Below are 57,671 nucleotides of genomic sequence, written 5' to 3' on the forward strand. Positions count from 1 at the left end.
GTTCACTCATTCCTTATGGTACCATAAGGTTTTTTTTCTGAGTGTCTACTTGAAGGGGATAATACCACCTCGTAAAAGAGATGACGGTATTTTTTTCGTTATTCCTCGTATAAACTTTCCAACGGATTATGAAGGTCATGTTTCAATAAAATCAACGAACCTTCAACGGCTGGCTGCACTTTTATTACGCCTTTTGAAACAGCGCCGCCGTATAGTCCGCGATCCGCTTTACGATCTCAGTCCGCACATATTCGCGCGTGAGTTCGAAATGGTCCTCCTTGCCGCGCACTCTATAGCGGTATTTGGCGCCGTCTTCGACGTTTACAGCACTATACACAACGATATTAAGTCCGCGTAAGGTGCGTTTAGTCTCCGTCAATTCCCTTACAATAACGGAGCCGATGATATTCGTTGTTTTAACGTATAAATCAGCGAGTGTAATGCCGCTCTCTTTAATATCGTCACGACTCCGTTCAACCATCGTAATAATCATCGGCAGCAAAATATAATCGTTGATTATGCGTAATTCATCCGGTGAAGCTACAGACATGTGAAAACCCCCCCCGATACGAACGTATGATCTTATTATATACCGAATAGACGTTCGATATGCAACAAAAAAGCCACTCGATAATGAGCGGCTTCGTTCGTATGTATTCGATTAACTTAACGTGAACCACGTAAAGTATTTATTCGTTGTGCTGAAGTCATTTCTCGTATGCGGCACGATCTTCCAATAAATCGTGTATCCTGGTGAAATGTAATAAAATTTATAATGATCCAAATTACCTTTCGAGCCTCTATCGATATCCTGACTAGTTAAGTAGCTTCCGTCACGTAACTTGTATACAGCTATTATATCGTAATTTTCCCAATACGGCGTCGACAAGTATACGTTGACTGTTTGCGTAATGCCGGTATCATTTGTCCATTTAAACCAATCAACATCATACCGATCATCGATATATCCCGACGCGAACTCACCTCGGTTAAACGGTTTGGCGTATGTAGGCGAGTCGCCCCCGCCGTCATAGTCTGCGAATGCCGACTGTGAGAATGAGAATAAACATATACCAATTAACGCAGTTTGAATCGTTTTCTTAATGCTCATAAATGATTGCCTCCATAGCGTTTTTCTTTTAAGTATGCTACAGATTTCCAATAATGTTAATAGTTCTTATCCACCTAACGAAAATAAAAAATACGCCCACTTTCGATACTTTAACGTTGAATTAAACGTAGAAGCTTCGTTAGTGGGCGTATTTATTCGATTTGGTACGAACAAACGTTTGAACATGTACGAACAATCGTGTAAACTGTCAGTACGCAGCCACCGACAAACTTACGCCAGAAAGCGAGGTGAAACGTAAAAGTTTAACGCAATTGCGACGCAAAAGTTTATCGGAACGGTAACGCTTACAAAGTCCGTAAATTCACCGTTTCAGCTACCGAAGATCGTCCGGATCTTCAGTAAGAGCGGGAGTTCAGCTCACCTTATGCTCAATCCGCAGTTTGTCCGCCACCATCGCGATGAATTCCGAGTTGGTTGGTTTCGACTTGCTGATGTTGATAGTGTAGCCGAACAAATGCGAAATGCTGTCAATATTACCTCGTGTCCAAGCAACTTCAATGGCATGGCGAATGGCACGTTCAACACGGGAAGGCGTTGTTTTGAATTTTTCTGCAATTGCAGGGTAAAGCGTCTTTGTAATCGCCCCTAAAATTTCAATATTGTTATAAACCATTGTAATGGCCTCACGTAAATATTGATATCCTTTAATATGGGCAGGCACACCAATTTCATGGATGATACTGGTAATATTTGCATCTAAATTTTTACCTTTTGCAATTGGCACTACATTGGATTTGGAAATCGATGAAGATGAGAACGTTGACGCATTAGAAATAACCGTTGAATTGCTAACAAGCTGACGAATTCGATTGGCCAGAATTTCCATATCGAACGGTTTTAATATGTAGTATGAAGCCCCAAGTTGAACCGCTTTTTGAGTAATATTCTCTTGACCAAAAGCAGTTAACATAATGATTTTGGGCATAGGCGACAAATTCATTTCACGGAGTCTTTCCAATACACCCAATCCGTCTAAATGAGGCATGATAATATCGAGAATCAGTACATCAGGTACTTCACGTGTTTCTTCAAGCAAACGCAGCACTTCTTCACCATTGTAAGCGATTCCTGTCACGACCATATCGTTCTGTTCCGAAATATATTCCGATAACAAATTTGTAAATTCCCGATTGTCGTCAGCTAATAACACTTCAATTCTTTGCAAAGTATAGTCCTCCTTAGACTCAATTCCGTCATTAAAGTGTAAGAATTAAAGCTTCGGTCTAACCTTCCTGTCTGTATAATATTTTCGACATGAGAACTAAAATTCCTTCTGTCGAATAATATTTTTCTTTATTTTTAATTCTCGATCAATTATAATTAATAATTTAATTCAAGAATCCTTACCATTCGAACAATTTCGACAAATTGCATCGGAATCATTCGATCTCTCGTTTAAACCAAAACCTCTGGTTCAATCTCCTTTTTTACCCCAAAAACAAATGAAAATCTTAAGGGGGCTTAAGCCGCCTTAAGATTAACGCTTGCTTGCTTTAGAAGTACACCTGCATCCTGAAGCATCCATTCGATGAAGCAGCCATATCCAGAAGACGGATCATTCACAAAAACATGAGTTACGGCTCCGATCAGTTTCCCGTCTTGGATTATCGGGCTTCCCGACATTCCTTGTACAATTCCACCGGTGTGCTCCAGTAACCGAGAATCAGTAATCTTTATAACCATGCCTTTGGTTGCCGGCGAGGCCTGGCGAGTAACATGGACAATCTCTACGTTAAATCGTTCCACCTTCTGACCGTTAACTACAGTTAAGAGCTGAGCTGGACCTTCTTTGACTTCCTCTGCAAAGGCCACAGGAATTGGCTGCTCATTATAGCTATGTGACGGGAGCTCCTGCATCTTACCGAAAATACCGAATGAGGTGTTTCTTTCGATATTGCCCAATATTTTGCTTTCTTTAACGAAATGCGCTCGTTTCTCGCCTGGTTCACCATTTTGGCTTTTATTTATGGAGGTTACATTCGATTGAAGGATCTGCCCTTCGCCGACTTCAATCGGAGTTTGCGTATCCATATCCGTTATGACATGTCCAAGTGCGCCATATACACCTTGATCTGGAGCATAGAACGTCAATGTACCGACTCCTGCCGCTGAGTCTCGAATATAAAGCCCCAAGCGCCATGCTTGATCCTCTACATCAAAGACAGGGGACAGCTTAGTTTGGAATTGATGCGTTCCCCGCTTCACCGTCAAACGCAGAGGCTGTTTGGAACCGCCTGCTTCTTCAGCCATCTCTGCAACCTTATGGACCTCATTGACATACTTTCCATTAATTCGAATGATAAGGTCACCCAGCTGCAAATTTGCCGATTCTCCAGGAGATACCTTAACCCCTTTCCCGTTAATGACCTGGTGATGACCGACAACCATAATACCTGCTGATTTCACTTTAACACCAATTGTTTGACCACCTGGAATTACCCTTAGGTCAGGCACAACATTTACTTTAACGGTTTTAAAAGGAATTTTTCCGAACAGCTTCAATTGCATCGTAGTTTCACCGCTATGATGAGATTGAATGGATAATGGTCTGTTCAGATTCACTGATGATGATCGGTTCTTTGACCCGTTAACATTAAGCATGTCCGGATCTACGGTAACCTCTGCATGGACTGGCATACCATAGTCCAACTGCTTTAACTGACCTGAAAATAACCGGAGCTCATTCGGAAATGCGGCGAAATGCTGAAAAGGGGAAGAGATACCCAGCATACAAACGATGATAACGAGAACAAGTCCAAGCCACCGCTTTCGCTTATTGGGATTCAATGACTTCACGCTCCCTGCTGCTAAATCGCTTGACGAGAAAGGTGTTCGCCATTTGCGTACCTTTAAGGTAACCCTGCCCCTTTAGTTTTATGTCGGCAAAAACATTCCCAAAATACCTTCCATTAGGCCCCCTTTTGTTTGTAAGCCAAGTCAAGCATTTCTTGTGCATGATGACGAGTTTTTTCCGTTATTTCCACTCCGCCCAACATACGGGCTAATTCCTCAATTCGCGTTCCGGCAACAAGCTCGGTGACAATTGTTGAAGTACGTTCGTCAATAATATTCTTCCGTATTTCGTAATGATGATCCGCCATACAAGCAACCTGCGGTAAATGGGTGATGGAGAATACTTGGCATTGCGCAGATAAACGAGACATCTTGTCGGCAATTGCTTGTGCAGCTCTCCCGCTGACTCCCGTATCCACCTCATCGAAAACAAGAACAGGTACAAGGTCGATTGCAGCAAATATCGTTTTCAGTGCGAGCATGATTCTCGACATTTCTCCGCCTGACGCAATTTTATTAAGCGGCTTAAGCGGTTCGCCGGGATTTGGCGCGATTAGAAATGCAGCTTCATCAATTCCATTGGCGAGTAAACGATAGGAATCACCATCCGCCTGTTGATTCAGCTCTACTCGGAAAGTTGTGCGTTCCATCTGAAGCTGCCTTAATTCAGATTCGATTGCGACTGAAAGCCTGTCTGCCGCAGCGCGTCGAATATCTGATAATGTACCTCCAAGCTGCATAGCTTCATCATGTAAACGGCTTTGCTCGGCCTGGAGACGAGCTGTATGCTCATCCCGATTTTCAATTTTATCTGCCTCCGACTGAATTCGGTCCAAATAGGTTAAAATATCAGGAATGGATTCACCGTATTTACGTTTTAAGCTGTGGATGAGGTCAAGACGATCATCAATAAAATGAAGCCTCTCTGGATCCGAATCCACAGCATCGCGATAATCTCTAAGCTGAAATGCTGCATCCTCTAATTGATAAAAGCTTGACTGAAGCTGTTCTAATATTGGGCCAATCAGCTCTGGATCATACTCACGAATATCAGATACCCGGCTAACAGCACGGCTGATTGCATCCAATCCCTTATTCCCATAGATAAGCGCGTATGCTTCAGAAGCTGAATCGCGGCGTTTAACAGAGGAGACAAGCTTTAATCTCTCTTCAGTAAGCAGTTCATCTTCATTGGGCTTTAACCTTGCTGCAGCGATTTCCTCGATTTGAAAACGATACAGATCAAGCATTTGCATGTTTTGACGGGAGCTGTCTTCAAGCTCTCTGAGCTGATGACGTACCTTTTCATACTGCTTGAATACATCTTTATACTTTGCTAAAGTGCCGGCGATTTTATCGCCAGCATAAGAATCCAGCCAGTCCAGATGCCTCTCTGTCCTGAACAACGATTGATGTTCATGCTGTCCATGGATGTTGACGAGACATTCTCCTGTCTCGCGGAGCATCGACATCGTTACGATATGCCCGTTAACCCGGCTTACGCTCTTCCCCTGCGACGAGAGCTCCCGGCGAATCACAAGTCCCTCTTCAGGCTTGGCATCAATTCCGAAGGATTGGAGTGTTCTCCATACTGGATGAGCCCAAGGCAGCTCAAACATAGCCTCTATCTCAGCTTTATCACAGCCGTACCGAACCATGTCAGATGAGCCTCTGCCTCCGACTACAAGGCTCAAAGCATCGATCAAAATGGATTTACCTGCACCCGTTTCACCTGTCAAAACATGAAATCCCTCATGAAATCGAACCGTTACCGATTCAATGACAGCTAAATTACGTATCGATAGTTCGCGAAGCATGAATATTTCTCCTCCTTGATTGAGCCCATGTTAATTTCTTCTCTTATCAAAATTTAATTCATCAATCCGAGCAAACGATCAACGACTTCAGCGCTTTGAATCTTCGTTCGGCAAATGATTAGTATCGTATCATCACCGCAAATGGTCCCCATGACTTCGGTCCATTCCATATTATCAATCATGGCGCCGATCGCATTTGCCGTGCCAGGCAAACACTTCATGACAACGAGATTGTCTGTGTAATCGATGTGAACAAAATGATCCGTCAGTGTCCGCTTCAGCTTATGAATGGAGTTTGTACGTAATTCTTGCGGCAATGAATATTTATACCTGCCGTCTTCCGCCGGCACTTTAATGAGCTGCATTTCTTTAATATCACGCGATACCGTAGCTTGTGTTACTTGTAGTCCTTCTTCACGCAAGCCTTCTACAAGCTCATCTTGAGTCTCTATAATTGAATGGTTAATCAATTCACGAATTCTCATATGTCTAACACTTTTCATGACGTCCTCCTCAATTGGTTGAAGCCCTTACCCAAAACGAAATGTTATCGTTCGTATCGTACGTTCTCTCTGATCGACAAACAAAATTCCTTCACATTCCGGCATCAACAATGCATAAACGAGCAAGCGATCTCTTACGCCGCTCCCTGTCCAGTCGATTGGCATCCGGTCCCGTGCAGTCTTTACAATATAATGTTTGCCATCTTTCTCAGCAATTAAATCAATGAACAATCGACTTTGCAGGGCTTGTCCGTCCAAATCAATTGTGATAGGCACACGATATTTGCCATGTGTAACTTCATACCCGGCTCTTTCCAAAAAGATAACGCTCTCATCATCCTCGCGTACCTCTTCCGCTCTGCTGAGCAGCAGCTTCGAATTCATGCCAGGCGGCTCATGCAGCCAGCGATAAAACATCCGGTACACCCAGTAGATCAGTACACTTCCGGCGATAAGCATGATGAGCCAGTCGCCATATTTATCCATTCATATCCCTCCTGCAGCAGCGTGCGAATCGGTTAACTTAACAGTTCGCGCTGTGAGGGGATTTATCCTTTTTGCCAAAACCGAACGCTTGTTTGGTTTTTTCTAGTGTATCAAATATTTTCGAATCTGAAAAGAGGAACATCCGTCATTAAAACTCCGCTCAAAGAAAAAGAGCCTTTTTTTCGGCTATTCCCGAAAAAAGACTCCAGTTTAACTTTCCCATTCTTGCTTAACCATGCTTTTGATTCTTGGTAAAGGTCTGATTAGCCTCACTTACAAGCGCAGCTATCTTCTCCTCATCAGGAGGAAGGCCCGGTATCCCAGGCTGCCATTGCCAATGGGCAAGAAACTCAATATTACCTTCACCGCCTGTAATAGGCGAGAACGTCAAGTGTTCAAGACCAAAGCCTTGTTCGGCTGCAAAGCCGAGAACCGTCATTAACACTTCCTTGTGAACACTCGGCTCACGCACGACACCTGATTTTCCAACCTTCTCACGTCCGGCCTCGAATTGCGGCTTAATAAGCGCCACAATCTGAGCCCCTGATTTGAGCAGGGTTCCGAGTGTAGGTAATATAAGCTTCAAAGAGATAAAAGATACATCTATTGTCGCAAAAGTAGGCTCCGGACCAATTAAATCTGCCGGCTGCGTATAACGAAAGTTCGTTCGCTCCATGACCTGAACTCGTTCATCCTGCCGCAAGGACCAATCAAGCTGGTTATAGCCCACATCAATCGCATAGACATAGGAAGCCCCGTTCTGTAAGGCGCAATCGGTGAAACCACCCGTGGAAGCTCCAATATCCAGCATGACCACGCCGTTCATATTCAGCTCGAACTGCTTGATTGCCTTCTCGAGCTTTAGACCTCCGCGGCTTACATAAGGATGCAGAGCACCCTTGACGATGATATCCGCATTTCGCGGAACCTTCATTCCGCTTTTCTCCATCCGTTCACCGTCTACAATGACCAAACCAGCCATCAAAGCGGCTTTGGCTTTCTCGCGGCTTTCATAAAACCCTTGTTCCACCAGTAAGACATCTATCCGTTCCTTCACTATCGTCATCCGCCGCTCTCTCCCGTTCTTACGCTGGGCCGTTAACCCGCTTACGCATACGCGGCAGCAAAGCTTTAAGCTCAGTCGCAACACGTTCAGTGGTTAGCCCCACCTCTTGACGCTGCTCCTTAATCGAGCCATGCTCAACGAATATATCTGGAACACCCATAATCCGCACGCTTAAACCTTGTTTATTATGAAGGGAATAAAACTCCAGTATCGCACTGCCTAAACCACCTTGCTCAGAACCTTCTTCTAAAACAAGAACATGCAGATTCTCCCCGGCAATTTTAAGAAGCATGGCTTCATCCAGCGGCTTAATGAACCGTGCATTCACAACGCGAACGCACAGACCTTCCCGTTTGAGCTGTTCGGCCGCTTCTTCTGCGATTGGCAGCATTGGCCCGATGGCTACAATAACGGCCGAATCGCCCTCACGTACCGTTTCCCAAGTACCGATTGGAATCGGAGTCATTTCTTTATCAATCGCAACTCCCAGACCGTTGATTCTTGGGTAACGAATCGCGATTGGACCCTCATTATAATCAACCGCCGTTTTCATCATACGGCGAAGTTCATTCTCATCCTTAGGCATCATCAATACCATGTTAGGGATATGACGAAGAAATGGAATGTCATACACCCCTTGATGGGTTTCACCGTCAGGTCCTACAAAACCAGCGCGGTCGATCGCAAAAATAACATTGGCATTCTGTCTGCAAATATCGTGAACGACTTGGTCATAAGCTCTCTGCAGGAATGTCGAATATACAGCATAGACGGGCTTCATACCTTCCATCGCCATCGCGGCGCACATCGTTGCTGCATGCTGCTCCGCAATTCCAACGTCAATCATTCGATTCGGGTAGCGTTCTGCAAATTTCAGTAAGCCGGAACCGCCAGGCATAGCTGGAGTTACCGCGACAATACGGTTATCCTGCTCGGCAAGCTCCATAAGCGCATCGCTGAACACCTCTGTATACATGGGTGGTCCGACCGCTTTAAGAACCTGGCCAGACTCAATTTTATAAGGCGTAATGCCATGCCATTTGAACGAATCCGCTTCAGCAGGCAGATAGCCTTTACCTTTAATCGTAATGACATGAACAAGTACCGGCCCGCTGACACTGTTCGCCTGTTCCATGACATCAATTAGCTGATGAAAGTCATGACCGTCCACCGGACCCAGATAAGTAAACCCGAACTGTTCAAACAAAATACCGCTTACCAGCAAGTATTTGATGCTGTCTTTGAAGCGTTCAGCCGTTTTGGCAAGCCTGCCGCCAATGGCCGGAATTTTGTTAAGCAGCTGATTTAATTCATCCTTCGCTTTCTGATAATGGCGGTCCGTTCTTATTTTGCCAAGATAATGATGTAAGGCTCCGACATTCGGCGCAATCGACATCTCGTTATCATTCAAAATAACCATTAGATTCTTCTTCTCATGGCCGATATGATTAAGCGCTTCAAGCGCCATACCGCCTGTTAGCGCACCATCGCCAATAACAGCGACGACCTTGTTGTTCTCACCCTTCAAATCACGGGCGAGCACCATTCCCATTGCTGCAGACAGCGATGTGCTGCTGTGTCCGGCTTCCCAGACGTCATGCGGACTCTCGGAACGTTTAACAAACCCGCATAACCCTTTATATTTGCGCAGCGTATCGAACTGGTCTTTTCGACCGGTCAGTATTTTATGAACATAGGATTGATGTCCTACATCAAATATGAATTTATCTTTGGGGCTGTTATATAAAAAATGCAGAGCAAGCGTAAGCTCCACCACGCCAAGATTCGGCGCAAGATGTCCACCTGTAGCAGACAGCTTCTCGATTAAGAACTTGCGGATCTCCGCAGCAAGCTCCTCAAGCTGGGCTATAGATAATGGCTTCAAATCTTGAGGCCCTCTAATTTGTTCGAGCAACAAGTTAATTCCTCGCTTTCCCGGCCAACGTCTTTCGTTGTCCAATGAACGTCTAACATTTGTGTCTAAATTATAACATAGACGCTTCAGATACCCAAGAGCACTGCAAGTTTAGTGATCTCTGTTCATCAGGTAATCGGCAATCGCATACAGCTTTTCGGGCTTGGCAAGATGAGCTTTCATAAGCGCCTGCTTGGCCTCCGCAGTTAATCGTTCAACGAGAGCCTGACTCTCTTTAAGTCCAATTAAGAACGGATATGTAACCTTCTGCTGCTGCACATCGCTTTGAACCGGTTTTCCCAGCTTTACTTCGTCCCCAATCAGGTCGAGAATGTCGTCCTGAATTTGAAAGGCAAGACCCAGTTTGATGGCAAACTCCTGCAAAGCAAGCAGCTGATCATTTGAAGCCTCGCCCACCCGAGCGCCAGCGGTAACCGAAAACATGATGAGATCACTCGTTTTATGCAGATGTATATATTCGAGCTGTTCCAATGACGTAACCCCTTGTTCGCCAAGGATATCAGCTGCTTGTCCGCCAACCATACCCGATGCACCGGCTAGTTTAGCCAAATCGGAAACGATATCAAGTGCAACCTGCGGCGGAACACCTTGCTTGACCGTCTGCGTAACTGCGTAGAAAGCATGTGTCAGCAAGCCGTCGCCCGCTAAAATCGCCATTGCTTCACCATACACCTTATGATTGGTTAGTTTTCCCCGACGATAGTCATCATTATCCATTGCAGGAAGATCATCATGGATCAAGGAATACGTATGAATCATCTCAATCGCGCATGCCACGGGCATCGCTGAATCTCTAGCGCTCCGGCTGTTTTTAACCGCTTCCGCAGCAGCCAATACCAGGATCGGACGGAGCCTTTTGCCGCCTGCTTGCAAGGAATACATCATAGCTTCCCGCAGCTGCTCCGGAATTTGCCACTTTATTGGGAGTGCTGTAAGCAGTGCTTCTTCGATTTCACAGGCGGAACGAGACAAATAATCTGCAGTAGAAGCCGGCACGTTCAAGCTCATTCCCCTTTATCTTCATTTGCGGCAGCAAACGGTTTTTTCTGAATCCCATTTTCGGTTTCGATTAATACTTCAATTTTCTTCTCAACCTGCTCCAATTTGGCACCGCACAGCTGGGAGAGCTGCATGCCTTCTTGAAACAGTTCAATTGCGGCCTCCAGAGGCACATCTCCGCTCTCAAGCTTGCTTACAATTGATTCCAGACGCTCTATCGCTTCTTCAAAGCTTAGTGGCTGCTGCTGCTCCGCTTTCGCCTTAGCCATCCGGTTACGCCTCCCCTTTCATTTCCCATACCTGACAATCTAATTGTCCGTCTGAGAGCTTAACTTTTATTGAATCGCCTGGTTGAACATCATGGATTGATTTGATCAGTCTCTCCTGCTTCTCGTCATACACAAGACTGTAGCCGCGGGACATAACCTTCAAAGGGCTAAGCGCATCTAACTGGCGGATGACGCCGGTTAATTGCATTCTGCGCTCTTTCATTCCTGTAGCCATGGATGACTCCAACCGCTGGGTCGTCCCTTGCAATCTTCTCGCCGCAAAAGCTACTTTCTCTCCTGGATGCATACCCGCCAAGGATGCATTCAATCTCATCAGCTTCTCGCGGCTTCGCTCTGTCTTTCTAAGTGTTCGCTGTTCGAGCCGGTCTTTCAGGCGGTCCAGCCGCTGTGCCTGCTGCAGCATATATTTGCGCGGATTCGCAAACAAAGGCGATCTCCTGACACGTGTTAACCGGTCCTGACGATTTCTTAACGTCATCCTTAACATTTGAACCATACGTGAGCGGATTTGATACAGCTGCGATTGAAGCTCAGCAACATTCGGAACAGCTAATTCCGCTGCTGCAGTTGGTGTAGCCGCTCTCATATCAGCTACGAAGTCAGCAATCGTAAAATCCGTTTCATGACCCACTGCCGAGATAATAGGAATCACTGAAGCGGCAATGCTTCGGGCAACCGCTTCTTCGTTAAAGGCCCACAGCTCTTCCAGCGAACCTCCGCCTCGTCCTACAATCAGCAGGTCAACTTCTGCCATTTGGTTCATCTTCTCGATCGCTTTCACAATAGCTGGTGCGGATCCCGTCCCTTGCACAAGCACGGGAAAAAGCAGCACCGGCACAGATGGATGGCGGCGCTGCAAGGTTATTAGTATATCCCGCACAGCTGCTCCGGTAGGGGAAGTGATAACGCCAATGGCAGTTGGAAAGCGTGGAATGGACCGTTTGCGTGATGCATCAAATAAGCCCTCAGCCTCAAGCTTGCGTTTCAGCTGCTCATATGCAAGGTATAAGCTTCCGATCCCATCAGGCTGCATTTGCGTAGCATAAAATTGATAATTACCGTCGCGTTCAAACACAGAAATATTCCCGCGCGCCAGTACCTTCATACCTTCTTTCGGTATAAAAGGGAGCCTCTGATTATGGGAAGCGAACATGATGCATTTTAGCCTGCTGTCTTTATCCTTAAGCGTAAAATACATATGCCCGCTAGAATGATGTGTAAAATTCGATATTTCTCCGCGCAGCCAGACGTCACCGAGTAATTGATCGGACTCCAGCTTCATACGGATGTAGCGATTGATATCTTTGATCGAAAAAATGCGCGATCCGTCTGCCATTCGGATTCGTCACTCCCCGATTTGATTTAGTTTTTTCGCTGCTTTCAGCGTGTTGAGCATCAGCATCGTAATCGTCATCGGCCCTACTCCGCCCGGCACCGGCGTTACATAACCTGCTGTATCCAGCACATCCTCGTAGTCCACATCGCCCGCGAGCTTGCCGTCTGGAAGACGATTGATACCAACATCAATAACAACAGCACCCGGCTTGACAAAGGAACTTCCAATTGCCTTCGCCTTGCCAATTGCTACAACCAGAATATCTGCTGTCTTCGCGATGGCTTCCATGTTCGCGGTCCGAGAATGACAAATCGTTACGGTAGCATGTTCACGAAGCAAAAGCATAGAGACCGGTTTACCGACAATATTACTTCTTCCAATGACAACGGCATGCTTGCCCGCGATTTCAATACCGCTGCGTTTAATAAGTTCAATGACGCCTGCTGGTGTACATGGGAGTAAGCTGTCGTCGCCAATGACAAGGTTACCTACGCTGACCGGATGAAACCCGTCTACGTCTTTGGCCACACTTATCGCATCAATAACCGATTTCTCATTGATATGTTTAGGCAGCGGGAGCTGCACAAGAATTCCATGTATGTTGGATTGATTATTGAGTTTATCAATCAGCTCCAGAAGCTCATCTTGAGAAGCGGCTGCATCCAGCCGGTGAACTTCGGAATAGAACCCGAGCTGCTCGCATGCTTTTGCCTTACTTCCAACATAGACCTTCGAAGCAGGGTCTTCACCGACGAGAACAACTGCTAGTCCCGGCTTAACGCCTCGTGCTGCCAGTTTAGCAGCATCTTCACCAATTTCAAGACGTATTGCATCAGATATTGCTTTACCTTCGATTCGTTGTGCGCTCATAAATAGACCTCACTTTTGGTTATGTAGAGCATCCCCTTAAGTCTCCTTCATAAGGTGATTTAAGAGCTGCGCTCTCTGACACTAGAGCGAGCTTACACTCGGGATGCAGCCGTTAGGCTTTGGGTTTTAGCTGATCTAAAGCTTGAAGCAGACGGCCTAGAACGCCGTTAACGAACTTCCCTGATTCATCTGTCCCAAAATGCTTAGCAAGCTCGATCGCTTCGTTGATAACGGCTTTCGGGGGTACATCATCCCGAAAGACCAGCTCAAAGCAAGCCAGTCTAAGAATTTGGCGGTCAACACGCGATAAGCGGTCAACCTGCCATCCGGTCAGGTAGTCCTGCAGCATATCATCGATGGCTGCTTTCTTCTCGTAAACGTGCTGAGTCAATCCCCTTACATGCTCATCGATGCGACTCACGTCCGCTGCATTCGCTTCGATTTCATTCTCGCCATTGACCTCATCCATAATCATGGTCACAGCATCTTCGGCCGTTGCCTCTTCATTCATTTCTAATTGGTACAAGCTTTGTACCACAATCTCCCGTGCAAGCCTTCGTTTCATGGGGCCTCCTGACAATTCCATTCTAATAATGTCGAGAAAATATGATCTCCTCCCTGCCCCGAACAGACACGTCCAATAGTCCGGGGTACGGAGGAGATCATATTACTATTTAAACGGTCTCCATCGCTGCATAAGCCATTCCGTTAACCGATGCCAAGGAATGATCGGGCCGCTTTGTTCATCTTTCATTTTACCAATGGTGTAACCGATCCAAAGTAGGAGTGCAAAGAATAGCATATCCCAAAAGCCGACGATAAAATAAAGAATTCCAAGAATAATGCCTACAGTAACGCCTGCAATCCGGCCACCGTAATTCCTCCAAAGCTCAATCCACATCATCGGCAGCACCCCTATTCCACACGACTTTTAAAGTTTGCCGTTTGGATGATGTTCGCCACGAATACCGACACTGTTGCAACCGGAATACCTGTAATTTCCTCAACATGCGACTTAACTGCCCGTTGAATGTCTTCGGTTAATGTCGGAATGGAACTTTCCCCATCCGCAATCGCTCGCAATGAAATATCGATACCGGATTCACTGATCCGAATTCTGGCTTTTAGATCTTTAACGCCTCGTTGACGTGCAGCAGCTTTCAAAGCTAAGTTCTCCACGGTTTCCAATGAAATTCGAATATCACCGAATTCAGTCCGCTGATCAATGGATGGAGCGGAGGAATTGCTGCGACGAAGAGATACGTAAAAAAAACGCAGACTGATAAGAAATAATACAACAGAGACCGTGATTACCGTAATCTGAAGCCACTCTTCCCGGCCATTGTACAAGTTGTGGACGAGATTATTTAACCAATCCTCTGGGAACCAGTTAAATGCTGCACAAAAAGCTATAACCGAAAGCGCTCCAATTGCTAAGCTATACAAGAACAGCAACAGCTTGTCCAACACTCTGATCACCGAGAAATTCCTCCTTGGGGCGGACTAGATAAAACCCCCAAGCGCCGAGCGCAAGCCCAGCCACCAGGGGGTATGCTATCATTAATTTACACAGCCTAGCGTTATTTGACGCGCAGCAGTGTTTCTTCGTCTTCCACTTTCTCAGTCGTCTTAAAATGAACGTCATGGATATGTACGTTTACTTCAACGACATGCAATCCGGTCATCGTTTCAATCGAACGTTTCACGTTGCGCTGAATTTCCGCAGCTATTTCAGGAATACGGTTGCCGTATTCCACTATAATGGAAACATCAACAGCCGCTTCGCGATGTCCAACTTCTACTTTAACGCCTTTAGACAAATTTTTGCGTCCCAACAACTCAGCAATGCCGCCGGCAAATCCACCGCTCATGCCCGCAACGCCTTGAACCTCAATGGCCGCAAGTCCTGCAATGACTTCTATGACTTCGGGTGCGATTTGAATAGTGCCCATGTCGGTCTTTTCGTAGTCCGCTGCTAGCGTACTCATGGTTATCCTACACCTCCCGTAAAGTTGCGCGGCGCCTGCCTTTTTAAGGCCAATAGCTCATCCGCATCTTATTCCTATACTATAGCATTCTGGTGGAAATATGACAAACAACACAGTAACCTTGGACACTATTTATTTAAGCGTATGATCGTTATCTATTCTTCAACAATATTGATATCGTGTTCCTCAAGGAACTTAATGTCGAAATCACCGCTCAAGAACTTCGGATGACTGAGAAGCTTCATGTGAAAAGGAATCGTTGTCCGAATGCCGTCTATCGCAAATTCAGCCAGTGCACGCTTCATACGGGCAATTGCATCTTCACGAGTTGCTCCCCACACAATCAGTTTGGCAATCATGGAATCGTAATGCGGTGAAATCGTATAGCCTGGGTAGGCGCTACTGTCAATGCGAACGCCAAGCCCTCCTGGAGGCAGGTAAAACTGTATTTGTCCTGGAGACGGCATGAAATTCCGTTCCGGATCTTCGGCATTAATTCGACATTCGATCGACCAGCCGTTAATAACGAGATCTTCCTGCTTGATGGATAACGGATTGCCTTCCGCCACGGAAATCATCTCTTTAATTAAGTCAACACCAGTAATCATTTCGGTTACAGGATGTTCAACCTGAATCCGGGTGTTCATCTCCATAAAGTAGAAATTCCCATCCTGTCCAAGCAAGAATTCCAGTGTCCCCGCTCCCGCATATTGTACAGCCAGCGCCGCACGCACTGCAGCCTGACCCATACGCTCACGCAGTGCAGGAGTAAGAATGGAGCAGGGAGCTTCTTCAACAAGCTTCTGACGGCGTCTTTGAACGGAACAATCGCGCTCAAACAGATGAACCGCATTGCCGTGCTTGTCCGCCATGATCTGAATTTCAACATGCTTCATGCCAGTCAAATATTTCTCTAAATAAACGCCGGCGTTGCCAAAAGCTTTTTGCGCTTCCTGCTGAGCCGTTGAAATTTGGGAAATCAGCGTTTCTTCATCTTCGGCAACGCGGATCCCTTTGCCTCCGCCGCCTGCAGTCGCTTTTATGATGACAGGATATCCGATTTCACGAGCAACCCGAATGGCTTCATCCATATCCTCAATCAAGCCGTCCGAGCCTGGAATAATCGGTACGTCCGCTTCTTTCATCGTCTGCTTCGCAACGGATTTATCCCCCATCTTGCTGATCGCTTGCGGGGATGGTCCGATAAAGACGACGTTACAGGATTCGCAGATATCGGCAAAATTAGCGTTCTCCGCCAAGAATCCATAGCCCGGATGAATAGCGTCGCAATCCGTTAAAGTTGCAACGCTCATTATATTCGTCAGGTTCAAATAGCTGTCTTTAGAAGCAACAGGCCCAATACAGTAAGCTTCGTCTGCAAGTCGGACATGAAGGGATTCGCGGTCAGCCTCTGAATAAACGGCTACGGTTTGTATACCGAGCTCGCGGCATGCGCGAATAATTCGAACAGCAATTTCGCCCCTGTTTGCAATCAATATTTTATTGAATTTCACGTATTAAAGCTCCTCTCGTGCGCATTCGTACCCGGTAATTGCTGCTAGCGACCGGCTTACTCCGGTTTTACCAGGAACAACGGCTGGCCGAACTCTACAAGCTGTCCGTTTTCAACAAGAATGTCAACGATTTCGCCGTTTACTTCTGCTTCGAGCTCATTCATCAGCTTCATAGCTTCAAGGATACAAACGACTGATTTCTCGTTAATGCGGTCTCCTACGTTTACGAAAGGACCATTCTCAGGTGAAGAAGATCGGTAGAATGTGCCGACCATTGGAGAAACGATTTGGTGGTAGTTATTCGTTGCAGCGGGTTGAGCTGCTGTCGGGGCTTGTACCGCCGGGGCAGCTGCAGGCTGATTAACAGGAGGTTGGAAAGCCTGCGAATATGTAGGAACGATCGACGCGGACTGTACATTTACCACTTCTGTTTTACCCGGCTTACGAATAAGCAGGCGTGCGCCTTCGTTTTCAATTTCAAGTTCATGTACAGATGTTTGATCAACCAGCTTGATCAGTTCTTTAATCTCGCTTAGCTTGAACATTATTTCAGCTCCTAAAAGTTTTTACGATACTCCATTGGTTATGCTGCTTAACGAGCAAAATTCATTTCGCGGGCATAAGCCTAAAAGTTTTCTGTGCTGCTTCTTCGGCTATGATGCATTGTGAGCAGAAAACTCACTTCGTAAGCATCAGCATGTTTCTAATTTACTTCATCATCATCATCATTTGTATTTTGCGATATTTCTTGAATGAAATCCAAACATCAATTAAAAAACGGTACAAAATACCAAAACATGCTCATAACAGACCTATTATAGCACAAACGCCGCCGAACACGAACCCATTTTTTACACAGCCTTAATGGAAAAAAGCCCCACCACCCTATTCGAGCAGCGGGGCCATCTCTATTTTCAACTATTGAATAAACTGTACAATAACTTGATCCGCAGTAACTCCCAGCTCTTTAATAACCATTTGCATGATGCCGTCAGCCTGGCTGCGCTCAAGCTTTTCGCTTTCAACTACGATTTTATACTTGCCGTCTGGTTCAGGAGAAACTGCTGCTTGATTGTACTGTTTTTGCAGCTCTTCCTCAAGACCGGTAATCTTGGCACTTTTTTCTTCAAGCTGATCGAGCTGATCAACCGCCTTGCCGGCATCCTTCTCATTTTGCGTCGTATCCGAGATGGCACCATAGACTTTATTATATTCTTCGTTAAACTGCGTATCGCGTTTCTCCTGCAGTTGACTGAATACGCTGGTTACACCGGATGCTTCTACTTTATCAAGCGCAGCCTGATCTTCCTTGCTGATCGCGCCATCATCTGCTGCAGCCGTATCATCTGTTACATCCGAAACCGCTGTTCCATCCTCCGCCGTTACATCCGAAGATGCTGCTCCGTCTGGAGCCGGTACATCTTTGCTAACCTCGGTTACATTAATTCCGTCTGTCGCAGCAGCGTCTCCACCTGCTTCAGTCGCATCAGTTACGACTTGCTCCTGCTGCTGTGTGCCGTCTGTAAGCAGGTCACTGGACTTGTTGACGTCTTCTGTAAACAAATAATAAGCGGATAGAATGACCATCAAGCTAAGCATGGATACCAGCCACACGGTTTGTCTTTTCGTATTCATTAAGAAACAGCCTCCCTTAGTAGGTTCCAAATTTATTGATGCTTCTTAGGTACAACCGAGATGCGATTGACAGGAACGTTAACGCCCTTCTCGACGGCATCTATGATTAGACGCCTAACCGTTTGATTCTCTGCTCCTTTTGCAACTATGAGAACGCCTCTGATCTTCGGCTTAATACGCTTCTGAACGATTGGCGATTGTTCATTCGAAGTATTATACAGCACCACTTGTCCATCCTTCGTAATGGAGGTGATATTTCGTTTGCCCCCGCTCTTGTCTGTTTCGTTGGTTGACTGCTGGGTTTCTTTCTCATCCTGCACAACGACGACCTCCTCTGTCGAATCCACCGTGACAAGAACATCAACCGACCCGACACCAACGATTTTCTCCAAAATATCTTTGAGCCGAATTTCGAGCGGCTCTTCAATCGCTTCAAAGGAGTCCTCTGCGCCCGTACTCCGGCCAACAGCAGCCGCAGCCGGCGGATTGGACTGCGGCGATGATGATGGATCGACGTTCTTGAACGTAAGAAAAGAATTCAGGAGCATCAGCATCGCACCCACACCGCCAATGACCAACAGCCATCGAAGTGTTCTAACCCGCTTCGGACCGCCTGGGCCTCCGCCGACCGCCGACTCGAGCCCTTCCAACCATTTGGCCACCGACTTTCTCTCCTTTCGTTATGGACCCGTTGATTCATCATCCTGCCGCTCTCGGATGGAGACGATCCCTGGTGCAACTGACCATGAATCCTGCAGCAGCTGTGTAATTGCCTGCGCCAGCTGACTGTCTGCCGGCAAGCTTGTGAAGCCCTCTGTTCGCTGATTGCCCGCCGAGCTTGCTGCATCCGGCTCGACCTGAACGGAAACGGCAATCGATTCAACCTCTTCCACTGCTGGGCCATCTCCTGCCGCTGCCTCTGTACCATCAACAGGAGATTGACCGGTTTTTTCAGGAGATTTCGGTTTGGCAGACATGGTTACCGCAACGGATTTGATAACCGCTCCCTCGGTGACTCCTGTCGTTACCACTTGTAATTGCAGGGCTACATCCTCCACCTCGCGGCCGGTGCGCTGTTCAATCTTCTGACGCATCTCCTCGGAAAGCTTATTCTGAGTCAGCGTTAAAGCAGAAGTCTGCTGATTCTTCTTGATGACATCCGCATCCTTCTTAATATCCTCGAGCGTCGGCATCCGCATGTCTTTGCTTTGCACGCCTTGAAACCATCCCTCTACATCCTGATCCAGCTTGGCATTAAAATCACCCTGCAGTACACGAATGATCGGAGTCATAATCGTCAGCAAAATAATGAGTCCCGCAACAAGCCTCACATACCGCTGCATCGCTTTATTAGGGAGCAGCAAATCGATCAAGCCTGCCAGCAGCACAACTGCAATAATTTGCTGCAGCCAAGAGCTGAGCCAGTCCAGCATAAGCGCTCCCCCTTTCCCGTATGGCCGCTACACTGTCAGCAGAGACAGCTTAACGAACCATAACCGTTGCGTTCCCTGCCGTTAATATGATCGTTACTGCAAGGAAGAACATCAGTCCGACCGAAGCTACAGCCGCAAAAACGTAAATGAGCGTCTTTCCGATGGTTTGTAGGCAGTTGACGATCGGACTGTCTCCAAGAGGCTGCATAATTGCGGCTGAGAGACTATAGATCAGCGCCAGGGTTAAGATTTTGATCGCTGGAAACGCACATAAGAAGATGAGTATGACCACACCAGCTATACCAATCGCATTCTTAACCAGCAGGGAAGCGGACATCACAGTGTCAGCAGCATCGGAGAAGGTCCGTCCAATGACGGGTACGAAATTCCCTGTGATGAACTTAGCTGTGCGCATCGTCACGCCGTCGGTCACCGATCCGGTCGCGCCTTGAACCGAGATGACGCCAAGGAAGACGGTAAGCATCACACCCATAAGTCCAACACCGAACGTTCGCAGCACATTCGCCAGCTGAGTCACCTTGAATTTGTCTGAAATTGCACTTGCTATATGCAGCACCGCCGAGAAGAACAGCAGTGGGAACACCAGCGTATAAATGACAGTCCCTACGGCATGGATCATAAAGATGATCAATGGATGCAGCACCGATACGGTCACTACACTGCCCATCGTAGCCAGCAGTGTAAGCAGCAGCGGCACCATCGCCATCATGAACTGGATCATTCCGGTGATGGCATCCTTCGCATAGCCGATCGCAACGTTAAAGCTGTTTACGGCAAGCACAATCATAACCATATACGTAATACTGTAAGCGACCTTACTGACAGCGTTGCGTTCGAAGGCCGTCTGCATCGTCTCCAGCATCATGCTGAACACGGTCAGGATAACGATGGTGACAAGCAGTTTGCCGCTATAGAGGACCTCATGCAGAACATATCTGAGCAGTCCCGCAAGCACGGTCGTCAGCTTCAGCCCTTCTCCTCCCGGCATGATCATCTCCATAAAGCTCGGTACCTTTTGATCAGGAAAAAATCCGCCGTAATCCTTCATCAACCGGTTCCAATATGTTTCCACCGCCTCGGTGTTAATGCCTCTCAACTGATCACCGGCGATACTGTTGTTAACGTCAGAAGCATTCTGCTGATCCGGCGGATCTGATGCCGCTTGTCCAGGAGAGGAATTTGACTGTTCCGCATGCTCCGGCGCAGCCGCCGAAACTTCCTGAGACGGTGTCAGTACAATTCCGAGCAGCGGCAGCGTCGTTAATATCAGCAGGATGAATGTCGCCAGCATAGGCGGAAATCGGAGCGCTTGCAGCTTCATCTAAGCATCAACTCCCCGCCGGCAGAAGGCCGAGCACTGTTTCGACAATCACATTGATTATAGGAACCGCCAGGACCAGAATGAGGATCTTGCCGGCAAACTCGATTTTGGAAGCAATCCCTTCTTGACCCGCATCCCGTACGATCTGAGCACCGAACTCCGCGATATAGGCGATCCCGATGATCTTCAGAATCGTTTTGAGATAGATAGACGGAATGCCTGAACGTTCTGCCAGCTGTTCCAGCACGCTGATGACAGCTTCTATTTTGCCAATGACATATAGAAAGATGAATAATCCGGTAAAAGCGGCGAGTAGAAACGCAAACATGGGCTTCTGCTCACGTACGACCAGGATCAAGATGGTTGACAGCAGCCCGAGGCCGACGATCTGGATTATTTCCAAGCCCGTTTCACCCGCCTTGCGTTCACCTGTTTATTGAAATAAAAAAATGGTTTTGATTTCTTGAAATAGTTCATTCAGCATTCTCACAACCATGAACAGAACGACTACGAACCCAATAAGTGTCACCCAATGAGCCATATCTTCTTTCCCCATCTGCTTCAACACCGTATGAATCATGGCGATTACTATGCCGATGCCCGCAATTTGAAAAATCGCACTTACATCAATATCCATTCAATCGGCACCCCACTAAACGATCAAAATGACGACAAGCGCCGCGATGAGAACCCCGAGGCTTTTCCACATTTTCTCATACCGCGCTTGATCATCCCGCGCCGCGTCTTCCTCTGCTTTGAGCTGCTGCATGGCAAGCCGCAGGTGCTTCATCTGATCATCGCGATCACTAATGCCAAGCGTTGCGCCAAGGCGTATTAACGCGGATTGCTCAGCTGCCTTCATTGCTGTCCCCGGCCAACTTGAAGTAATGGCGCTTTCCCAGCATTCACGGAAGGTTAGCTCATTGCCCTCGCCAAGCTTCTCGTTGACACCTCTCAAGATTGAAGCAGCCGGCTCTGCCAAATGAGCAGCGCAGCGGGCAATCGCTTCTGGAAGCGGAGTAAAGCCAAAACCGATTTCCGTCTCCAACCGTTGAAGCGCATAACCCAGCTGGCGGATTTGACGCGGCCTTGCGGCAAATCGGGATGCCTGCATGAAGCCAATCATCGTGCCTGCGAACAGGATCAGCGCTGCGCCAATCAGTTTAACCAAAGGCGCCGCCTCCCTTGCTGGCCGTAGGTGCACGAGCCGTAGGTGCACGCTGTACAGCGGAAACCGGCAATACCCGGCTCAATAAACCTCCTGTACTGCTGCGCCGCAGCTCCACGCAAAGCTGGAAAGCCCCTTCATCAAGAAGCCGTCTGAGAACCGGACGTCCCCGCGCATCTTCAAGATCCTTCGCATGTGCGGTGGCAATGACAGATACACCGGCATGACTGGCGTCCAGTATAGCGTCCGCGTCTTCCTCACGGCCAATCTCATCTACAATAATGACATCGGGGGACATCGAACGAAGCATCATGATCATGCCCTCTGCTTTTGGGCAAGCATCCATCACATCCGTACGAGGCCCGACATTAAAGGTTGGAACACCTCGTACGCATGCGGCGATCTCTGAGCGTTCATCCACAATTCCCACCTTGCGGCCTGTCCACCCGGCAGCCGCAGGATGCCCCCAAGTACCGCTGCTCACCGCTCTGGCTAAATCTCGGACAAACGTCGTTTTCCCCTGCTGCGGGGGCCCGATAATAAGAGCGGGAAGAATCGACTTTCTGCTCATATCCAGCAGCTTCGGCAGTATACTTGCAGATGCGCCAACAACCTCGCGGGCAATTCTTAAATTAAAAGCAGCTACATCCCGAATTCCTCGTACCGTACCGTTCTCCAGTACTGTACGGCCGGCAATTCCTATCCGGTGACCGCCCGCTACCGTGATGTAACCCCGTCTGAGCTCTTCTTCCATAGTGTAGAGCGAATGGTTGGTCACCTTCTCAAGCAGCTTGCGGCAGATTTCAACCGACGGCTTGTACGCTTCATCCGGCACGGCATGCAGGGAACCCGTTACACTGACAAACCAGAATCCCTCGGATGTGCTGATTTCAAGCGGCTTTCCCTCTCGAATTCTTATTTCCTCAACAGCTGCTTTCACCCGATCAGGTATCCGGCCGAGGATGGAAAGAAGCTCTGCGGGCAGCAGGTTAGTCACGCGATTGAGCATATGGCCTTCCTCCCGGAACAAGAGTAATGGAAGCATCAAATAGTTTCATAGAGCAGGTCTGTCCATCTTTGATACCAAGTGTATTCGCGAATCCGGGCAAATATGCCAGAACTGGCGCTCTATTAACTAGTCAAACTTACTTTTTAATAACCCCTATCAAAATACATGCGACTCCCCCGATGACCCATGCGATTTTCCCCATAGACAATTTATCCGACATGCCTACAAGTCCGATCGTCGTTGTAGTAATAAGGATAATGGGTCCGACAAGAGCCAGGGATGAATTAATCAACAGCGCCCGGTCCAGCTCATTAAGCCGGAGCATAAGAAGCGCAGCGCAGATCTCTATCGTCCCGGAAAGCACTCGCAGCGATGCCATACTCATGACAAATTTATTAAGCATGATTGGCCCTCCTAAAAGTTTTTGCGCGGCTCTGCCTGATAAGCCGAGGTACAAGGCTCTTCAAGCAAAAACGGCATCGGAAGCATACGCTAAGTTTTTGCGCGGCTCTGCACATACACTACGTCCTTGCATCTCTCTATTTACAACCTATGCTAGCTTGTCTATGGTTCATACCGACAATATCAGCGCTTATGATGGCGATATGGGCACATGCCCCGTAATCGATGCATATATTGCTTTCGTGATGTGTCATCGAGCATACCTTCACAAGAATGATTGGCGAGGAGATTGATATATGAGATCCATTCACCGTGCAGCCTGGCCCGAGGCCTTGCACGACCCTAGCGGTCAACGCGGAATGTCAGATCGCTCTGGCTTGGAGCAGAGCGCGAACCGGACAACCGGACGCGGACTTACGATGGTTATAGATAAAGGTCTTGGGCGTCACTCTTTTACAGATTTGCTTGAGACCGCTGGCGGCTATATTGACTGCATCAAGTTCGGTTTCGGGACGGCACCTCTTTACCCAACCGACATTTTACTTAGCAAAATCGAGCTGGCAAAACGCTACAACCTGACAATCATGCCTGGCGGAACGCTGCTGGAAGCCGCTATTCAACAAAAGGTGGTGCCTGCTTTCTTCAATACCGTCTGCCGTCTTGGATTTAATGGAATCGAGGTGTCTGACGGCACGATTGAGGTATCTCGTACTCAGCGGACCGAACTGATTCGGGAAGGTGTTAAACAGGGACTGCGGGTAGTCACCGAATATGGCAAGAAGCTGTCCGGTTCCTTGATCGATGCGAATTCACTTGCTTTAACCGTTGAAGAGGATTTAGCTGAGGGTGCGGAGCTTGTCACAGTCGAAGCACGCGAATCCGGCAAGGGTGTAGGGTTATTCGATGAGCGAGGAGATTGCAGTGAGGATGTGCTCGAATCCATCACACGCATGCTCGGAGACTGCAGCCGCATTATGTGGGAAACGCCGCTTAAGCAGCAGCAGGTTCTAATGCTTCAAACGTTTGGGTCGGATGTTAATTTAGGCAATATTCCGCCCTCGGATGTGCTTTCATTAGAAACTTTAAGGCGGGGACTGCGTTCTGACACCTTCCATTTCGGCGAAACCGTCGTTCCGTTTCTTTATATGATATAAAGGCGAGACAGAGGAAGGAAGTTCGATTTAAGATGGAGATTATCGTTATTTCCAGCGTTAATGAAGCCCAATCGGATTGTTTTACCCACCGGACGGCAATAATCATCGACGTTCTCCGGGCAACGAGCACCATGATTACGGCTTTACAGGCTGGCGCATCAGGAATCTACCCAGTTGAAACGGTACTGGAGGCGCGCACTCTTCACCGAGAAGGCGACTTGCTTGCCGGAGAGCGGTTCTGCCGCAAAATACCCGGATTTGATTTGGGCAACTCTCCTGAAGAGTTCACACCTGAAACGGTTAAGAATCGGCGCATCGTACTCACGACAACGAATGGCACCCGTGCGGTTCACAAGGCTTTACGCGCCGACAATGTTCTGGCCGGCGCACTCATTAACGCTGCAGCCTGCGCAAAAATGGCTGTCGAGCTTAGACGCGATATCGTATTGCTGTGCGCAGGAAGTCATAATGATTTTGCACTCGAAGATGGTTTATGCGCCGGTCTGCTCATTGATCGGTTGAAAGCCATAAGCTCCAGCCAGATCGAAATCGATGATTTTGGTTCAGCGATGCTGGGCCTATACAAGAATTCGGAAGATCGTATTATGGATCTGCTGAGCGGCTGCGCAACAGGAAAACGTCTAACCAAACTGGGTCACGGGCGAGATTTGGAACGTTGCGCACAAGTCGACAGCAGTTTGGTTGTTCCCCGCCTGCTGGGAGATATGATTGTTCAGGGATGACATATCCGGAGGGCTTGTTCCATACAATGGGGTATGGACGCCAGTTGACTTGTTGATAACCGGCGATGCTAACAGGTCGGAGGCGCATGCAAGCATGAACGGGGAAATAGTTCTTGTTGTTCTTATTATTGTCGGATTAATAGGCCGATCACCGATCATTTCAACCGCGGCCTGCGTTTTGCTCATCGTCAAACTCATCCATTTACAGCGATTCCTGCCTACCATCGAACGGCGCGGATTAGAGCTTGGTCTGCTGTTCTTGACATTTAGCGTTCTCGTTCCTTTCGCTTCCGAACGAATTCAAACCAAAGATATCGTTGGGGCGTTAACCTCTTGGCCAGGTATTCTTGCCATCGCAGGAGGTGCGCTTGCAACCTATGTGAATGGCAAAGGACTTGAAATGTTGAAGTTTGATCCCCAGCTAATTGTCGGTCTCGTGGTCGGCTCCATTATCGGCATCGTTTTTTTCCGAGGTATACCGGTCGGCCCTCTAATGGCAGCTGGCATTACCGCTATCTTGTTCAAACTGTTTAATCTAATTGCAGAACGTATGAATTAAAGGAATTCCAAAACGCTCTGACAGAAGGCAAGGATCTGTTAGAGCGTTTTTGATTTTGCTCATATCAAATTCTTAGTGGAACGCGCAGAAAAAACAACCTCCATCAATCCCCTGCAGACAGCGGATGATGGAGGTTGTTTCTTCCAGCTCCAGATTCTTGCTTTACTATTACCGGCGATCCTGCGGGCCACCTACAAATACCTGATCAGCAGTGTCAAGACCATATGCCGTATGAAGGCCGCGTACAACTTCATGAACAGGCCCAGCAGCGATTACGCAGGATAGACGGATCTCAGAAGTCGTCACCATTTTGATGCTGATTCCCAGGTTGAAGAGAACCTCGAACATTTTTGCAGCTACGCCCGGGTTGCTGACCATACCTGCCCCAACGATAGATACCTTCACCAGATTCTCTTCGAAGTTCAGCTCGCGGTAAGGAACCTCAGCGCGAATGCTTTCTACTACACGAAGGGCCTTCTCCCTATCGCCCAAAGAAACGGTGAAAGCAAAATCCGCTTTACCATCCTGTACACCGCTTTGAACAATAATATCGACATCGATGCCGCTGGTAGCAAGTGCTCCGAATACTTTCGCAAGCACGCCTGGAATATCTTCAACGCCTAAAATACTAATTCTTGCTACGTTTTTGTCATAAGCGATGCCGCGGACGACAATCCCCTGCTCCATGACTGCTTCCTCCTTTACACTCGTTCCCTCGTTTTGCGTAAAGCTTGAACGTACAACTAACGGTACGTTGTAATTCTTCGCATACTCAACCGCACGCGGGTGAAGTACAGCCGCTCCTAAATTAGCAAGCTCCAGCATTTCGTCATACGAAATTTCATCTAGCTTGCGAGCGCATTTCACAATGCGCGGATCGGTAGAATAAACACCGTCAACATCCGTATAAATTTCACACACATCGGCTTTAATCGCAGCAGCGAGTGCAACTGCAGTTGTATCGGAGCCGCCGCGTCCGAGTGTCGTTATTTCTCCGTCTTCTGTCATACCTTGAAAACCGGCAATAATAACGGCATTTCCATCATTAAGTGCATTAAAGATACGATCCGGGCGAATATCGGTAATGCGGGCTTTACCATGTACCGCTTCCGTTCGAATACCCGCCTGCCAGCCGGTAAAGGACATAGCCTTGTGGCCGATCTGATTAACTGTCATGGACAAAAGGGCGACCGAGATTTGTTCACCCGTTGTCAGCAGCATATCCATTTCGCGTGTGGGCGGGTTCAGATTAAGCTGTTTGGACTGATCAATTAAATCATCTGTCGTATCGCCCATTGCTGAAACCACGACAACAACTTGATGGCCAGATTCTTTATAATCGGCAATCCGTCTTGCGACCCGCTGCATCCGTTCTGTCGAACCGACGGAACTGCCGCCGAACTTCATTACTATCAACGACAACGCTGATCCACTCCCAACGTGTTCTATTTCTTAAGAAGAAACGAATCATCCAAAATAAGATTATAGCATAGAATTAGACTCTTGGGTATGACAAAAGCCGCCAAGGACGAGTGTCCTGACGGCTTTTACGCTAATCTTATTTGCTGAAGGTCAAAGGACTAAGCACGGGAGATATATTTGCCCTCACGTGTGTCAATCAGAAGAACATCACCTTCGTTAATGAACAAAGGAACTTGAACTGTAAGACCTGTTTCAACGGTCGCATTCTTAGTTGCGCCAGTTGCTGTGTTTCCTTTAATGCCCGGCTCTGTTTCAACAACCTTCAAGTCAACACTGTTAGGCAGAGTAATACCGATGATTTCTGTATTGTAGCTGGCAATGTTAACGGTCATATTCTCTTTAAGGAAGTTGATTTCCCATTCAAGCTGCTTTTTATCAAGCGTAAATTGGTCGAAAGTCTCATTATCCATGAACGAATATTCGGAGCCCGAGTTGTACAGGTATTGCACAGCACGGTTCTCGATTTGAGCGCGGCCGATGGTCTCGCCGGCACGGAATGTTCTTTCAACCGTATTACCATTACGCAAGTTTTTCAGCTTGGAACGAACGAAAGCCGCGCCTTTACCTGGTTTAACGTGCTGGAACTCGATTACGGTGAAAATATCGCCTTCTACCTCTACGGTAAGGCCTGTTTTAAAATCGTTAACTGAAACCACTGAAATACCCTCCTAAAATTTTACGAAGAATCTCTTCGTAAGCGTTGACTTGGACTTACGAAGTTAATGCTTCGTAAGCATAACTTATGTGAAGCACTCATTCCAAGATCAATAAAGCCTTGGGTGATGAGGTTAATAACGAATTCCCGCTTGCAGTGACGACAATGTCATCTTCAATCCGGACGCCGCCGAATCCCGGGATATAAATTCCAGGTTCAACCGTAACGACCATTCCCGGCTCAAGAACCGTTTCTCCTGTCTTCGACAGTCTCGGCGATTCATGAATTTCCATGCCCAGACCGTGACCTGTACCGTGACCGAAATGATCGCCATACCCATAGCGTGTAATAATGTCACGCGCCACTGCATCTGCTTCGCGGCCGGTCATCCCAGGCTTAACAGCAGCTAAAGCAGCCATTTGGGCCTCCAAAACGATCTCATAAATCTCTCTGTGCTTATCCGTAGGCTTGCCGACTACGATTGTTCTTGTAATATCCGAGCAATAGCCATTGTAATAAGCGCCAAAATCGAGCTTCACGAATTCGTTGCTTCCAATCATACGATCACTTGCTACACCATGCGGCAGCGCAGAACGTTCGCCGGAAGCAACGATCGTGTCGAAGGAAGAAGACGTCGCGCCTTTGCTGCGCATGAAGATCTCCATCTCAAGGGCGACATCGCGCTCCTTGAGCCCTGGTTTAATGAAACCAAGGATATGGTTGTACGTCTCATCAGCCAGAACAGCAGCATCACGCATAATCGCAAGCTCAGCTTCGTCTTTAAGCATCCGGAGCTGCTCCACAACACCGGAGACGGGCTGAAGCTGAATTCCGCCAAGCGCAGTCTTCCAAGCCGCGTAATCGCTAAATACAACATGCTCTTGTTCAAAGCCTAACTTAACAATTCCGGCCGCTGCGGACAGCTCCTTCACGGTATCGATCCATCTTGCTCCATGCTCAACAACGGTAAAATCGGCCGCCTGCTGAGGGGCCTGCGTCATATAACGAAAATCTGTAAGCAGCCAACTGTCTGCAGACGTAACAAGAAGTACCCCTGAGGATCCGGTAAACCCGCTCACATACCGGCGATTGACCGGATTTGTAATTAGAAGTGCATCCAAGCTGAGTTCCTGCAGCTTCTCTCTAACATTGGCTAAACGTTTATTCGTCATGGTTCTTCTTCCCTTCACCATGCCGCTTCATAGTTCAGGCGGTGATGCAGCTGCCCTATTGCGGCTGTAGATGATGTATCAGAGCATGCAGTCCAAGCACATAGCTGTTCGCGCCAAAACCGGCAATTTGTCCAACCGCAACCGGCGCCGTTACGGATAGGTGCCGGAACGGTTCCCGCTTATGAATGTTCGACAGATGCACTTCAACAACCGGCAGTCCCACACCGCTGAGCGCATCACGCAGTGCATAGCTGTAATGTGTAAGAGCGCCAGGATTAATGATAATCCCGTCTTCCTTGCCGTAAGCCTCATGAATGCGGTCAATGAGAGCACCCTCATGATTCGATTGAAAGAACAATAGTTCTACATCAAGCGCCCCAGCCGCTTCTCTTAACAGCACTTCTATGTCAGCCAGTGTTGTTGAACCGTACACACCCGGCTCACGGATACCAAGCATATTCAAGTTCGGTCCGTTTACTACGAGTATTGTTGTCATGAAAGCCCTCCCGGCGCATAGATCAATTGCCATTTTACCACAAAGACCCACGCTTTGAGAAGTCAAACTGATGACGAATGAATAACCCTTTCTGACTCAAGCCGCCCCTATAGGCTCACGTGAAACTTCATCGGTAAATTCAAAGGCGATCGTATAGCCGATAAACAGCCCCCAAATCGTGTAAATGCACAATTCGGTGATCATGGTATCCAAGCCTAATTGCTGAATGGGCTTTGTAACATTCAAAGCAGGGCCGATAGCCAGGAACAAAACAGCGCACCAGAGCATGCCGTATGCGACCCCCGCCCAAGGCCCCGAGAAACGGCCCAGAAGAAACTTATAGATCAAAGCGGCCACAATGGAGAAAATAATGAAGCAGCCGATTCCTACTGCATTCCCCCAGCCTGTCCTGAGAAAGGAAAGCTGAAAGAAAGGATCCGCCATGAATCCAGGCAGTATCTTTGTAAAGTGAATGGTGTAAAGGATCCAATGCAGCGTCCCCCAGAACAAGCCGGCGAAAAAACCCGTCTTCACGCAAAACCAAAATGCATTCGTATGATGTTCTTGCTTTTTTTTGAAATGCGGTGTTTTCCTTGTTAATTTGACACGATCTGAATGCATGTCTCTTCTCTCCTCCAATGTTGTAAGGAATAGGCTGTGCTATACCTGAATAGTATGCACAAATGATTCGGCGGCAACTCTAGGAGCGCAGCCAATTTCGGTAAAGGATCCCGCGTGCAATAAGAAGCAGAATCAAGTACAATATGATTGAGAAGATTCTTATTCATAGACATATAATAATGTCGAACTAAAGGATGGTGATTCGCCCTTGTCGCAAGACTCACGTAATATTTATGGCGGACAAGCCGTCATTGAAGGTGTCATGTTTGCAGGTAAATATGCAAACGTCACGGCAGTTCGCCGCAAGAACAATGAAATCATGTTTTATGAAGTACCGCGAACATCGAAGCCATGGATCCAGAAGCTCAAAAAAATACCGCTATTGCGGGGTATCGTAGCTATATTGGAGTCCAGTGCAAAAGGCTCTCAGCATTTGAACTTTTCTTTGGAATCCTATGCGGAGGACGAACTTGAAGGCGAGACCGATGAAGCGAAGCTGGCCAAGGCCAAGAAAGCCGAAGAGAAAAAAGGCTGGAGCTTAAGCATGATCGTCGGCGTAGCCGTTGCAGGGATCCTATCTTTCATAGTCGGAAAACTAGTTTTTACCGTAGTGCCTGCAGCTGCAGAAGAATTGATCTTTGGACAAAGCTTCTCGAATATAATAGTACACAACCTTCTTGAAGGTCTTATCAAAATTTTATTCCTGCTTTGCTATTTGTATATTATTTCGTTAACGCCTCTCATTAAACGGTTGTTCCAATACCATGGCGCTGAACATAAAGTAATAAGCGCCTATGAAGCCGGCGTTGAACTGACGGTAGAGAACGTGCAGCGTTATACCCGGCTTCATTACAGATGCGGAAGCAGCTTCATCGTATTCTCTGTGCTCGTAGGCATCATCGTATATTCGTTCTTTCACTGGGATTCCATGTGGCAGCGGATCTACCTGCGGGTGCTGCTCCTGCCGCTTGTGCTCGGAGCATCCTATGAGGCGCTTCGGTTTACAAACGCGCTGCGCGACATGCCGGTGCTTCGCTTTCTTGGATATCCCGGCCTGTGGCTGCAGAAGCTCACAACCAAAGAGCCTAACGACGAACAGGTAGCCGTGTCAATCGCTTCCTTTAACCGTATGTTGGAGCTCGACCGTCAAGTCGCCAGATCGTAAACGAAAGCAACCAAGTTTCGCAAAGGAAGGGTGAGGGTCTTGCCTAGAAAAATGAGTCCGCTATTAATCGTCATCCTGGCGTTGATTGGTGTCGGTCTTATCGCTCAGATGCTCAATAATCCCGTACAGCTTATTATCCCGGTCGTTGTCTTCGGTGTTATTTACTTGCTTTACAAGTTCCCTCCGGGCGGCGCACGGGCAAGCAGCGCCAAACCAAGAAGCAAACAGGCCAATCGCCGCGATCCGCAGGCCAGTAAACCAAAGTCGCGCAAGAACATTCCATTTCGTGTTATTGAAGGCGGCAAAGATGATGATAATTTACCTAAGTATCATTAATACGAGAATGAATCCCTGTACCGGACCTTGAGTCATTCAAGGTCCGGTTTTTTATTGGAAGCTTGAAATAAGCCAAAGAGCCGCTCCTGTAAGGGAGACGGCTCTTTGGCTTATGCTATCGCTTTAATTATCATTTTCAAGTTCGGAATGAATCCCTCTCAGCTCTTCAAGCCGGTTCTCGTCACGGCGGAAATATTCTACCAATGTCTCAATGCACGTAATCGAATCCCAGCTCAAGTGATGCTCTATTCCTTCAACGTCCCGATAGATATTCTCATCTTGGACACCAATAATAGTCAAAAATGATTCCAGCAGCTGATGGCGGTCCACCAATCTCTTGCCCATTTTTTTACCCTTATTCGTAAGAATAAGACCTCTGTATTTCTCATAGATCAAATAGTTATCTTTATCCAGCTTTTGGATCATTTTGGTGACGGATGAGGGATGAACCTCCAGCCCTTCGGCGATATCCGAGACACGGGCGTAGCCCTTTTCATCAATAAGCTTGTAAATTCGTTCCAAATAATCCTCCATGCTAGGAGTCGGCATCGAAAGAACCTCCATTCAACATCGTCCCGCACTGAATTCTGCTATTGTTAAGGCAAATCTGTCAGCTAGCGAGTTATTCCTGCGCGTTACTCTTAGTATCATACACTGCTCGCTATACATGCCGCAACCTGTACAACTTATCTTTCCATGATTGTGATCTGCATAAGCGGCATAAGCTACTTATACAGCTTTTGTCCAAAGGAGGCTTAACGTTCATGAGTAAGACTACGCTCGAACTCCCCTCAGCAAGAAAACCGCATTCATCGTTCATTCCCGAACTCGTTTTCTTCGAACCGGCGGCCCTCGACTATCCTAAGGGGCAGCGTATCATGGAATGGGTAAAAGAAACCGGCATTCCCTATCGTATGACAACATCGCATAATCGGATAACGAATTTGCCCGGTAATTCAGAGCTTGAGCAATATAAAATCGCCAAACGGACACTTGTCGTCGGCATCCGTAAAACACTGAAATTCGACCAATCCAAGCCATCTGCCGAATATGCCATCCCCATCGCCACTGGCTGCATGGGACACTGCCATTATTGCTATTTGCAAACGACGCTCGGCGCTAAGCCCTACATCAGGGTATATGTCAACATGGATGATATTATGGATGCAGCACAAAGCTACATCGAGGAGCGAATCCCCGAGATTACACGCTTTGAGGCTGCATGCACATCCGATCCTGTAGGTCTTGAGCCGATAACCGGGAGCCTGGAGGAGCTTATCACCTTTATGGCTGATCAAGAGTATGGCCGTCTGCGATTCGTAACGAAGTTCCATTATGTAGACTCGCTGCTTTCTCTGAAGCATAACGGTCACACCCGGATTCGCTTTAGCGTTAACGATAAATATGTCATTAAGAACTTTGAGCCCGCTACCTCCCGCTTCGAGGAACGCATCGAGGCCGCAGGCAAAGTAGCCCGTGCAGGTTATCCTCTGGGCTTCATCGTGGCCCCGATTATTTGGCATGAGGGCTGGGAGGAAGGTTATGCCGAGCTCTTCTCCTCGCTTGCTGAAGCTCTTCCGAAGGATGCTTCGTCCAATCTGACCTTCGAGCTTATCCAGCACCGCTTTACGAAGACTGCCAAAAATGTCATTGAGAAGCGATATCCCAAGTCGAAGCTGGAAATGGAAATCGAGAAGCGCAAATATAAATGGGGCCGCTGGGGACAAGGGAAATACGTATACCCCGATGAACAAGCGTATGCGCTCCGGATATTTATCTCGGAGCGCATATTTGAACATTTTCCTGATGCTGTTATCGACTACTTCACTTAAAATTTCAACCATTCAGGTGTTATTGAATTGAGCCAAATCGTGATCTTCGTCATTTGATCCGTGAATAACAAGATGCCCATGAGAAGCATGACGGCCCCGCCAATCTTCATCATTATTCCGGAATAACGGACGATCCATCTTGTTGAACCGATGAAAAACGCTAGAACGAAGAAAGGGATCGCAAAGCCAAGCGCATAAGCGGTTGTCAGTTCAAACCATGTTCCGGGCTCCGATGCGGCCAACAGCAGAATGCTTGCCAGTATCGGACCTGTACACGGGGACCAGCCTGCCGAGAAGCCAATTCCAAAAATAAAAGAAGCGAGGTAGCCGGATTTATTTAATTTGATAGGCAGCTTGCGTTCTCTCATAAGCATCGCCGGCTGGATTAATCCTACAAGGATAAGCCCCATCAGTATGATCAGCACAGCCGACAGCTGGCGGATAAGCGTTTGATAGTCGGAGAAGAATTCAGCAAATTTATTCGTGCTGTAGCCAAGCGTATAGTAAACAACTGAAAATCCAAGGATAAAGAAAAGCGTGTGGCTCATTGTGCGTATTCGGACTTGCTTCCCTGGGTGCTCGCTCTTCAAATCCGTGACCGAAACACCGGTTATGTATGATAAGTACGAGGGATAGAGCGGCAGACAGCAAGGTGAGATAAAGGAAGCAATTCCCGCACCGAAGGCTGCCCAAATAGTAACTTCTGACACAATTTTTCACCTCGATGTAGGTTGACTAGGCGCTGAACTTACCTCTGGCGCTCAACAACAGAAGCAGGATCGCGATAAGCAGCAGCACGATGGTTCCGCCGGGTGCCAAATTCCAGACGCCAGCAATAAGCAAGCCGCCGATAACGGCAAGCTCCGCAATAACAACGACTGTAATTACGGATTGACGGAAACTCTTGGCGATGACCAAGCTGCATGCCGCTGGAATCGTCAGTAAAGCAGAGACGAGCAGCGCACCGACGATTTTGATAGAAACGCTTATAACAAGAGCAGTCAATACACTAATCATAAAGTTAAAATAACGGGTTGGCAAACCGCTTACTGCAGCAGCATCCTCATCAAAGGTAAGCAGGAACAGCTCTTTGGCATGAATGGTTACAGCAGCCAGCACAATCACGGTTACGATCCCGATCAACAGCAAATCAATCGTATCCAGCGTATAGATGCTGCCGAACAAATAACCGCTCACACTCGTATTAAACCCTTTGCCCATCGAAAACAGCAGCGATGCGAGCGCGACGCCTCCAGACATAATGATGGCTATCGACAGCTCTGCATAGGTCTTATAAGCTTTGCGCAGCTTCTCTATGGCAAATGTTGCTCCAAGAGCGAACACAAGGCCAACGGCGACCGGATAAACCCCGGTCAGAAACCCGAGCGCTACCCCGGCAATCGATACATGCGCCAGCGTATCCCCGATCATAGACAGCCTTCTGAGCACGAGAAAGAGGCCCATCAGCGGCGCGGTAATGCCAATCAGAATGCCGCCAATCAGCGCACTTTGAAAAAACTCTCTAGTTACGATATCCAACTCTAAACGCCTACTTTCCCTCTCTCCATCGAATGGCGCAGCTCCTTCAAGCTATGCGTCAGATTCGTTTCCACACAATCCTCTAAATCATGGGAATGCTTCACGTACAGCTTAATTTTCCCGCATTCCCGCTTCGGCTCCTGTCCTAAATAGGATCGGATCATATCCATATCATGCGATACAAGCAAAAAGGTGATGTTATGGTGCTGATGCATATGCTTGATGAGATGGAAGAACCCTTCCTGTGTCTCGGAGTCAATGCCCACAGTAGGCTCGTCCAGAATGAGCAAAGCCGGATTATTGATCAGCGCTCTTGCAAGAAAAACACGCTGCTGCTGACCGCCGGATAATTGACCGATCCGTTTGCCCGCCAAATCTTCAATCTTCATCGCATGCAGAGCTTCGTCACACTTTATTTGATCCGATTTGGTCACCCGTTTGAACAGTTTGTTACGGCTGTAAAGGCCAGAGAGAACGACCTCACGCACCGTTGCGGGAAACAATGGATTTAAGGAATTTTTCTGAGGCACATATCCCACCTTGCTCCAGTCTCGAAACTGCTGAACCGATTGACCGAACAGCTTAATTGACCCGCTGTCTGGCGTAAGCAAGCCGACGATCATTCTCAGAAGCGTTGTCTTGCCGGCACCGTTAGAACCGATCACACCTACAAAATCCCGCTCCTGAACGAAGAAACTGACGTCTTCAATCACCGGCTTCTGCTGATAAGAGAAACAAACATCGTTAAGCTCAATAATCGGTTGGTGGCAAAAAGGCTGGACCGTTTGAAGCGCCTGATTGTTTGGCATTCGTTTCACTCCTCCCGAGTCGCTCTCTTACTATTGTAAAGCCTGTACTAGATTTTGCAAATTAGCTTCCATTAAAGAGAAATAGTCCTCGCCTTTCTGCTCCTGCTCCGGAGTTAATCCTTCCAGCGGATTAAGCACCATCGTCTGTGCATTCGCTTCACGGGCAAGCGTTCTGGCTAATTCATCGGTAACTAATTCTTCAAAAAAGATATATTTAACTCCATTGTCTTCAACAAATTTGGAAATGCGCAGCAGATCCTGCGCCTTAGGCTCCGCATCAGGCGATAAGCCCATTATTGCCACTTGTTGCAGTCCGTAATCCCTTGCCAGATAACCAAAAGCCTGATGGGACGTCACGATGTCCTTATGCGGGAGCGGACTGAGCTTCTGTGCGTACTGCGCATCAAGAGCGGAGAGTTTCTTATCCAGCTCGGCATAATTAGCCTCGTATTCCGCCTTGTGGTCCGGATCTACTTTCACTAGACTCCCTGCAATATTCTTTGCCATAATCCGCATCGATTTTGGACTTACCCATGTATGCGGATCGACGCTCTTTTCAGCTTCGGATTTGCCGGCTATTAATGAAATACCGTCGCTTGCTTCTGAAGTAAGGAGTTTACTGTCTTTAGGCAGACCCTGCAGAAAATCATTTACCCATCCCTCAAGCCCTGCACCATTATATAGGAAGAGCTGTGCATCCGAGACGGTATCCAAATCCCGGCTCTTCGGACTCCAGTCATGCGGTTCAACTCCGGCTGGGATCATGTTAATGACATTGACTTGCTCGCCGCCGATTTCCTTGGCTAAGAAATAAATCGGGTAAAAGCTGGTCACAACATTCGTCTTCCCTTCTATCAGCTTGCTGCCGCTGGAACCGCAGCCTGATAGGAATACCATTGTAACAGTTAATACAGCAATCAAATATAAATAACTGCGCAGATTCATGACAGACTCCTCAGTAATGATTGATATTGACCGGTAAATCGTAAACATTACTGATAGATTATATCGGTCCACATCGGCCATGTCAATGGAAAACCGCCGGAGCTGCGTGCTCCGGCGGTTCTATGTTCGTTATTATTTCACAATTGCGCCGTTAGGCATTTCTTCCGGAACAGCTGCCAATGTCAGCTGATCGCCATGGGAGGCTGCCAGAATCATTCCTTGGGACATTTCGCCGCGGAGCTTAACCGGCTTTAAATTCGTAACGCATATGACTTTGCGTCCAACTATTTCCTCCGGTGTATAGAACTTGGCTATGCCCGATACAACCTGGCGCTGTTCATAGCCCAGATCCAGGTGAAGCTTCAAGAGCTTATCTGCATTCTTCACTGGTTCTGCAGCGATTACCTGCGCCACACGAAGCTCCACCTTGGCAAACTCGTCGATTGCGATCTCCGCTTTAGGCTCCGGTGCTTCCTGATGCGCTTGCTTAGCTGTCCCTTCTACCGGAGCCGCCGCTTCCGCCAATTCAACACTCGGCGCAGCTGTTCCGCCCGTCATCGACGATGCGATATATTGGACTTCTTCCGCCATATCAAGCCTTGGGAAGATAGGCTCACCTTTCGTTACTTTCGTGCCGCCAGGGATCCGGCCAAACTGCTTCGTGCTCTCCCAGGAGGTAAGGGTGCCTTCTGCAATACCCAATTGCCCGCGGATTTTCAGCGGCGCATTGGTCAGGAACGGCTGCAGCAGAATCGAGATAATCCGCAGCGATTCCGCCAGATGATGCATGACCGAAGCCAGTTCACCCTGCTTCGACTCATCTTTAGCAAGCGCCCAAGGCGAGGTCTCGTCAATATATTTGTTCGTGCGGCTGATAAGCTGCCAGATCGCTGCGAGCGCTACGGAGAACTCCATTCTCTCCATCGCGGCTTCCACGACCTGCACCGTTTCCGCTGTCAGCCCAGACAGTGAGGAATCGTATGCCGTTACACTGCCGTCATATGCAGGAATCTCCCCGCTAAAATATTTCTCAATCATCGCAACTGTGCGGTTAAGCAGGTTCCCGAGATCATTGGCAAGATCAAAGTTAATTCGCTCTACGAAGCCTTCTGGCGTGAACTGTCCATCTGAACCAAATGGCACTTCTCGAAGCAAATAATAACGAAGCGCATCTAGCCCGTAACGGTCGATAAGCGTAACCGGATCAACAACATTCCCTTTGGACTTGGACATCTTGCCGTCCTTCATCAGCAGCCAGCCGTGAGCGAATACCTTCTTCGGCAAAGGCAGATCAAGCGCCATCAGCATGATTGGCCAATAAATGGTATGGAACCGCACGATCTCTTTGCCAACCAAATGAACATCGGCCGGCCAGAATTGATTGTATTTACCCTCGTCATTTGTACCGTAGCCAAGCGCAGTCACATAGTTAAGCAGCGCATCGATCCATACGTAGATAACATGCTTTGGATTTCCCTGCACCTTGATTCCCCAATCATAGGTCGTACGGGAAACCGCTAAATCTTCCAAACCCGGCTTTATAAAATTGTTGATCATTTCGTTCTTACGGGATTCCGGTTGGATGAAATCCGGGTTATCTTCATAGAATTGCAGCAGCCGGTCCGCATATTTACTCATTTGGAAGAAGTAGCACTCTTCTTTGACCAGCTCTACCGGATGGCCGCTGTCAGGGCTCTTCCCGGCGATAATTTCGCCCTGATCATTCTTTTGAACATCAACCAACTGCGTTTCTGTGTAATAGGTCTCATCCGGAATGCTGTACCAGCCTTCGTATTCACCCAGGTAAATATCGCCTTGCTGTAGCAGCTTATCAAAGATCGCCTGTACGACGTCCTTGTGGCGAATCTCTGTCGTACGAATAAAATCATCATTTGAAATGTCCAGCTTGCTCCACAGCTGTTGAATGCCGCCTACGATGTGGTCCACAAATTGCTGCGGTGTCTTCCCTTTCTCCTGCGCCTTGCGCTCAATCTTCTGACCGTGCTCATCCGTTCCGGTCAAGTACCAGACATCATAGCCGCGAAGCCGTTTGTAGCGCGCCATTGCATCGCCTGCTACCGTCGTATAGGCATGACCGATATGAAGCTTGTCGCTCGGATAGTAGATCGGCGTTGTAATATAAAACGATTGTTTTGCTTCGCTCATGAAAAGAGCCTCCTCAAGTATTGGTTATACATGCCAAAAAACACAAAAAAGCCTCATCCTCTATGGGACGAAAGCTTGTCGCTCACGCGGTACCACCCAATTTTCCCTCTTCGGCCGACTGCTTGCCGGGGAGAGCTTCATTAGCGCCAATTCCAGTGAAATGGCAGCACAGCCGATAACGCAGCTTGGCGCCGCTCCCTTACTGCAGCTTGATCTATCGCTGCGAGCTTGAAAGCGGATTCTCCCGGACCATTTTCCAAAAGCTGCGCCCTGCCGGTTCTCAGCTGTCCCGGCTCTCTGGTAAGGCCAATTCTTCCGTACTTATCCGTTCATCGAATAACAATTGTGAAATTACTTCTCTTGTTGAAACTATACCGAATCAGCGGCAGAGCTGTCAAGGGCGTCAAGCGCCTGCTGCGCCTGTTCTTCCCGCGTAGGAGGAACATGATCAATCCCCCCCGGATGGAAAGGATGGCATTTGCAGATCCGCTTCGCTGCCAGCCAGCTTCCTTTAGCCGGACCATGCTTCTCAATGGCAATCAAGGCGTATTCGGAGCAGGTTGGATAGAACCGGCAGGTTGGCGGTTTAATCGGCGATATAAAGCGGCGGTAAAAGTGGATCGGCGCCTGAACGAATTTACGCATGCAGTTCAACCTCCTGCAAAAGAAACCTTACAAATGATTTTGGACTTCATTAATAAAGATACAGCATTTACGCTTCAATCATGCCCTATTCATGCGTTTGCGTCAATGTGCGACAATCCATTATTTCCCATTATTTTTTGAATGTCGTAATTTTGAAGTATAATTGTCATTTAAACACATTAAAGACCGCTTTCATTTGTGTTAGGGTATTCTCATGTCGCATAATTAGAGATATCGAAACTTGGATGAAGCGACATCACGCGTAGTATTTAAGTAATGCACACTGATTTTGCACGCAGGAAGTATGCCAGCCAGATGGATTATGCTTCCGAAGCCGTTTTTGCTCTTTAGGATGTATACCAGGGAGCTTCACAAAAACTTTTAACAAAAACCTTTAGGAGGAATCATCAATGATTCGCGTTGCAATGCTTAGCTACTGGCATGTTCATGCCTGGGATTACACAAAACAAGTACAAGCAAACCCAAATTCCGAGATCGCTGCTGTATGGGATGAAATACCGGCTCGAGGCCAAGAAAATGCCGATAAGCTTGGTGTACCTTTTATCGCTGATTTGGATGAATTGCTGGCCCGTACCGATATCGATGCAGTAGTTGTCGATACACCGACCAACATTCACCGTGATGTTATGATCAAGGCAGCTCGTGCAGGCAAACATATTTTCACAGAAAAAGTTGTTGCCCCTACTTTAAAGGAAGTTAATGAAATATTGGCTGCTATCCGTGAAGCCGGCGTTAAATTGACCGTTTCACTCCCGCGTTTGAATGATAACTATACACTGACCGTCCAAGATGTAATTAGCCAAGGCCTTCTGGGACAGCTTACCCAGGCACGTGTCCGCCTCTCGCATAACGGCGCTACTGCAGGCTGGCTGCCTGAGCACTTCTACAATCTCGAGCAATGCGGCGGAGGCGCGCTGATCGATCTTGGCTGCCACCCTATGTACCTCGTTCGCCTCTTCCTCGGTTTGCCGCAAAGCGTTAGCGCAACATTCGGCTACGTAACCGGCAAAGAAGTCGAAGACAATGCAGTAGCAACGCTTCGTTATGAGAATGGCGCTGTCGGAATCGTTGAAGCCGGCTTCGTAAACAGCCATTCCCCATTCTCTATTGAACTTCACGGAACAGAAGGTACTTTGCTGTATGGACTCCCGGATGATAGCATCCGTGTCCGCAGCAATAAACTCGAAGCATCCGAATGGGTTACGATCGAGAAGAAAGACAACCGCATCCCTGCCTATGACCAATGGGTTGAGCATGTGCTAAACGGTACGGAAGCAGAAGAGAATATTGCGCTTGCCGTTGACCTGACTAAGCTAATGGAAGCTTCGAACCAGTCAGAAGCCCAGAAACGTGCAATCAGCCTAAGTGAGCTTCAGCAGTAATAAATAACGAAGCCTGCGCTAAGTTTTCACATCACGATCACAAGCTTAGCAAAAACTTAGCGCAGCCTTTATGAAGATAGCTTTCGCTTCACAATAACTTACAGGAGAGTGCAGCCATGGCGAAGCCGTTTACTTATACGCTCATGTCAGAGAAGGCCGATGCCCTTGATCGACTGGACATTAGATTTCGCTGGGGCGATTACGGCTTTCATGTGCTGCACTGCCATCTGACCTCATTTCCACCGGGCAGATTGATTCGCTTCCATAAGCATTCCGAGTATGAATTTCATTTTATTCCGCGCGGCAAAGGGACTGTCATCTTGGAGGATACAGAGTATCCCCTTCATGAAGGACTATTCTACCTCACCGGACCAAATGTCGTTCACCAACAGGAAGCCGACGCCAAGGAAGCGATGGATGAGCTTTGTCTACACATCGAGATTACCAAATTGAACGAACCCGATTCGACCGATTGGGGAGCTCAATGGGAACGTCATGAAGCAGAAATGTGCATGAACGCGCTAGATGCATTCCCTTTGAAGCCGCTTGCCGACCAATATAATGCCATGGCTTGGTTCCTGACGGCGTACCGGGCTTGGAATGAAGGCCAGCCAGGGGCATTCTCAACGATTAAACAAGCGATCATCCAGATATTGCTGCGTTCCTCCCGGATGTCATCTATTCCGAGTGTGACCTTTGAACCTCCTTCTCGCAATATGAATGAGCACAGATTCAAGGTTGCAACGCAGTTCATTCATGATAACTATGCCTCCCCGCTTACTTTACAGGAGATTGCAGAGCGTATCCCGATTAGCGGTCGTCAGCTCCAGCGTATCTTTCGTGAGCAGGGGGAGGAATCCTTTAGCGCCTATTTAGAAAATTACCGGCTGAACCAGGTTTGCACGGCGATCTTAGAAGGGCAAAGTCCGATTGAACAGATCGCGCTAGAGCATGGCTTTGCCAGCAGCAATTATCTCTACTATGTCTTTAAGAAACGTTTTGGCCTCACCCCTAAACAGTTCAAGAAGCAGCATATGTCCAGTGAAGACACACATCCAACTCATAAAGGAGATCATTCCGAAGATGATTAAAACCATTCGAATTGGTATCATCGGCAGCGGCGGTATCGCTCATGCTCACATTAATCAATACAAAAAGCTCCCAAATGTTCAAATCGTAGGGGTAGCCGATGTCGTGCCAGGCAAAGCTCAGCAATTCGTGGATTCGCTTTCATTGACCGATGCGCAAGCCTTTGAGGATCACCGCAAGCTGCTTGAGCTTGATCTTGACGGTGTCAGTATCTGTACACCAAATGTGTCTCATCACCGCACAACTGTAGATGCACTGCGCGCAGGCAAAAATGTGCTGCTGGAGAAGCCAATGTCCGTTACCTTGGCGGAAGCGCTCGATATGGTCAAGGCTCAGGAAGAGTCCGGCAAAATCCTGACCATCGGTTTTCAGCCTCGCTATGACCCGAACATGAAGCTCGTCCAAGATATTGTGCAGTCCGGTAAGCTCGGCAAAGTATACTATGTTGAAACAGGCGGCGGCCGCAGACGCGGTATGCCTGGCGGAACGTTTATCCGCAAAGAGCTCGCAGGGGCCGGCGCGATGGCCGATATCGGCTGCTATTCGCTGGATATGGCGCTGAATGCGATGGGTTACCCTCGCCCGCTTACGGTATCAGCCTTCACCTCGAACCATTTCGGGACGAATAAGCTGTACCATCCTGAAGCGGACCGCTTTGAGGTTGAGGATTTCGGCGCTGCCATGATTCGTTTCGAGAATGATGTTGTGCTCCAGTTCAAAATCTCATGGGCCATGCATATGGACACCCTTGGTTCAACGATGTTCCTTGGCACCGACGGCGGCTTGAAGGTGAATCCGGCCGGCACCGGCAATTGGTCCGGCGTATGGGACGGTAAGGTTGGCAACATGACTCTGTTCCATGACTTTATGGGTCAGCAGACATCGACTCCGGTTCCGGTCATCGAGCATTCCCGCGATTTGTTCTTCGAGAAAGTCCGCGACTTCGTTGACGCGGTCAGTGAAGGACGTCCGTCACCGATCCCTGGCCAGCAAATCGTCATTCAACAAGCGATTATCGATGGCGTTCTAAGATCCTCCGACGAGCGGCGTGAAGTGTCGATCGAACTGCCCTACTAATTAAATGTCAAAATGAAAGGCCTTCTCTACCGGCAAAGTAACACTGCCGTAGAGAAGGCCTTTCTGCGTTAAAGCTGACGATGTGCTCTACCTGGCTACCAGCGAAGCCCAGGCAGAGGGAGAAACATCATCGCAAGCGGCAGGTTGCTGCCTGCAGCCAAAGTAAAGACAATATCAACTGATTCTTCCGAAGCACCTGTCCGATAGAGGACAGCGGCCTCTGAGTTATCCTTCAAAATACTGCTGTTGGTTACCGGTACGACTCGGCCGTTCACCATGAACGCTCCCGTATAGTAACCCCCCCGCGCATTAAGCGCAATCAGCGTATGAGGGGCGACATGAGGCAGCTTCAACCGGTACAGAACCCCGAAGTTGCCAAGGTTCAGTTCAAGCTGACCGCTGGTCTCATCGATTCCATCCAAATACGTATCCATCGTGCGGTCCCCAAGCGTGATACGCTGCGGCTCGACACCCAGCGTATCATTCATCTCGATGGTACGATTTGCATTGTTGAACGTGCCTCTCACGTGAACGTCTTTTCTCTCCATGACGGATAAGGATGGCAGAGCAGCAACCGGATTTTTGCCTGCTGCAACGACGACAATGGAATAGTTGAGATCTTGATCAGAGAAGACGTCGCCATAAGCAGAGAGGACATCGTTTTGTTTAAGCGCCACTTTGCTGATATCGTCCATAATAATCTCTGTTTTACCGGGACGGATCGTTTTCCACTTCGGAGAAGGATCAGCCGCAAGTGAATTCAGATAGCGTATGGTGGAGAGCTTGCCTGTGTTAACCACATAAGGATCCGGGCCGCCCATGCCAAAAGAGCTCGTGCTTACATTTACCGGCGTGCTGTTATGATTTGTAGCCAATAGATATATTTTGACCGGGTAGCCGATATGGTTCAGGTTATGAATCATGAACCGGACTTGGCCGGTGATCTGAGCAGTGTAGGCAATGCCTTCTTGCAACAGTGTTTCCGGACTGTTGCTGCGCACCAGTTGTGCATTTTCATTCTGAATCTTATACGGCAGCGCCGGCATCTTCAGTACCGAAGCACCGTCAATCGGGAATTTCTCGCCAATCGCTGTGAATAATCTGGAATAATCATCACGTGAATAGAGCACTTCATTTGTAATCGTGATTGTTTTGGTGACGGTATGCGTCAAGCCGTGGCGATCCTCTACTTCCAGGGAAACCGACTTATCGCCTGATTCGAAGAACACCTTGCTGTTCCCGCTCCATGTACGCTTGACGATTGCGTTCTCATCATCATAGCTAAGATCGTTATACGTGATATCTTCGCCAATCCGGTACTGCTGCTTATCTGTAGAGAAATCGGCTACAGGCGGTTGGTTCGGCGCTTTAACCTGAACCGTCACCGAGTAAGGCTCACTCCATTGGCCGGAAGCATCCTGCACCTGCCTTGTAACGGTATACGAACCCGGCTGCGGGAAAATATCCATCTTCCCTTCCCAACGTTCATCAACGAATGGCAAATGATTGGGGCTGGTCGAGTGGTCGATGTACGTAACGTACGTTTCCCCGGCATAAATTTCCTTAGGCTGAATTTCAAAATTCGCCGTTGGGAGCTTCACAACATTCCATGTTAGAATGATTTTGCTTCCCGATACGCTAATCGAGCTCTCTGTCAGCTGAGCCCAGGTGCGCAGCGGAACCATTAGCGAATTATTCAGGACATAAGCCGGCGCTAAGGCTTTAACCGGTTTATTATCGAAATAAACAATCGAACTTCCCAGCTTGAAGCGAATCACATGCGAGCTGCTTGAAGCAATCGATTCCTTGGTTGCGGAATTGTAGCTGAGCGTATAGCCGTAACGCTGGGCAATCCCTTTTAATGCCACGAAGCTGACGCCTTTCGCAGCGGTTAACGGCTGCGCGGCCTTCCATACGCTCCCGTTATGAACCATTACATTCGTGTTAACGGTCAGGATAAGTTGATCTGAACCAACGGCGGCTGACGCCGTTTGGTCGAAAAATTTAGCCAATGGAATAAGTAATAACGATAAGATCAATAACCATTTTAAAGAATTTAATGATTTCAAAGATTTCATGCTCCGTCTCCTTTTGCGCTCTCATTCACAGCTTCATAAGCTTGATGGTTCAAGCCAAAAAAACGAGGCTGCGCTGCTGCTTCTCATGTCACCTTAAACGTCACGGATGGATGAAAAGTTGCGGAAGAAAGGGAAACGGTCATCAATTGGACACAACTGCTACCGGTTTACTCTCATATTAACGAGGAATAAAATAGCCATCGCAATAAAAGCCAAGACTGTTGCAATACTGATGATCATTCGGATCCGCTTTGCCCGTTCAGTCCTGTCAGCATCCTGCTGCAGGCTTGCCATAGTGACAGAACGATGTACAAATAACAGAACAATCAACAGGATGACAAACAGCATATTCGTGAGAAACCACATTTGTTGCCAAAACATAATCCCAATCTCTCCCTACATCAGTTCGAATCCTCCCCTGCTTTATGAATAAGACCCCGATTTTCTTGAAATCAGCGTGCTATCCAAACAGGCAGCCAGATTTGACTGTAACTGATTCCGTGGCGTATTGCAAATGCTGCAGCTCCTTCAAACTTAAGCTGCAAAACATATTGAAAGGCCCTTGTATACGATAGACTGCTGCTGAAATCTTGGCCCAGACCACGTAATGGATGAACATCCTTCTTACGCATGCCGTTATGCTATAATTAAGGAAGCGGTGGAAGCCAGCCTATGCCCTACGTACATATCGTTGATAATGATGAACATTAACTAGCGTAATCACTCGAAAGGACCGATAGCAGCCATGACACTTCAACAAATCGTACAACAGCAAGTTTTCCCAGGGTTCACATCCGATGATTTTGATGTTTTTGCCGTTCCGGGACTCGAAGCCCGCATGAGCGTATTGATTGATCGAATCCGCCCTAAGCTGAATCAGCTGGGCGAGATTCTCGCACCTGTCTTATCGGAACTATGCGAAGAGCCTATGTTCGCTCATGTAGCCAAGCACGCTCGCCGGAAAATCAACCCGCCGGTTGACACATGGGTTGCCTATGCTCCCAGTAAACGCGGCTACAAAGCACATCCTCATTTTCAAATCGGTCTGTTCGGCTCCCATCTGTTCGTTCAGTTCGCGATTATTTATGAATCCGACAAGAAATCCGTCTTTGCCGAGCATGCGTTAAAGCAGCTGGACGAGATCGAGAAGCATATCCCTGCTCATTTTGTCTGGTCGGGTGATCATATGGTTCCAGGCGGCGACACCCAAGGCGAGCTTGGTCATGACGGCCTGATCAAGCTGCTTGAGCGGCTTCGCACCGTCAAAGCCTCTGAAGCGCTCTGCGGCATCATGATCGACCGTAATGATCCGATTCTGCTGGATGGTCATGCTTTCTTAGAGAAAGTAAAGGATACGTTCAGGACTGTACTTCCGTTATACCGGATGTCCTTCTAGACGGGAGCAGGCAAAAAAAGGCTGACACGCCCATGCATCGTTGGTGAGCGCGCGTCAGCCTTTTTGGCATCTTAATAAAATTCCGATTTTCATAACGCATTCTAAAGCTTATTGGTTAAAAAACAAAAGAGCTTTGGCTGTCGATGCTGCGGAGCTTCTCGATCTCGATGCTGGCGAGCAGGAACGGCGCGACACCCATTAACGCGTCGCTGACTACCCGCTCCCCTATATAATACGGGAACGATCCGTCCCGGTAAGGGAATCCGCCCAGTCCTGCTCCGTGGCAAATCCGGTGCAGATGTACGCCTTTCGCATCCTCCGTAACGAAACGTTTCACAATGCCTTCGTACGCCTTGAACACGATCTTCTTGTCGAATTCGGCCAAGTAACGGAGGCGAATCGCCTTGGCCAATGCATATACGATCATGCATGAGCCGGAGGCTTCCAAATAATTGCCTTCCCGTCCGTTATGGTCCATCACCTGATACCATAAGCCGCTGGAAACATCCTGCGCCACTCTAAGCGCTTTGGCCATCCGCTCGAAGATTCCCATGATTTGTCCGCGTTTGGGATGATCGGTCGGAAAATGCTCCAGAGCGTCCACCACGGCCATCGAGTACCAGCCCATGGCTCGTCCCCATACATGCAGGGATCGTCCCGTCTCATTATCGCACCAGCGCTGCTCCCGGCTCTCGTCCCAGCCGTGGTGCAGCAGACCGGTTTTCGTATTTCGCGTTTTTTGCTCGATGAGCAAAATTTGCCGGGCAACCTCGTCAAAGGCATCGGGACGGTCGAATGTTGCGCCGAACTCAGCCAGGAACGGCGATGACATGTAGACGCCGTCCAGCCACATTTGGAACGGATAAATTTTTTTGTGCCAGAAGCCGCCTTCACTCGTTCTTGGCTGTCCTGCCAGCTGAGCCGCTAGCAGCCGGGCCGCCTGCTCATATTTCTTCTCGCCGTCCCGTCTCCAGAGCGGGAACAGGTTTTTGCCTGCATTGATGACGGACCAGCCCTGCCGGGCTGTTCTTGTATTCGCTTCCATTTCTAATCACGCTCCTAATCGGATTCATAATTCGAGCTTGGGCAATGAGGTGAAATCGTCGGGAATATCAACCAAATAGATATTTCCGTATCCATTCCGGTCGCTCGTAAACAGCAGCCGGCAGCCGTCGTCTGTGAAACGGGGATGCGCGTGAACGTTCTGGGAATGAAAGCTGCAGCGCAGCTCGCACAGCGTGCGGGGACCGTCGAACGTCTCTCCGGTTCTGTTCCACACGTTCAACGTTTTCACTCCGCCCTTGCCGTCAACCACCGCCCGCTTGAAGCCGCAGGTATGAGCATGCCACGTATCAAATGGAAACTCAACTTCTTCCATGCCTGTATTGTCAAAACCGATTTTACCGAAAAAGTTGGTGCCGTCTTCCCTGAATCCGTGATAACCGATATGAATGCCGTCCGCATGGAAAAATTCGTGCCCCACCTTCTCCCGCGGCTCCAGCCTTTCACGGATTTTCCATGCTTTGCCCGTTCGCAGATCAAGCCCCCAAATGCGGTGGTCGACCAGATGCCACGGCCCTTCGTGGCAGAAGGTCATCAGCTCTGCTTTGACGGGAGAAGTGTTGATATGCGTAATGAAATTACGGTCCTCATACACGGTTTCCGACTCGCCGGATTCAACGTCTATGGTTACGATCCGACTGATCGGAGAAGCTTCCATCAGCTCCCGGTGCCCGACATACCCGTTCCCCAAATCGATTTGAATGCGATGCGACAAATCTTCCTGCAGGCAGGTCACCGCGTATTTGCCGTCAGCCGTGCAGTTGACATTGCCGATCCGAAAATCCGCAGGACATTCGAACAGCACCCTTTCCTCCAAAGTAGCCAAGTCCAGAGCAACCACCTTAGACCGTACGACGATAAAAGCCTTGGTTCCGCTTGGATGAAGACAGACATCCAAATGATCGTTGTCCGGGTAAGCGGTGAGCTGCACGATTTCACCGGATTCCAGATCGATGCTGAACAGGTTGGTGCTGTTCCCCCGGTCCGACATAAACAACAGCCGCCGGTCACCGTCATACCAACCGCTCTCCGTAAAATAAAAATGCCAGCTGTGCGCCTTGTAATCGGTCAATTGGCGGACGTTAACGCCGGTGATCCGATCCCGGTAAACCTTCCATTCGGCAGGCCATACTTTTCCTTTGGACATAGGTATCCCTCCGTTTCTTCATTCAGTCATGCGTCCGGATTACAGCCAGGGTTTCAGGCCCTCCCATTTCACCGACCAGCTTCCGTCCTGCGGAAAACCCGGGCTTGGACGGTCCGGTGCTCCATCCCAGCCGCATGCCATCATGGCCACCGCGGCGAGCAAGCCGCCGTTCCCCGGCAAATAGGCGGACAGGCCGGGTCTTTGATAATTGTGACCATTTGGCAAATAAGTGTTCTTGGTCGCTTCCATCAGCAGGAAATCGACAGCCAGCCCGCCATTGCCAAGGCGCGCCGCGGTCATCGCGCACATCGGGAAATCCCAGCCCCATGCCGAATCCCACTCCCAAGCATCCCTTACCTTCAGCAGCGTGCGGCGCATGGTTTCACGGTCAATCATCGTCCCCGGGAGGATGCCAAGGGCGCCCAGCATTGACGGATGATCGTGGTTCTTGTTTGTAAACGTATCCGGACAGTTCGCGTGCGCCAAGTATACGCCATCCTGCTGCGGGGGAGCTGCCATGGCGGACGACACCTCCGCCCATTTCGGATTTTTGGGGGTCTGGAGGCGATCCGCCCATGCCGCCGCGATCTCAAGTCCGTATTTCCAATATTCCAGCTCATACGGCGGATTCAAACTGTCCTGAACTTTATGGCATTCCTGCGCCGGAATGAGCGGAGGGCCGAGTACGTATTCGTGCTTGCTTTCGTCCCAATGAGCGAAGGAAGCCATGAAATCTGCCGATTCGAATACGATCGCCTTATAGCGTTCCAACGTTTCGGGACGGGGGTCGGCCTTGTAGCATAGCTCGCATAACGCAATCGGATGAGGCTGCTGCCAGATGAGTCCGGGTGCGACCGGTGAAGGACTTTGTTTGCCGTCGATCCCGACCATTTTCGGCCAGCGGGCGCCTTCGTAGCCCTGGGAACGGGCCAAATCGCGGGCCAAGGGTAGAATCGAATCGTACCAATCCATGCTTCGGGCCAGAATACCGGCGCGTCCCCACAGCGGAAAATGGGCGGCATGCCACCAGTGCATCTCAAGATGGAACTTGCCGAACCAGCTGTTGTACATATACCCCGTCTCTTGCGGAGGCATCGATCCGCCGCTGTGGACGGCCGCCAGAAATTGGGACAGCACGACCCGCCGCTCCAATTCGGACGCTCTCGAATCTTCGCTGCCGCTGAAATCGATCGCCCCGCCGTGCATCCAGAACGATTCCCAATGTATCCGGCTCGCCTCTTCGATCTCATCGGCCGGCTGTATCATCGGGGCTGCTTGCCCGAAAGCCGCGGAGAATGCGAGCTCGTCCCGGTCACGAGCAGGATACAGCGTAAACTCGTGCGTATCCGTTTGTTTCCATTCCCCTGCGTCCCATGCCCATTTCACTTCGTACCGGTCCTGATCCATGGAACGGCTTAACAACACCTCGCGCTCGGATAAGCGTGTGAGCTTCGTTCCGTGCCGGTCCGGATTGCCCCAGTCCGGGAAAGTGGCGCTGGCCCAGCCGTTCGCAGTGACATCTGGTGCGGGAAAACGGATGAACACCTGCAGTCTGCCTTCGCGAAGCAGCGGCGATACGACCTTGACGCCGATCTGGTCCGTTTCGGGATGGCATGATGTGGTCACCAGCACCGGAACGTCTTCAAAACGGAATTCGCTCCGAATGATGCCCTCCCAAAGGTTCAATTCCTGGCGGACCGGTATCGTGTCTTTGCTCGGGCCCTCCTGTCCGTTATCCTTTAACAGGCGGAAAGCAATCCGTCCAAGCTGCAGCCGGTGCGGGTTTTGTCTGAGCCAGTGATACGCATCCTCTTTATCCTCTGGCTTCATTGCGTATTGAATAGTCCGTCCGTAAGCATCAAACGCTTGATAGGCGATATCGCCGTCACCGTACCGGTCCGGACCGCCGGTGTAATGCCATCCCCAGTTGGATTGCGTGCCGAGCGGAACGTCATAGCTTTCGGGAAAGGTCTGCAGACCGGTAAAATCGGCGCTGAAGGCAAATTCCCCATTTCCGACGGATAACGGTGACAGCGGCTGCACTTTCGTCAGAACCGGATGATTCCGCTGAACGATTCGTTTTCTGTTCATGTCCTTCTCCTCAGGTCTTTGTGATACGCCTCCGAATGACCCGCCCTGAGGGCAAAGTCTGCTTCGGAAGCATTCGCTTTCTATTGTTATTCTAGGAGCGCGGCATTCCGGTCTTTCATCAGCTCTCTATATTTGCCGGGCGTAATATCTTTGTATTTGCGGAAAACACGAATAAAACTGTTCTCGTGCTGGTATCCGACCATCAAGGCGATGTCCGAAATTTTATGATCCGTCTGAAGCAGAAGCTCTCCTGCCCGTTCCACGCGCAGATTCGTCAAATAACCATAGATCGTTTCATTTGTCTCCTGCTTAAACACCTGGATGGCCAAGCTGACGCTGATACCCGTCGAATCGGCGACCTCCTGGACGCCGACCGGCTCCTTAAGGTGACGTTTCATGTAGTCGATCATCTGTTGACACATAATAAATTCTTTGCTCTGCGCCAGTTTGCCGAAGCGCTCCGCCAGCTTGCTGACGGAGTCCGACAAATGCCGTCCGATGCTCTCAAGGTCGTACGTATGCCGCAAGTTCGGCTCATTCCAGACATCGGCCTCTTTGCAGCGGGCAATCCGGATCAGCCTGGATTCGATCTGATTCAGCAATGAAAGTGCTTTCGAAGGATACCAATAATCACGTTCGATTTCGGATAACAGTTCAGCCAGAACGTGCAGCGAGCGTTCCTTATCGCCCGCCTCGACCGCATGTGTCAAATCCATCAGAAACGATTCCCAGGACTGCGCTTCAGGCATTTCATGGTCCGAAACGTCCCGGTACGGAATAACGCAGCCTTCCCCTTCGTAGAGCCGGTAGCTCAGCGCGTTCTCCGCTTCAAACACGGCTTGTTTCAGCTTGCTTGCATCGGCGTGCGGCGTGCTGATGCCGACCGATACGCTGAACTTGAGCAGCCGCCGGACGATTGGAACCGCTTCCGCCAATTTGGCATCCGGCTGCTGTGCTTCGGGCGTAAGCGGCTGAAGCAGAATGGCGGTTTTGTCTTTGCCGAAATCCGCGCAGACGGCCCGCCACTCTGCGGACATCATTTCCGTAACGATATTGGCCAAAGCGAATTTGAGCAGCGAATGGTCCGTTTCGGTAAATCGTGCCGACCAGTCGGGATAACCGTCGATCGAGACGACCGCAACGGTTAGCTGCGCATTGGACCATTTCGGAAAATAGCTGTTCCATTTAGCCGTTATATCTCTCGATCCGCGGATATTCGCATGACAGACATCGAGCAGAAACTTAGAAGATGCGTCAGGCATCGTCTGCCGGATCAGTTGGGACAGTTTCGTATGATCACTCATCAAGTGATTCGTGAATTTCTCCAGATCAATCAGATCCGGACTGATGCGAGCCCTGTCGTAATTGCTGAACAGACTCAGCATTCGCCGGACCGGACGAAAGGCCAGATAATTGAAATAGAATATCGTTAATCCGCCCAACACCAGCGCGAAGATGGAAACAGAAAGCACGGAGTTCCGCACCGTCTTCGATTTGTCCAGCAGCTTCTCCTGGGATACGGCCGATACATACTTCCAGCCGGTTACCGGCGAACGGATTTGGGAAACGAGCATATGACGGCCTTCGTGCACGAAATCCGTGAACTTCTTGTCGCCGAGCCCGGCGAGTCCGCCCTTCATCGCATCGAAATCCTCATTATCGGCGCCTACTGCATAAACGAGCTGATCCTCCCGCCCCGCCTTCTGATCGATGATGAACCGCATGCTGTCCAAATTGGACACATAAGAAGAGCTGGTTTGCCCAAACAGCTTCTCGCCGATGAAATTGATGGCGATGATTCCTTTGAGATCACCTTGAATGATAATTTTCCGGAACAATGTAGTACCCGCCCCGCCTTGGTTGAAGCCCGCCGGAAGATCGCGCCGCTCGACGATCATCGCCTTGTCACCGAACCGGTCCACGACATTCACCCAGCCGGAATCGCCAAATGTGAGCGCACGGGAGCTGTAGCCGAAAGGATACGTGATGAAGCTGCCTCGGTTGATATCGTATATATAGATGCTTCTGATATAGGACGTATTTTGGACCAAAGTGCCCAGAAAATCGTCAAGCACCGAAATATTAGTGTACGAATTCTGCTCCCGCATAGTTAGAAATTTATAAACGTTCGAATGCAGCGCCAACTTGACGGCAATCTTGTCGGACTCTCGAATATAATTGTCGATCGTATTCATGCCGATTTGCAATATTTGATGCTGCGGCTCGCTGAGTTCCCTCTGCAGCACCGACTTCGACGTATAATAAGACGTGATGCCGACGGCGAGTATGATGATCGATACGGACGCGGTCAGAATAAGCACAAGCCGGTTTCGGGTATCGGACCAGTTGATTCGAAACCGTTTCAAGAGAGATTGCTTCAAAGTCCTCCCACCTTTTCATCAGGATGCTTCTAATGCGCATTCAAAAAGTTCGGTTTCGCCCGCCGGGATGAATGAAGGAGCTTAAGGACGTTTTTGAACAACCTCTTCTATTATACTTCCTGACCGTGCTCTATCAAACGACCGCCTGCCAAACAGGCAGAATGATACTAGTTTTCCTGCAGCCAATTCTGCATCCGGTGGGTTTCGATGCCTGCCAGCATGACAATCCCGATCCCATGCGTATCGTTCAGAATGCCGTTTCCCCTTCCCCAGGGCGTTCTTGTCGGCTGCCGTTTCCCGACGTGGTACACATGGGACATGATTTGATACTCCGGCATATACAGGTATTTCTTATACAGCAGAAACTGCTTTGCCGCTTCGTCCAAATAACGGAATCACCGGAAAACTCCGCGTAACGGCATAGAACGGAACGCTCATGTACAAATCGTCGCACCACATTGTATTGTGCATGCTCTGCGATACGCCGACTCTGCGGTAAAGCGTGCCGTCTTCCAGCCAGTCCTGCTTCACGACCAGACGTACGACCGGTTACCCCGCTCTCCTCCCCGGATGAAGACTCATACACAGGTCTCCCGTTGCGATAGAGCAGAGCCGGACTAGAGCGAGTCAGATGAAAGTTGAAGGACCGGGGCTGATCGACCCATAATTTTGCCCAGGCATAAACGAGCTGACCCGGCTTCATATCCGGAAACCGTTCTTCCATCCGAAACACATACCGGTGATCTTGGTCTTTCCTTATGCCCGAGCGCCTTGTTACCCGGTAGACGGGCGGATGAGATGGATTGGCGCCGATGCAGCGCCTGGCGATCGTCTGCAGGACTGGTCCGACCTGTTCTCCTGTACGGTAAGCGATACTGTCCGCAGGCTCGAAATATCCGCGATCAGACATGCACGCCGCCTCCTTTGCCAAGCACCTCTTCGATTGTTATGGAACGGCGCTCCTGTGCCGAACGCCATACCGCCTCTCCCGTCGCAACCGAATAAGCGCCGTCCTCCGCACCCGATAGAATAGGGAAGGGCCGTGCGGCATGTTCGCCGATAAACAAATCTTCCAGCAGCAGCGGGTCTCCTCCGCCGTGTCCGCCTTGGCGGTGCACCACATGAATCGTCCACGGTAACCTTTCCTTTGCCGGCGGCTTCCGCCTCGAGAATGTCCCGGCAATCCTCGCCCGTCGTAGCCATCGGCTTCTCGGTAATGACGTCCAGATCCCGTTTCAATGCCGCGATAATGTAGCGCGCATGCGTATCGTCCCGTCCCGCGACGATAATGACGTCCGGCTTGGTTTCATCGACCATCCGGTCGAATTCCTGCTCGCCGTAAGTCCGGACGTCCGGACCTTCCGGGAAACGGGACCGGTAGACATCAAACCTCAGCGGGTCCCTGTCGAGCAGGCCGACAAGCTCCGCGATTTCCGCGAAGGTCGTCAAAATCGGCTTGACAAACTGACCGAGTGCCCTGCCGCTCACACCGCATACAGCATATTTTTTCCTCAAAGCTTACGCACCCCGATTCACTCGGATTGCCTGGATGCTTGTCCGGGTAATCCGCGTTCTATTATTTCGTTTGCACCTTTTTGAACCATTCCTGTGCGCGCTGTGTGACGGTATCTCCGCCGGAAGCTTTCCATTTCTTCACGAATTCGTCGAATTTCTCGATCGGCCATTCGCCGATCACGATCTTGGCCAAATACTCCTGGAACAGCTTATGCGACTGTATATCCGGGAAGCCTTCATAGACGGAGACAGGCATACCGTCGCCGGCAATCCGTTTCGCATCCGCGACGCTGACCTTGAAGATCGCTTTGGTCATGTCCGCCTGATCTTTCGGATACGTCTCCTCGAGACGATCGTTCATCGATTTCTCGTCCGTGAAATTGAGCATGCCAAGCGGGATGGTACGGTCGTCGGCTTGCGGAAGCAGCACCTTCTTGCCGTCCTTGACTTCATGCTGCTGTCCTTCGATGCCGAACCGGACGAAATCCGCATTCTCGGGATTGTAGAAGAAATCGAGCAGCTTGAGCGCATTCGGCGCGTTATCCTTGGCGGAGCTCGGAATCAGCCATTCGACCTCGCCGAAGCTCTTCTGCGTAATGTAGCCGTCGAAGCCTTTCACCTCAGGCAGGGGCAGTCCGGCAATATACGCTTTGGGATCGGTCTTGAGCATCGTGTCGTAACGGCTCTTCAGCGAGCCAGGAAGGTGGTACCAGTTACCGACGAGATTGTTTACGATTTTGGCCTGCCAGACATCACCTTTATTCAGGAACGTTTCATTATCGAGAAGCTTCTCTTCGTACAGCGAGCGGATGAATTTGATCGCCTCGCGCATGTTGTTCGTAACGCCCGCATATTGAATGCTGCCGTCATAAAGGTCCCATTCCGGCTTGCCTTCCCACATCGCGACGCCGTACATGGCGAACAGATGGTCCATCCACGTTCCGAACTCCCGTCCGATCGTCGGGATTTCGTCCTGTTTGCCGTTCCCGTTCGGGTCCTTGTCCCGGAAAGCCCTTAGCATATCCACGTATTCTTCCTGCGTCTTGGGCATCTTGAGCCCCAGGTTGTCGAGCCAGTCCTGCCGGACCATGGCTGCCCGCTCAGGTACGAGAAACACTTTCGGAACGTAATAGATTTTGCCGTCCGGGGACGCCGAGCGCGCCAGATTCCAGGCTTCTTCCGGGATCTGCTTCCAGACGTTTGGCGCGTATTTCGGAAGCAGATCATCCAGCGCCAAGGCGCCTCCCTGTTGAATCAGCGTAATCTCGACGCCGTTGATCGGACGCAGGATGTCAGGCAGTTCGTCGGAAGCGATGAGCACATTCAAGTATTCCGCCGGGTCGGCGCCGGTCGGATTGGTCGTCAGCTCGTATTCGACGCCCGTTTTCTCCTTGATGTATTGAACGTGCGGGTCGTCCGCTTTTGGAAGGACGCCTTTGCCCAAGTGGCTCTTGAAGACTGTAACTTTGGAAGCATTCTTCTCCCCGGCCACAGCCCCGTCTTTGCTGTTTGCGTTATCGCCCTGTTCGCTGCCGGACCCGCTTGAGCAGGCCGCCAGTGTCATGATGAGCGCCGCAGACAAGAAAGCGCTTAATATTTTTCTCAACATTGCCATTCCCCCGTTTAGTAATTTCGATTGGATTGCCTGTTTCTCCAACTGCTCCACTCCACTATCCTTTGATCGATCCAAGCAAAGCCCCTTTCACGAAATGCTTCTGCAGGAAGGGGTAGACAAGCAGAATCGGCACGGTTGCAAACAATATTGTCGCCGCTTTCAGCGTGGTGGCGCTGTAGGCGAAATCGCCGGCGATTTGATTGACAGTCATGATTTCATCCGGATTCGTAATGAACGCCCGTAATTTCATTTGGAGCGGCCACTTGTCGGCATCTCGGATGAAGAGAACAGCCCGCTGGAACGTATTCCAGTAACCAACGGCATAAAACAAACTGATCGTTGCCATAACCGGCTTTGACAGCGGCAGGAAGATCCGCATTAGAATGCCTATATCGCTGCAGCCGTCGATGCTCGCCGAGTCGTCCAATTCCGGCGGCATACCCATGAAGAAGGTGCGGATGATGATCATGTTAAAAGTGCCGATCGCTCCCGGAATAATAAGCGCCCAGAGCGAATTGAGCATCCCAAGCTCCTTCACCGTCAGAAAGAACGGAATCATCGGCGCGTTGAAAATCATCGTAAGCACGATGCCCAGCATTACGGGCTTGCGCAGCATAAATTTCCGATGCGCGAGCGGATATGCGGTCAGAACCGACAGCAGCATGCTCAGAAACGTGCCGACCGCCGTAATGTAGACAGTGATGCCGAATGACGTCCACAAATCTGATTTATGGATAATATGCCCCCATGCCGCCGGTGTAAATTCCACAGGCCACAGC

The 57,671-nt window shown here is 49.1% G+C and carries 60 protein-coding genes (1 of these 60 running past the window's edge); 10 read left to right on the forward strand and 50 right to left on the reverse strand.

The genetic code is table 11. The annotated features are described in order from the left end of the window. Positions 1-184: 184 nt before the first annotated feature. The 28 genes from ACFPYJ_RS20980 to ACFPYJ_RS21115 all read right to left on the reverse strand — a co-directional run bounded on the left by ACFPYJ_RS20980 (position 185) and on the right by ACFPYJ_RS21115 (position 23,720). A complete protein-coding gene (locus ACFPYJ_RS20980) occupies positions 185-550 on the reverse strand; it encodes a YhjD family protein (protein WP_379190174.1) in 366 nt (121 codons plus the stop codon). 111 nt (positions 551-661) lie between these two features. Beyond that, the gene (locus ACFPYJ_RS20985; protein ID WP_379190175.1) at positions 662-1,111 is read right to left on the reverse strand and encodes a hypothetical protein; all 450 of its coding nucleotides are present in this window, start codon (positions 1,109-1,111) and stop codon (positions 662-664) included. Positions 1,112-1,484: 373 nt separating this feature from the next. Next, positions 1,485-2,297, reverse strand: a complete 813-nt coding sequence (gene spo0A, locus ACFPYJ_RS20990) for a sporulation transcription factor Spo0A (RefSeq protein ID WP_379190177.1) — start codon at positions 2,295-2,297, stop codon at positions 1,485-1,487. A 296-nt stretch (positions 2,298-2,593) separates the two neighbouring features. Next, positions 2,594-3,919, reverse strand: coding sequence for a SpoIVB peptidase (gene spoIVB / locus ACFPYJ_RS20995; RefSeq protein WP_379190179.1), 1,326 nt, complete (start codon positions 3,917-3,919; stop codon positions 2,594-2,596). Positions 3,920-4,041: 122 nt separating this feature from the next. Then, positions 4,042-5,742, reverse strand: a complete 1,701-nt coding sequence (recN, locus tag ACFPYJ_RS21000) for a DNA repair protein RecN (RefSeq protein WP_379190181.1) — start codon at positions 5,740-5,742, stop codon at positions 4,042-4,044. A gap of 53 nt (positions 5,743-5,795) precedes the next feature. After that, a complete protein-coding gene (ahrC, locus tag ACFPYJ_RS21005) occupies positions 5,796-6,245 on the reverse strand; it encodes a transcriptional regulator AhrC/ArgR (protein WP_379190183.1) in 450 nt (149 codons plus the stop codon). Between the two features lie 27 nt (positions 6,246-6,272). Next, entirely contained in the window at positions 6,273-6,731 is a 459-nt protein-coding gene (locus tag ACFPYJ_RS21010; protein ID WP_379190185.1) for a hypothetical protein, read from the reverse strand. Positions 6,732-6,960: 229 nt separating this feature from the next. Next, a complete protein-coding gene (locus ACFPYJ_RS21015; protein WP_379190186.1) occupies positions 6,961-7,797 on the reverse strand; it encodes a TlyA family RNA methyltransferase in 837 nt (278 codons plus the stop codon). A 19-nt stretch (positions 7,798-7,816) separates the two neighbouring features. After that, positions 7,817-9,715 (reverse strand): 1-deoxy-D-xylulose-5-phosphate synthase, encoded by a 1,899-nt coding sequence (gene dxs, locus ACFPYJ_RS21020; RefSeq protein WP_379190188.1) that lies wholly within the window; start codon positions 9,713-9,715, stop codon positions 7,817-7,819. A gap of 108 nt (positions 9,716-9,823) precedes the next feature. After that, positions 9,824-10,741 (reverse strand): polyprenyl synthetase family protein, encoded by a 918-nt coding sequence (locus ACFPYJ_RS21025; RefSeq protein WP_379190190.1) that lies wholly within the window; start codon positions 10,739-10,741, stop codon positions 9,824-9,826. Then, complete coding sequence (gene xseB, locus ACFPYJ_RS21030; RefSeq protein ID WP_379190191.1) at positions 10,738-11,001, reverse strand: exodeoxyribonuclease VII small subunit; 264 nt, start codon at positions 10,999-11,001, stop codon at positions 10,738-10,740. The genes ACFPYJ_RS21025 and xseB overlap by 4 nt, the downstream gene beginning before the upstream one ends. A gap of 4 nt (positions 11,002-11,005) precedes the next feature. Beyond that, positions 11,006-12,358 carry an exodeoxyribonuclease VII large subunit gene (xseA, locus tag ACFPYJ_RS21035; RefSeq protein WP_379190192.1) on the reverse strand — a complete coding sequence of 451 codons (1,353 nt, stop codon included), beginning with the start codon at positions 12,356-12,358 and terminating at the stop codon, positions 11,006-11,008. A 9-nt stretch (positions 12,359-12,367) separates the two neighbouring features. Beyond that, positions 12,368-13,228: a bifunctional methylenetetrahydrofolate dehydrogenase/methenyltetrahydrofolate cyclohydrolase FolD gene (gene folD, locus ACFPYJ_RS21040; RefSeq protein ID WP_379190193.1), complete on the reverse strand. Its 861-nt coding sequence runs from the start codon at positions 13,226-13,228 to the stop codon at positions 12,368-12,370. Between the two features lie 112 nt (positions 13,229-13,340). Then, entirely contained in the window at positions 13,341-13,793 is a 453-nt protein-coding gene (nusB, locus tag ACFPYJ_RS21045) for a transcription antitermination factor NusB (RefSeq protein WP_379190194.1), read from the reverse strand. 105 nt (positions 13,794-13,898) lie between these two features. Further along, on the reverse strand, positions 13,899-14,132 hold the full coding sequence (locus ACFPYJ_RS21050) for a DUF2273 domain-containing protein (RefSeq protein ID WP_379190195.1): 234 nt from the start codon (positions 14,130-14,132) through the stop codon (positions 13,899-13,901). 11 nt (positions 14,133-14,143) lie between these two features. After that, entirely contained in the window at positions 14,144-14,707 is a 564-nt protein-coding gene (amaP, locus tag ACFPYJ_RS21055; RefSeq protein ID WP_379190196.1) for an alkaline shock response membrane anchor protein AmaP, read from the reverse strand. Positions 14,708-14,808: 101 nt separating this feature from the next. After that, positions 14,809-15,216 (reverse strand): Asp23/Gls24 family envelope stress response protein, encoded by a 408-nt coding sequence (locus ACFPYJ_RS21060; protein ID WP_379190197.1) that lies wholly within the window; start codon positions 15,214-15,216, stop codon positions 14,809-14,811. 155 nt (positions 15,217-15,371) lie between these two features. After that, complete coding sequence (gene accC / locus ACFPYJ_RS21065; RefSeq protein WP_379190198.1) at positions 15,372-16,730, reverse strand: acetyl-CoA carboxylase biotin carboxylase subunit; 1,359 nt, start codon at positions 16,728-16,730, stop codon at positions 15,372-15,374. A gap of 56 nt (positions 16,731-16,786) precedes the next feature. Beyond that, entirely contained in the window at positions 16,787-17,275 is a 489-nt protein-coding gene (gene accB / locus ACFPYJ_RS21070) for an acetyl-CoA carboxylase biotin carboxyl carrier protein (protein ID WP_379190199.1), read from the reverse strand. Positions 17,276-17,648: 373 nt separating this feature from the next. Next, positions 17,649-18,365 (reverse strand): SpoIIIAH-like family protein, encoded by a 717-nt coding sequence (locus ACFPYJ_RS21075; RefSeq protein WP_379190200.1) that lies wholly within the window; start codon positions 18,363-18,365, stop codon positions 17,649-17,651. Positions 18,366-18,397: 32 nt separating this feature from the next. After that, positions 18,398-19,027 carry a stage III sporulation protein AG gene (gene spoIIIAG / locus ACFPYJ_RS21080; RefSeq protein WP_379190201.1) on the reverse strand — a complete coding sequence of 210 codons (630 nt, stop codon included), beginning with the start codon at positions 19,025-19,027 and terminating at the stop codon, positions 18,398-18,400. Between the two features lie 18 nt (positions 19,028-19,045). Further along, the gene (gene spoIIIAF / locus ACFPYJ_RS21085) at positions 19,046-19,798 is read right to left on the reverse strand and encodes a stage III sporulation protein AF (RefSeq protein ID WP_379190202.1); all 753 of its coding nucleotides are present in this window, start codon (positions 19,796-19,798) and stop codon (positions 19,046-19,048) included. Positions 19,799-19,847: 49 nt separating this feature from the next. Beyond that, positions 19,848-21,140, reverse strand: a complete 1,293-nt coding sequence (gene spoIIIAE, locus ACFPYJ_RS21090; RefSeq protein ID WP_379190203.1) for a stage III sporulation protein AE — start codon at positions 21,138-21,140, stop codon at positions 19,848-19,850. Between the two features lie 7 nt (positions 21,141-21,147). Further along, entirely contained in the window at positions 21,148-21,543 is a 396-nt protein-coding gene (gene spoIIIAD, locus ACFPYJ_RS21095; RefSeq protein ID WP_379190204.1) for a stage III sporulation protein AD, read from the reverse strand. Between the two features lie 30 nt (positions 21,544-21,573). After that, positions 21,574-21,777, reverse strand: coding sequence for a stage III sporulation protein AC (gene spoIIIAC, locus ACFPYJ_RS21100; RefSeq protein ID WP_125657100.1), 204 nt, complete (start codon positions 21,775-21,777; stop codon positions 21,574-21,576). A 15-nt stretch (positions 21,778-21,792) separates the two neighbouring features. Next, complete coding sequence (gene spoIIIAB / locus ACFPYJ_RS21105) at positions 21,793-22,311, reverse strand: stage III sporulation protein SpoIIIAB (RefSeq protein WP_379190205.1); 519 nt, start codon at positions 22,309-22,311, stop codon at positions 21,793-21,795. Next, positions 22,304-23,317 carry a stage III sporulation protein AA gene (spoIIIAA, locus tag ACFPYJ_RS21110; RefSeq protein WP_379190206.1) on the reverse strand — a complete coding sequence of 338 codons (1,014 nt, stop codon included), beginning with the start codon at positions 23,315-23,317 and terminating at the stop codon, positions 22,304-22,306. The genes spoIIIAB and spoIIIAA overlap by 8 nt, the downstream gene beginning before the upstream one ends. Positions 23,318-23,453: 136 nt before the next feature. Beyond that, positions 23,454-23,720, reverse strand: coding sequence for a YqhV family protein (locus ACFPYJ_RS21115; protein ID WP_379190207.1), 267 nt, complete (start codon positions 23,718-23,720; stop codon positions 23,454-23,456). Positions 23,721-24,015: 295 nt separating this feature from the next. Here ACFPYJ_RS21115 and comA point away from each other — a divergent pair, with 295 nt between their 5' ends. The 3 genes from comA (at position 24,016) to ACFPYJ_RS21130 (ending at position 26,175) form a co-directional block, all read left to right on the forward strand. Further along, positions 24,016-24,873, forward strand: a complete 858-nt coding sequence (gene comA, locus ACFPYJ_RS21120) for a phosphosulfolactate synthase (RefSeq protein ID WP_379190208.1) — start codon at positions 24,016-24,018, stop codon at positions 24,871-24,873. 32 nt (positions 24,874-24,905) lie between these two features. Further along, positions 24,906-25,616: a 2-phosphosulfolactate phosphatase gene (locus tag ACFPYJ_RS21125; RefSeq protein ID WP_379190209.1), complete on the forward strand. Its 711-nt coding sequence runs from the start codon at positions 24,906-24,908 to the stop codon at positions 25,614-25,616. Between the two features lie 94 nt (positions 25,617-25,710). Next, positions 25,711-26,175 carry a DUF441 domain-containing protein gene (locus tag ACFPYJ_RS21130; RefSeq protein ID WP_379190210.1) on the forward strand — a complete coding sequence of 155 codons (465 nt, stop codon included), beginning with the start codon at positions 25,711-25,713 and terminating at the stop codon, positions 26,173-26,175. A 168-nt stretch (positions 26,176-26,343) separates the two neighbouring features. Here the strand turns inward: ACFPYJ_RS21130 and ACFPYJ_RS21135 are convergent, their stop codons facing one another. From ACFPYJ_RS21135 to ACFPYJ_RS21155, 5 genes are all read right to left on the reverse strand, one after another. Then, complete coding sequence (locus tag ACFPYJ_RS21135) at positions 26,344-27,597, reverse strand: aspartate kinase (RefSeq protein WP_379190211.1); 1,254 nt, start codon at positions 27,595-27,597, stop codon at positions 26,344-26,346. A gap of 158 nt (positions 27,598-27,755) precedes the next feature. Beyond that, positions 27,756-28,313: an elongation factor P gene (gene efp / locus ACFPYJ_RS21140; RefSeq protein WP_379190212.1), complete on the reverse strand. Its 558-nt coding sequence runs from the start codon at positions 28,311-28,313 to the stop codon at positions 27,756-27,758. A gap of 97 nt (positions 28,314-28,410) precedes the next feature. Further along, entirely contained in the window at positions 28,411-29,484 is a 1,074-nt protein-coding gene (locus tag ACFPYJ_RS21145; RefSeq protein ID WP_379190213.1) for a M24 family metallopeptidase, read from the reverse strand. Positions 29,485-29,539: 55 nt separating this feature from the next. Next, the gene (gene aroQ / locus ACFPYJ_RS21150; RefSeq protein WP_379190214.1) at positions 29,540-29,980 is read right to left on the reverse strand and encodes a type II 3-dehydroquinate dehydratase; all 441 of its coding nucleotides are present in this window, start codon (positions 29,978-29,980) and stop codon (positions 29,540-29,542) included. A gap of 96 nt (positions 29,981-30,076) precedes the next feature. Next, entirely contained in the window at positions 30,077-30,601 is a 525-nt protein-coding gene (locus ACFPYJ_RS21155; RefSeq protein WP_379190215.1) for a YqhR family membrane protein, read from the reverse strand. A gap of 208 nt (positions 30,602-30,809) precedes the next feature. On the opposite strand from ACFPYJ_RS21155, the gene ACFPYJ_RS21160 reads away from it, so the two are divergent. Beyond that, positions 30,810-31,766 carry a DUF1385 domain-containing protein gene (locus ACFPYJ_RS21160; RefSeq protein ID WP_379190216.1) on the forward strand — a complete coding sequence of 319 codons (957 nt, stop codon included), beginning with the start codon at positions 30,810-30,812 and terminating at the stop codon, positions 31,764-31,766. A 39-nt stretch (positions 31,767-31,805) separates the two neighbouring features. After that, positions 31,806-32,102 (forward strand): hypothetical protein, encoded by a 297-nt coding sequence (locus tag ACFPYJ_RS21165; protein WP_379190217.1) that lies wholly within the window; start codon positions 31,806-31,808, stop codon positions 32,100-32,102. Positions 32,103-32,225: 123 nt separating this feature from the next. Here ACFPYJ_RS21165 and mntR read toward each other — a convergent pair whose 3' ends face one another. Further along, entirely contained in the window at positions 32,226-32,651 is a 426-nt protein-coding gene (gene mntR / locus ACFPYJ_RS21170) for a transcriptional regulator MntR (RefSeq protein ID WP_379190218.1), read from the reverse strand. 215 nt (positions 32,652-32,866) lie between these two features. Here mntR and splB point away from each other — a divergent pair, with 215 nt between their 5' ends. After that, a complete protein-coding gene (gene splB, locus ACFPYJ_RS21175) occupies positions 32,867-33,934 on the forward strand; it encodes a spore photoproduct lyase (RefSeq protein ID WP_379190219.1) in 1,068 nt (355 codons plus the stop codon). Here the strand turns inward: splB and ACFPYJ_RS21180 are convergent. The 6 genes from ACFPYJ_RS21180 to yidD form a co-directional block, all read right to left on the reverse strand. After that, positions 33,931-34,644 (reverse strand): cytochrome c biogenesis CcdA family protein, encoded by a 714-nt coding sequence (locus tag ACFPYJ_RS21180; protein WP_379190220.1) that lies wholly within the window; start codon positions 34,642-34,644, stop codon positions 33,931-33,933. The two genes, splB and ACFPYJ_RS21180, sit on opposite strands and share 4 nt — an antisense overlap. 25 nt (positions 34,645-34,669) lie before the next feature. Further along, on the reverse strand, positions 34,670-35,473 hold the full coding sequence (locus tag ACFPYJ_RS21185) for a metal ABC transporter permease (RefSeq protein WP_379190221.1): 804 nt from the start codon (positions 35,471-35,473) through the stop codon (positions 34,670-34,672). 2 nt (positions 35,474-35,475) lie between these two features. Next, positions 35,476-36,282 carry a metal ABC transporter ATP-binding protein gene (locus ACFPYJ_RS21190; RefSeq protein WP_379190222.1) on the reverse strand — a complete coding sequence of 269 codons (807 nt, stop codon included), beginning with the start codon at positions 36,280-36,282 and terminating at the stop codon, positions 35,476-35,478. A gap of 30 nt (positions 36,283-36,312) precedes the next feature. Continuing rightward, positions 36,313-37,227, reverse strand: coding sequence for a metal ABC transporter substrate-binding protein (locus ACFPYJ_RS21195; protein WP_379190223.1), 915 nt, complete (start codon positions 37,225-37,227; stop codon positions 36,313-36,315). Positions 37,228-37,359: 132 nt separating this feature from the next. Continuing rightward, entirely contained in the window at positions 37,360-39,393 is a 2,034-nt protein-coding gene (metG, locus tag ACFPYJ_RS21200; protein ID WP_379190224.1) for a methionine--tRNA ligase, read from the reverse strand. 369 nt (positions 39,394-39,762) lie between these two features. Beyond that, entirely contained in the window at positions 39,763-40,038 is a 276-nt protein-coding gene (yidD, locus tag ACFPYJ_RS21205; RefSeq protein ID WP_379190225.1) for a membrane protein insertion efficiency factor YidD, read from the reverse strand. A gap of 410 nt (positions 40,039-40,448) precedes the next feature. Here yidD and ACFPYJ_RS21210 point away from each other — a divergent pair, with 410 nt between their 5' ends. The 3 genes from ACFPYJ_RS21210 (at position 40,449) to ACFPYJ_RS21220 (ending at position 43,607) form a co-directional block, all read left to right on the forward strand. After that, entirely contained in the window at positions 40,449-41,441 is a 993-nt protein-coding gene (locus tag ACFPYJ_RS21210; protein WP_379190226.1) for a Gfo/Idh/MocA family protein, read from the forward strand. Positions 41,442-41,557: 116 nt separating this feature from the next. Then, positions 41,558-42,532 carry an AraC family transcriptional regulator gene (locus tag ACFPYJ_RS21215; protein WP_379190227.1) on the forward strand — a complete coding sequence of 325 codons (975 nt, stop codon included), beginning with the start codon at positions 41,558-41,560 and terminating at the stop codon, positions 42,530-42,532. Then, positions 42,525-43,607, forward strand: coding sequence for a Gfo/Idh/MocA family protein (locus tag ACFPYJ_RS21220; RefSeq protein ID WP_379190228.1), 1,083 nt, complete (start codon positions 42,525-42,527; stop codon positions 43,605-43,607). Before ACFPYJ_RS21215 ends, ACFPYJ_RS21220 begins: the two co-directional genes overlap by 8 nt. 95 nt (positions 43,608-43,702) lie before the next feature. Here ACFPYJ_RS21220 and ACFPYJ_RS21225 read toward each other — a convergent pair whose 3' ends face one another. Then, complete coding sequence (locus ACFPYJ_RS21225; protein WP_379190229.1) at positions 43,703-45,685, reverse strand: stalk domain-containing protein; 1,983 nt, start codon at positions 45,683-45,685, stop codon at positions 43,703-43,705. Between the two features lie 159 nt (positions 45,686-45,844). Further along, positions 45,845-46,066 carry a hypothetical protein gene (locus ACFPYJ_RS21230; protein ID WP_379190230.1) on the reverse strand — a complete coding sequence of 74 codons (222 nt, stop codon included), beginning with the start codon at positions 46,064-46,066 and terminating at the stop codon, positions 45,845-45,847. 364 nt (positions 46,067-46,430) lie between these two features. Here ACFPYJ_RS21230 and ACFPYJ_RS21235 point away from each other — a divergent pair, with 364 nt between their 5' ends. After that, positions 46,431-47,081, forward strand: a complete 651-nt coding sequence (locus ACFPYJ_RS21235) for a YktB family protein (protein WP_379190231.1) — start codon at positions 46,431-46,433, stop codon at positions 47,079-47,081. A gap of 115 nt (positions 47,082-47,196) precedes the next feature. Here ACFPYJ_RS21235 and ACFPYJ_RS21240 read toward each other — a convergent pair whose 3' ends face one another. The 8 genes from ACFPYJ_RS21240 to ACFPYJ_RS21280 all read right to left on the reverse strand — a co-directional run. Further along, positions 47,197-48,126, reverse strand: coding sequence for a glycoside hydrolase family 88/105 protein (locus ACFPYJ_RS21240; RefSeq protein WP_379190232.1), 930 nt, complete (start codon positions 48,124-48,126; stop codon positions 47,197-47,199). A gap of 24 nt (positions 48,127-48,150) precedes the next feature. Next, on the reverse strand, positions 48,151-49,290 hold the full coding sequence (locus ACFPYJ_RS21245) for an oligogalacturonate lyase family protein (RefSeq protein WP_379190233.1): 1,140 nt from the start codon (positions 49,288-49,290) through the stop codon (positions 48,151-48,153). Between the two features lie 39 nt (positions 49,291-49,329). Then, positions 49,330-51,381 carry a glycoside hydrolase family 65 gene (locus ACFPYJ_RS21250; protein ID WP_379190234.1) on the reverse strand — a complete coding sequence of 684 codons (2,052 nt, stop codon included), beginning with the start codon at positions 51,379-51,381 and terminating at the stop codon, positions 49,330-49,332. A gap of 86 nt (positions 51,382-51,467) precedes the next feature. Then, a complete protein-coding gene (locus tag ACFPYJ_RS21255; RefSeq protein WP_379190235.1) occupies positions 51,468-53,762 on the reverse strand; it encodes a helix-turn-helix domain-containing protein in 2,295 nt (764 codons plus the stop codon). 167 nt (positions 53,763-53,929) lie between these two features. Then, positions 53,930-54,148: a hypothetical protein gene (locus ACFPYJ_RS21260; protein ID WP_379190236.1), complete on the reverse strand. Its 219-nt coding sequence runs from the start codon at positions 54,146-54,148 to the stop codon at positions 53,930-53,932. Between the two features lie 388 nt (positions 54,149-54,536). After that, positions 54,537-55,277: a Gfo/Idh/MocA family oxidoreductase gene (locus ACFPYJ_RS33220; RefSeq protein ID WP_465263367.1), complete on the reverse strand. Its 741-nt coding sequence runs from the start codon at positions 55,275-55,277 to the stop codon at positions 54,537-54,539. Positions 55,278-55,338: 61 nt separating this feature from the next. Continuing rightward, complete coding sequence (locus ACFPYJ_RS21275) at positions 55,339-56,886, reverse strand: extracellular solute-binding protein (protein WP_379190237.1); 1,548 nt, start codon at positions 56,884-56,886, stop codon at positions 55,339-55,341. A 61-nt stretch (positions 56,887-56,947) separates the two neighbouring features. Next, a protein-coding gene (locus tag ACFPYJ_RS21280; protein ID WP_379190238.1) for a carbohydrate ABC transporter permease crosses the window boundary here: on the reverse strand, positions 56,948-57,671 show its 3' portion. Its footprint extends 146 nt past the window's final position; only the last 724 of its 870 coding nucleotides appear in the window; its start codon lies off the right edge, out of view — the gene reads right to left on this strand; it ends in the stop codon at positions 56,948-56,950.

This window comes from Paenibacillus solisilvae (genome assembly GCF_042656405.1).
GTDB lineage: Bacteria > Bacillota > Bacilli > Paenibacillales > Paenibacillaceae > Paenibacillus_Z > Paenibacillus_Z solisilvae.

Bases quoted from the DNA above. Each gene is read 5' to 3' on its own strand.
- ACFPYJ_RS21210 (WP_379190226.1), top strand. From the start codon at position 40,449: ATGATTCGCGTTGCAATGCTTAGCTACTGGCATGTTCATGCCTGGGAT.
- ACFPYJ_RS21115 (WP_379190207.1), bottom strand. From the start codon at position 23,720: ATGCTTAATAAATTTGTCATGAGTATGGCATCGCTGCGAGTGCTTTCC.
- xseB (WP_379190191.1), bottom strand. From the start codon at position 11,001: ATGGCTAAGGCGAAAGCGGAGCAGCAGCAGCCACTAAGCTTTGAAGAA.
- ACFPYJ_RS21015 (WP_379190186.1), bottom strand. From the start codon at position 7,797: ATGACGATAGTGAAGGAACGGATAGATGTCTTACTGGTGGAACAAGGG.
- ACFPYJ_RS21240 (WP_379190232.1), bottom strand. From the start codon at position 48,126: ATGGAAGCGAATACAAGAACAGCCCGGCAGGGCTGGTCCGTCATCAAT.
- ACFPYJ_RS21230 (WP_379190230.1), bottom strand. From the start codon at position 46,066: ATGTTTTGGCAACAAATGTGGTTTCTCACGAATATGCTGTTTGTCATC.
- spoIIIAA (WP_379190206.1), bottom strand. From the start codon at position 23,317: ATGCTCAATCGCGTGACTAACCTGCTGCCCGCAGAGCTTCTTTCCATC.
- ACFPYJ_RS21220 (WP_379190228.1), top strand. From the start codon at position 42,525: ATGATTAAAACCATTCGAATTGGTATCATCGGCAGCGGCGGTATCGCT.
- spoIIIAC (WP_125657100.1), bottom strand. From the start codon at position 21,777: ATGGATATTGATGTAAGTGCGATTTTTCAAATTGCGGGCATCGGCATA.
- ahrC (WP_379190183.1), bottom strand. From the start codon at position 6,245: ATGAAAAGTGTTAGACATATGAGAATTCGTGAATTGATTAACCATTCA.
- ACFPYJ_RS21215 (WP_379190227.1), top strand. From the start codon at position 41,558: ATGGCGAAGCCGTTTACTTATACGCTCATGTCAGAGAAGGCCGATGCC.
- accB (WP_379190199.1), bottom strand. From the start codon at position 17,275: ATGTTCAAGCTAAGCGAGATTAAAGAACTGATCAAGCTGGTTGATCAA.
- ACFPYJ_RS21060 (WP_379190197.1), bottom strand. From the start codon at position 15,216: ATGAGTACGCTAGCAGCGGACTACGAAAAGACCGACATGGGCACTATT.
- xseA (WP_379190192.1), bottom strand. From the start codon at position 12,358: ATGGCAGACGGATCGCGCATTTTTTCGATCAAAGATATCAATCGCTAC.
- ACFPYJ_RS21250 (WP_379190234.1), bottom strand. From the start codon at position 51,381: ATGAACAGAAAACGAATCGTTCAGCGGAATCATCCGGTTCTGACGAAA.
- comA (WP_379190208.1), top strand. From the start codon at position 24,016: ATGAGATCCATTCACCGTGCAGCCTGGCCCGAGGCCTTGCACGACCCT.
- yidD (WP_379190225.1), bottom strand. From the start codon at position 40,038: ATGCGTAAATTCGTTCAGGCGCCGATCCACTTTTACCGCCGCTTTATA.
- ACFPYJ_RS21010 (WP_379190185.1), bottom strand. From the start codon at position 6,731: ATGGATAAATATGGCGACTGGCTCATCATGCTTATCGCCGGAAGTGTA.
- ACFPYJ_RS21275 (WP_379190237.1), bottom strand. From the start codon at position 56,886: ATGTTGAGAAAAATATTAAGCGCTTTCTTGTCTGCGGCGCTCATCATG.
- spoIIIAE (WP_379190203.1), bottom strand. From the start codon at position 21,140: ATGAAGCTGCAAGCGCTCCGATTTCCGCCTATGCTGGCGACATTCATC.
- aroQ (WP_379190214.1), bottom strand. From the start codon at position 29,980: ATGACAACAATACTCGTAGTAAACGGACCGAACTTGAATATGCTTGGT.
- ACFPYJ_RS21025 (WP_379190190.1), bottom strand. From the start codon at position 10,741: ATGAGCTTGAACGTGCCGGCTTCTACTGCAGATTATTTGTCTCGTTCC.
- ACFPYJ_RS21245 (WP_379190233.1), bottom strand. From the start codon at position 49,290: ATGTCCAAAGGAAAAGTATGGCCTGCCGAATGGAAGGTTTACCGGGAT.
- spoIIIAF (WP_379190202.1), bottom strand. From the start codon at position 19,798: ATGCTGGACTGGCTCAGCTCTTGGCTGCAGCAAATTATTGCAGTTGTG.
- folD (WP_379190193.1), bottom strand. From the start codon at position 13,228: ATGAGCGCACAACGAATCGAAGGTAAAGCAATATCTGATGCAATACGT.
- ACFPYJ_RS21190 (WP_379190222.1), bottom strand. From the start codon at position 36,282: ATGCCAAACAATCAGGCGCTTCAAACGGTCCAGCCTTTTTGCCACCAA.
- ACFPYJ_RS21050 (WP_379190195.1), bottom strand. From the start codon at position 14,132: ATGATGTGGATTGAGCTTTGGAGGAATTACGGTGGCCGGATTGCAGGC.
- ACFPYJ_RS21195 (WP_379190223.1), bottom strand. From the start codon at position 37,227: ATGAATCTGCGCAGTTATTTATATTTGATTGCTGTATTAACTGTTACA.
- ACFPYJ_RS21075 (WP_379190200.1), bottom strand. From the start codon at position 18,365: ATGAATACGAAAAGACAAACCGTGTGGCTGGTATCCATGCTTAGCTTG.
- ACFPYJ_RS21235 (WP_379190231.1), top strand. From the start codon at position 46,431: ATGACACTTCAACAAATCGTACAACAGCAAGTTTTCCCAGGGTTCACA.
- ACFPYJ_RS20980 (WP_379190174.1), bottom strand. From the start codon at position 550: ATGTCTGTAGCTTCACCGGATGAATTACGCATAATCAACGATTATATT.
- ACFPYJ_RS21155 (WP_379190215.1), bottom strand. From the start codon at position 30,601: ATGCATTCAGATCGTGTCAAATTAACAAGGAAAACACCGCATTTCAAA.
- nusB (WP_379190194.1), bottom strand. From the start codon at position 13,793: ATGAAACGAAGGCTTGCACGGGAGATTGTGGTACAAAGCTTGTACCAA.
- ACFPYJ_RS21130 (WP_379190210.1), top strand. From the start codon at position 25,711: ATGAACGGGGAAATAGTTCTTGTTGTTCTTATTATTGTCGGATTAATA.
- mntR (WP_379190218.1), bottom strand. From the start codon at position 32,651: ATGCCGACTCCTAGCATGGAGGATTATTTGGAACGAATTTACAAGCTT.
- recN (WP_379190181.1), bottom strand. From the start codon at position 5,742: ATGCTTCGCGAACTATCGATACGTAATTTAGCTGTCATTGAATCGGTA.
- ACFPYJ_RS20985 (WP_379190175.1), bottom strand. From the start codon at position 1,111: ATGAGCATTAAGAAAACGATTCAAACTGCGTTAATTGGTATATGTTTA.
- metG (WP_379190224.1), bottom strand. From the start codon at position 39,393: ATGAGCGAAGCAAAACAATCGTTTTATATTACAACGCCGATCTACTAT.
- ACFPYJ_RS21125 (WP_379190209.1), top strand. From the start codon at position 24,906: ATGGAGATTATCGTTATTTCCAGCGTTAATGAAGCCCAATCGGATTGT.
- ACFPYJ_RS21225 (WP_379190229.1), bottom strand. From the start codon at position 45,685: ATGAAATCTTTGAAATCATTAAATTCTTTAAAATGGTTATTGATCTTA.
- splB (WP_379190219.1), top strand. From the start codon at position 32,867: ATGAGTAAGACTACGCTCGAACTCCCCTCAGCAAGAAAACCGCATTCA.
- ACFPYJ_RS21145 (WP_379190213.1), bottom strand. From the start codon at position 29,484: ATGACGAATAAACGTTTAGCCAATGTTAGAGAGAAGCTGCAGGAACTC.